Consider the following 57,671-nt stretch of genomic DNA (forward strand, 5'->3'; position numbering starts at 1 on the left):
GTTTACAACGGGTTATCTTCATAAAAGTAGTCTAGCATAGTGCTTATCTACTACAGCCCCCAGTTTTATCTAGGCCGTCGTTATGTACTAAAAGTGATAACCAATATAGAAACTGCCGATGTAATACATAGCACTGTGAAGCTCAGTCGCGGTAAGTTAAACGTAGAATTGTCTCAAAGTGATTCTAAACTAAATATTGAAGAACGAACTGCTATCGTAAAAAGCCTAATTGATGAATGGTATAAGAATAAAGCCAAGCTTATCTTTATAGAACGCCTAGAGGTGGTATTACCTAAAGCAGCGTGGGTAACTGATACGCCAGCTTTCAGACTGTTAGTTATGAAGAAGCAGTGGGGCAGTTGTTCAGTGAAAGGTAATTTAATCCTCAATCCGCACTTAGTAAAAGCACCAAAGGAATGCATCGATTACGTGATACTCCATGAGCTCTGTCATATCGCTGAGCACAACCATAGCGAGCATTTCTGGCGGTTACTAACGCAAGTAATGTCGAACTGGAAAGAGGTGAAGGCTAGGCTTGATGGTATGGCAGAGCTTTATTTGAATGAGTAAATCATAATACCTTTATCGCAATTAACATAAAAACCACCTTCAAAAAAGTAGCTAGCTATCAACTAAAATAACCCGCGTCAGGCGGGTTATTTTAAGTTCAGTTCTGAAACGCTTTTTAACTATGGCGTACCTGCATGCCCCACTTTCACTTGCACAGCTAACATACGTCCTTTGGTTTCTACCTTGCGAGAGGCCTCATCCCAGTCTGGCGCCGCGCACATAAATAATGTCTTACCATCATGTCCACCAAGAGTAACCGCAAAGATACCATCAGGTGCAGTATCGATAGTTTCTAAAATTTCACCACCCTCTGCTATGCGTACCGCTCGCTGGTTTATGGTATCTGCGATCCACACAGCACCCTCGGCATCCAAGGCCAAACCATCAGGTAATATGCTGGCATTTTCTATACGTAGACCCAGATTTGGCTCATCACCTAATTCTCCAAAATTAGCAAAATCACGCTTGTCTCCGAGGCTACCATCTTCTTTGATATCAAACTGCGTAACTTTGTTGCCAAATAGCTCGTTAACGATCAATATTTTTTGATCTGAAGAGATAACCATACCATTTGGAAAAGCTAACCCTTCGGCAACGATCTGTGAGCTTCCATCAGGTTTGATCAATACAAGCCCTGTATTTTCATGGTCAGCGCCACCCATCAAATCAAAACCAAAGTTGCCGACATAAGCATTACCATTGGCTGAAACCACCATGTCATTGGCATGACCACCACAATGCTCCCAGATATCAGCGTGAACGACCAAGTTACCATCATTTTCTAGTCGTAAGACTTTGCGGTCTTTCATCGATACAACCAGCAAACGCCCATCAGGCAACCATCCTAAACCGGAAGGTTGCTGTTCAACATGAATGATTTTCTCTGCTACTCCTTCATCATTAACTCGATAAACGCCTTGAGTATAGAAATCGACAAACCATAGCGCATTTTGATACCAGCGAGGTCCTTCTAAATAGTGAAAGCCATCAACAGCAACTTCTATTTCATATTTCGACATAATCATCTTCCTTGATTGAGAGACAAAATTATTTAAACAATATTTCTTATCAGGCTATTTCTTCATATATTGCAGTGACTTCCTCTAAAGTCATATCTTTGGGATTGGTGGCGATTAGCCGTGCATAGGTATTGATAACTATGTCGGCTAGGGCAGGAATATCGTTCTTCGTAATATTCAATTCACTTAAACGGTATTTAAGACCACTGTTTTCCAAAAACATTTTTAGTTGACTAATAAATGAAGTCGCTGCGTCTAAATCTGTCATTCCAGCTGTTTGAGTAGGCATGACAGCACGAGCAAGCTCTGCGTATAGAGGAGTAGCTTCTGATAAGTTAAATGTAAAAACACCGCACATGACGAGTGCATTAGCATGTCCATGTGGAATGTGGAAGTTAATACTAAGGGGATAGGAGAGTCCATGAACGGCGGCTACAGAGGCATTGACGAAGGCTATGCCTGCCAGTGTGGAACCTAACAGCATATCGGCACGAGCATCAATATCGTCACCTTGGTTTAACACTTTTTCAAAATTATTCCAAAGCATCTGTAAGCCTTTTAGGGCTAGTGCATCTGAAATAGGATTCTTTTTAGTGCGACTGGTATAGGCTTCAATACAATGCACCATGGCATCAAGCGCAGTTGCTGCAGTGATATGACGGGGTAATTTTAGTGTTAATGTTGCATCTAAAATGGCGACGTCAGGTAGGATTTTAGGAGTATAAATGGCTTTCTTACTACCATTTTTTGCGGTAATTACGGAGACAAAGGTAGATTCTGCGCCCGTACCAGCAGTAGTCGGTATGGCAAATAGCGGCAGTTTTTTGAAACCACTAATATCTCTATCTAAAATATCGTTAACGGACTGAAAGTCGTTTGGATATAAGGCGACAATCTTTGCTGTATCAATAGAGCTTCCGCCCCCTAAACCAATGATCAAGTCACATTGATTGTCTCTTGCAAGCCCAATAGCGCTTTCAACAATCTCAATAGGTGGGTCAGCAACGACATTGTCGAATACAACGACACTAACGTCTGCTTCCTGTAAGGCTTGCTGGGCGATATTGACATAGCCTAGTTCGGAGATGCCAGCATCTGTAATGATTATAGCTGAGGTGGCAGAATATTGTTTTGCTAAGATCCCTAGCTTTTGGCGCATGCTGTCAGCTTCGCTGACAATATGACCATTAGTATAAAATTCAATCCCTGTCATTCTGTTCTTCCTTGTATATATATACTCACTTGTTGAGAACAAACGATGCAAAAGTAAGAGTGCTTTTATATTGATTAGACTCTTATAAGGCGTTAATGCTTTTCAAGCGTATTAGGTAACTACTTACCTTATTAACATTTTTACTTTCAATACATTTTTTACAAGAGCAGTGTGCAGTGAGCTGCAAAAAAACGTATTAAAAGATTCTAGGTACCAGAAAAGCAAGCAATATCTGAATTTATTAGCATGCTTAACTAGCCGATGTTTGTAAAGTATTACATTATCATAAACATTAGAGAATAGTCATTAAATGATTTGACAGCTATCACTTTAGTTGCTAATTTCAGGTAAGTGTTCAGTTGTACGTTAAGTATATATTGACCTAATTATTTATAACCACTACTAATGGTGTATTTAACTTACCTGTCAAATACTATAAAAACATAAGTTAAATTAATGAACTTATGACTACTATCAAAAGGAATTGATAATGAAATTAGCACCCATTTTTCCGATAAGTGTGCTAGCCGCGATGAGCCTTTTAGGTTGTTCAAACCAATCTAGTAATGGTACGACTTCTTCAGAAGAGACCACTGTTTTACGTTTCTCACATTTCTATCCTGCAACATCTGATATTAATAAAGAGATTTTTGAACCTTGGGCAAAAAAAATCGAAGCTGATTCGGGCGGGCGTCTTAAAGTTGAGGTATATCCTTCGGCCACTATTAGCAAAGCGGATACAGCTTATGAGTCTGCTGTAAAAGGAACCATTGATATTGGCTCACAAGTACAAGGTTATACAAGTGGTCGATTCCCACTATCTCAGATTGCAGAGCTTCCAGGATTATCTAACTCATCAACACAAACAGGCTGTATGCTGCAAACCTTGTATGACAATGGTACGATTGCTGACGAGTATAAAGATTCTCACTTGCTCTTTATGTTTGCCACAGGACCTGGAACCTTGCACAGTACTAATAAATTGATCAGAACTCCTGAGGATATGAGAGGTATGCGTATTCGTAGGCCTTCAGCAGTTGCAGGTGACATCATCGAAAGTATGGGAGCTTCTCCTGTGGGGCTGCCTGCCAATGATATATATACTTCTTTACAGCGTGGTGTAGTTGATGGATTAAGCTTTCCGTGGGAAGCTATGGAGACCTTCAAACTAAATGAGTTGACGAAGTATCATACTAATATGCCATTTTATAGTTCTGCTTTAATGGTAACTATGAATAAAGCTAAGTATGAAGGTCTGCCAGAGGACTTGAAACAAGTTATTGATGACAATTCAGGTATGGCGCTTAGCAAGAAAGTAGGGGCCATGTGGGATAAGACTTATTCAACGCAGCTACAAGCAGCTATCGATCAAGGAGATGAAGTTGTCGATATCCTAGACCCACTCAATGACCCAGATTGGAAAGGCCCACTTGAAAAAGGTACAAAGAAATATCTTGATGATGTGGAGTCTTTAGGACTAGATTCTTACGGGGTCTATGATAAGGCTAAAGAAGCTAGTGTAGTCTGTAAAGTGTAATCTCACAAAAGTTTTAGCTAAAATATAGCTAAACTGAAAAAGCCTCAACTTTGAGCTGAGGCTTTTTTTGTTTTTCTGATTATAACTATTTCAAGATTTACTTACCTAGGACAAGCTGTCCACCAGAAAAGCTAATGCACCCCTCACAAAACCAAGAATTTAATCTCCTTGCATAAGGTACATCTGCTGGGACATCTAATTGATAGGGACGACCACAGTACTCACAGTGTACGTCATCTAAATAAACCTGACATTCTGCAAGTGCAGTAAATAATGCATTAATCTCCGTGTTGTGGTCATAACAAAGCAGTTCTAAATGCGCTATATAATCACTGGGCGACGCATAGGACCAATACTCATAGCACAGACGCTTTGCTGTATCATCCAGAGCTGAATCAAAGACAAAGTTCAAACTCATAACATTCTCCTTAGTATCCATAGCCAGTGTGTGGTAGTAGCTCGTAAAGCTCACTCTGTAGCTGACTACACATATCATCAACGACATAGTCAGGATTGGTCTCTAAGCGCGTCTGAACCCATATGCGCAGCGCCATATGATTATCAAAGCAACTATCAACACTCAGGAACCTAGCTAAACCAGTACCTGACTGAATACAGATCTCACAAATGAGGTAGTTAGCAATATTATCTGCGCCATTACTGACATAGCCACTAGGTTTAAACGTCGCATGCAGTTTATCGTAATCAATCATTTTCATCGTGACGTCTCCTTGTCAGTAGATACTTGAGCCATCTGACTCCGATTGACCAATGCTTCAAACGCACTACCATCCTGCCTAGTCATGTTCGGTACGTAGCGACTATAAGTATTAAACAGCATCTTAGTCGTAGCGTGTCCCATTTGACTAGCAATCCATTCAGGACTTTCCCCAGCAGCTAACCATAGCGTTGCTGCAGTATGACGAGTCTGATAAGCATTGCGCTTTTTGAGACCCAAAATCTTAAGAGTAGGGTGCCAAACACGTTTATTTACGTTGTTATAATCAAGTGGTTCACCTGTATGCGCGCAAAATACATAGTCAGATCGCTTATAAGTGATGGTCTGCTGTTCCTTCAGAGCATCGTAGACCCAAGGTGACATTTGAATCGCACGATAAGACTCCTGAGTCTTAGGAGGAACAATTTTGCCCTTAACATAAGCTTGTTTGATCACAATCTCACGTCGATCAAAGTCAATGTTCTCCCACGTTAACCCATCGATCTCACTCGTACGCATCCCTGTGAAAAAACGTACCAGATAATAATTGCGATAGTCTGCTCTCACCCCATTGATAAACGTCCAAACCTCATTCAGTGTGAATGGTTGAATATCCGTTTTGGGCTGTTTGAGCGCATTGATATCGTAGTAAGGATTATCAAATTTATAGCGTTTAGCCGCTTCTTTTAGTATCATACCTAAAGGTACCATGATCGAATTGATGCGTGCCGCTGACAGATGTTTGTTAGCTTTTCCGTATGTTACTTTGGCGAGGGATGAACGGAAAGCTAATACATCTGTCTTTTTTATGAGATGAATGGGTTTAGTCCCAAACTTAGCAATCAAGTACATATCAATAATCTCCTTTATTTTGCGCTTGTAAGTATCACGCCATTCAATTTCTTTTTCAGAAAACCATAATTTTGCAAACTGTTCAAAAGAAGGCGTATCGGTACTAATGCATTCCTTGCGATCGTTTAACGCAACCATCTGTGCCGCTTTATCACTTTTTGGAAAGTACTTAGCGTAATTAAACAGACCTAGGGTGATTTCTGCTTCCATTTTCTCAATCACCTTATCAAGCTTCTTGCAATTCGCCGGCGTGTCTGTAAGGTTTGTCGTCTCCCGACAGCGTATACCCATATAATAAAAATCGACAAATAGCATATTGCTTCCTTTGCGCCTTCTGATACTAGCCATCCTATTTCTCCTTATTGTAGTGCCATGGCGTTGATGCTACCGGCAATGCCAGTGCGCATATCTTTTTCGATTTCTTCCCAAATGTATAAAATCTTACGACCACCGAACGGGCGTATATAATGAATGCCTTCGATAAGCACACTATCCTTGAGCTCATTACGGATAGTACGAGGGTTATATTTGATGAGTTCAGAAAGCTCTTGGGTAGTTAGGTAGGTATGTGACATAATAAATTCCTTGTAAGCCAATTAAATAACTGGGTTGTTTTATTGAAATAACAAATTGTTTTATAAAAGTAATTTGTTGTTCGATAGAAGTGCTTTACTAGCTATCGTTAGTCGATGCAAGTACTTTTTTAGTCTATTAAGGAATTATTAATGATTTTATGTAATTTACCAGTGCTACTAGCTGAACGACGTATGAAGGTGGCAGATCTAATAAGAATGACAGGAATTAGTAAGTCGACAGTGCACAAGATCTATAACGAACAGACTTCAAGAATAGATTTTGACACTATGGATAAAATTTGTGAGGCACTAGATATTGAAGTAGGTGATTTATTTACTTATGTACCTAACGAGTCGCTAGATAAAGAGAAGTAAATAAATATTGAGAGTGTTTTAGATCATTTAGGGTAGAGGTCGAAAGTGCTACTCTGAAAGAAAGGCAAAATAGAAGGCAGGCGCAACTTAGGCACAATTTAGGCACACACGTTTTTTGATAACGTTTGCGGAAAGTGAGAAAAGAGGAAATTTGCATCGACGTATAGTTTCCTTTTTCTCTACAGCCCATATTTCACGGACAAAAAAAAGCCCCAATCTTAAGATTGGGGCTTTCTAAATTTGGTAGGCGTAATCGGATTCGAACCAACGACCTCTACCATGTCAAGGTAGCGCTCTAACCAACTGAGCTATACGCCTATTTAGGTTGAGCATTTTAGCAAGTTTCCCAGACTTTGCAAGTCTTTTTTAGCATAAACCTCTTTTATTGTCATAATATCTGCTATTCAGGCTTATATTAGTTAACTGGATATATTTTTGTGTATATCTACTAAACATTAAATTTAGTAAGTTTGGTTTTTATTGTTAATAAGTTGGTGATGCTAATGATTAAACTCTTATAGCTGGTATGATATCTTTATAATTGATGTAATCATCATGATAATAATGGCCTCAAGTCAGTCATGCTGAGTAAGCGTTAAACAAATATTAAAAACAGTTGGAGAATAACATGGGTCTTTTGGTAGAAGGGCAGTGGCAAGACAAGTGGTATGAGACAAAAGAGAGTGGCGGCCGCTTTCAGCGTGAAGATGCTGGTTTTAGGAACTGGGTAACGGTAGATGGTAGCGCAGGGCCCACAGGTATTGAGGGCTTTAAAGCCGAACCTGACCGCTATCATCTATATGTGTCGCTAGCCTGTCCTTGGGCACACCGTACCCTTATCTACCGCAAGCTCAAAGGCTTAGAAGATATCATTCCGCTATCTGTAGTACATCCATATATGGGTGAGTATGGTTGGACATTTGCAGAAGGTGCAGGCGTCGTTGCTGACCCAGTTATCAATGCAGGCTATGCCTATGAGCTGTATACCAAGGCCAAGCCAGACTATACAGGCCGTGTCACCGTACCTATCTTGTGGGATAAAAAAACAAACACAATCGTGAGTAATGAGTCATCTGAAATCATTCGCATGTTTAACTCTGCCTTTGATGAGGTTGGTGCGCTAGCAGGTAATTTTGTGCCAGCAGAGTTATTACAAGAAATTGATGATATCAATACCTTTGTCTATTCAACTATCAACAATGGCGTATATAAGACAGGATTCTCTACCACACAAGAGGCTTACGAAGAGGCCGTGATTGAGCTGTTTGCGGCATTAGATACACTTGAGACGCGCTTAGCACATCAGCGTTATCTCACAGGTAGCACTATAACTGAGGCAGATTGGCGACTGTTTACGACGTTGGTTCGTTTCGATGCTGTCTATGTTGGGCACTTTAAATGCAATCTGCACCGTATCGTTGACTATCCAAACCTTTGGGACTATCTGCGTGACTTATATCAGGTACCTGGCATTGCAGATACGGTAAATATGGATCATATCAAGCAGCATTATTACACCAGTCATGCCAATATTAATCCCACATGTATTGTCCCTGCTGGCCCAGTGATTGATTTTAATGAGCCACATGATCGTGCACGTCTATAGTTTTATTTTAATAGAGTAACCGCATAAAAAAGCCCCAGCTACTAATAGGTAGCTGGGGCTTTTACATTATAAAAGGTAGTTTAACTACTATTAGGCATTGTTTAGCTGGCGGGCCGCTTCTAGAGCAAAGTAGGTCAAGATACCATCAGCGCCAGCACGGCGGAAACCAATCAGCGACTCTAAAATCACTGCATCACTTAACCATCCGTTCTGAATGGCTGCCATATGCATGGCATATTCGCCAGATACTTGATACGCAAAGGTTGGTACACCAAAGGTGTCTTTGACTTCACGAATCAAATCAAGATAAGGCTGACCTGGTTTGATCATGACCATATCTGCGCCTTCGTTGATATCCATAGCCACTTCATGTAACGCCTCAGCACGATTGCCAAAGTCCATCTGATATTGCTTCTTATGGCCACCTTTTAGGTTGCCAGCACTACCAACGGCATCACGGAAGGGACCGTAGTAAGCAGATGCATATTTGGCTGAGTAAGCCATGATAGCTGTATTCACAAAACCCTCTGCTTCAAACGCATCACGCATGGCCTTGATACGGCCATCCATCATGTCACTAGGAGAGATGATATCTGCACCTGCACGCGCATGTACCAGCGCTTGCTTGACCAGTACTTCGATGGTTGCATCATTGATGACGTAACCGCTGTCATCAAGCAGACCATCTTGACCATGTGAAGTATAAGGGTCTAGCGCTACATCAGTCATGACGACCATTTCTGGCACAGCGTCTTTGACCGCTTTTATCGTACGTGCAGTCAGGGCGTTTTCGTCATAAGCGGCGCTACCATCTGGTGTTTTCAAAGCGTTATCAATCACAGGAAAAAGGTCGATGGTCGTGACACCTTCTGCTAACAGCTCTTTGGCATAGTTGATTAGCAAATCAATCGATAAGCGTTCAACGCCCGGCATACTAGCAATGGTTTCGCGCTGGTTTTCGCCTTCTAAGACAAAGACAGGCGCAATAAAGTGCTTAGGGTGCAGCTCTACTTCACGAATCATTGAACGTACATTGTCGTTGTAGCGCAGACGACGTAAGCGAGTGGCAGGGTATTGACGGTTAAAGGTATAGCTCATAATAATTCCTTATGATTGTTTTAGGGCGTGTCCTCATTTTAAAAATGGTGATAAAAATGAGATAAATTGCAGTCAAACAAGGAAAATAGCGTAGATAATATCGGGATATTAACCAGCTATTTAACGATGTTTGGCAAAATTTAGCCATTTTTAGCCCGTTTAGATATGATCAATTGAATTGAGGACACGCCCTAATAGTTATCATGTTACATGGTTAAAATAATATCGCTATAAGCGGTATTTTATAGAATTAGCTTATCAAAATCTTTGCTTTATAAGTGGCTATAAATAAAGAGAGCCTGCATAAAGTGAGCCTACTATAACCAAAAGACGTCAATAAAAGCAAAAAGCCCCACCACGTTAAGTCGGTAGGGCTGATAGTACGTATCGACTGTCAACGTAATGCGTAAGCAACGTCATCAAACAAAGGTTTCAGAATAGCCTAAGGCTCATTAATCTGAGTCACAGGAACTTGTTCAACGCCAGCTTCTTTAAAAGTCGTCTCCTCAGTAATCACACCCACTGCCGCGTCTGTTTTGCCATCGTTATTGACATCAACGACAGCCGTGGGGTTAAAGGTAGTGATTTCTGATGGTTGTGACTGCTTAATCGCTTGAGCTTCTTGCACAGAAGCCACTCGTGCAGAGCTAGCTGCATCAATCGCGTTGGCTGCTTTGGTTTTGTTGCTATACGCAGGGAAATTGACCGCTTGCACCAAGTTGGTGTGTTGCGGCACAGGAATCACCGTTGGCACATCAAGGTTGGCACCGCCACCGAGCGCTTGGTATAACTCAATTTGGCTGACGAGTTTTTGTAGTTCTAGATCCAAAATTCCCTGTTGGGTCGAGAATAGCGAACGCTGGGCATCGAGTACATCTAGATAGTTTGAGATACCGGCTTTAAAGCGTGCATCGGCAATTTGATAAGTCTGCTCAAAGTTATCTTGTAGACGATACTGTGCTTCTAGCTGCTCACCCAAGGTGGCGCGTGTCGCTAGTACATCCGAGACTTCACGGAATGCCGTTTGAATAGAGCCTTCATAGTTGGCAAGCGTTTGCTCACGTTCAATTCTGGCCACATCATATTCTGCATCTAAACGACCTGCATCAAAGATTGGGACACTAATACTTGGGCCGAATGACCAGCCGACAGCGCCGCTCTTGAATAAATCATCTAAGCTACCGCTACTGACACCAATACTACTCGCTAGGCTAATAGAAGGGAAGTAAGAGGCACGTGCCACTTCTATATTGGCACCAGCGGCTTTTAGGTTGTACTCCGCTTGCAGAACGTCAGGACGATAGCGCAACAACTCACTTGGTAGGCCAGCATTAAAGATTTTCTGGCTAGTGATATTGCTAACGGCAGGCGTTGGAATCAGCTCGTTAGGAATCGGCGCACCAATCAAATATTGCAGGGCATTGCGCGAGGTCAAGATACTGCTCTGCGCCCGCAATACGGCAAGTTTAGCATTTTCTAAAGAAGCACTAGCTTGCAACGAAGGCAGTCTAGGATCAATCCCTGCCTCAAACCGTTTGGTCGCAATGAATAACGATCGTTCACGACTCTCAACCGTGGCTTCTGCCAACTTAAGCTGCGCTAAGCTATAGCTTAGATTGGCGTAGCTTTGCGCAATGTTACTGATCAGACTGATCTGCGTCGAATCTTTGGCTGCGGTGGTCGCCAAGAAATTTTGCAAAGCTTGGTCTTTTAGACTAGCAATCTTACCCCAAAAATCCAGCTCATAATTGGCCAACCCTAGGTTGACGTTATAACTACTATTGGGGTTTTTGTCCGTTCTGTTCTGTGCTTGGCGCGTGTAACCACCACTACCATTGATGGTCGGCAGATCGTTAATATCGGTGATTTGATATTGCGCTCGTGCTTTTTCGATAGCTAGGCGTGCGCTCTCAAAGTCTTTATTGTTCTCTAATCCTAATGCAATTAGCCCTTTTAGGCGCTCATCACTATAGAAGTTCTGCCAGCGTTGTCCCGCAATACTAGGCTGGGCTGCGTTACTGGCCGTTTCCTTATCAAAGGCACCGTAGCTTTGTTCGATAGGGATGTTAGGCTCGGCAAGTACAGGACGGCTATCGGCTTTTGGAATGGTATTACAAGCCGCCATGCTCATCGCTAAAGCCGTTAAGCTGATTAAGCGAACACTATTTCTGCGCACTCGTGCAATAGTTGGGCTCGCAAATCTAGCAACCAGCGCTGCCTGTTCGCCTGACATTGGGCGCACATGAGCAGTAGTTGTGACTACCGCTGCTGAGTTAGTAGTAAAAGGTTGTGAACTCATTGTGTATTATCTCCAAAGCTTGCAGGCTGATAACTCTCAGAGGGAGTTGGGTTCTGCGGACCAGGCGTACCATTGTCATCGCCGCCATCGCCTTTATCATTTGGCTTGTTGTTGGCATATTTGTACGGGAACGCACTGCGTACCCAAATGTAGAACATCGGGATAAAGAAGATGCCTAACAAGGTTGCCGTTACGACACCGCCAACCACACTGGTACCAATAGCATTTTGACTGCCTGAACCTGGACCAGTCGCCAAGAATAATGGCACAACACCCAGACCAAAGGCAAGTGAGGTCATGATAATTGGACGCAGACGTTGGCGTGCCGCCGTCATGACCGCATCTTTTAGACTATAGCCTTCCTCTTGATGGTCTTTAGCAAACTCGATAATCAAGATGGCGTTTTTAGCCGATAGACCAACCACCGTCAGTAGACCTACTTGCAAGTAGATATCGTTGGCGAAGCCTCGTAACCACGTAAATATCACCGCACCCAATACCCCAAGTGGAATAACCAATAGGACAGAGAAGGGGATAGACCAGCTCTCATATAGTGCCGCCAAGCACAAGAATACGACTAAGATTGAAAGCGCGTAAAGCATCGGCGCCTGGGCACCTGATTTTTGCTCTTCCAATGACATACCCGTCCACTCGTAACTGATGCCTTCAGGTAATTTGTCTATCATGGCTTCCATTGAGCTCATGGCTTCACCAGTACTCAAACCTGGGGCTGCACTACCTTGGATATTCATTGATGGTAAGCTGTTATAGCGGGTCAGACGCGGTGAGCCTGACTGCCATTCACTGCTAGAGAATGCATCAAATGAAATCATATCATTCGTCTCGTTTCGTACATACCACTTACCAATGTCATCAGGGTTGGTACGGCTGCTGGCTTCACCTTGTACATAGACACGTTTGATACGGCCACGATCGATAAAGTCGTTGACGTAGCTTGAGCCCCATGCAGTCGAGATGACGCTATTGATATTACCTAGCGACAAGCCATAAGCAGCGGCTTGCTCTTGGTTGATGTTCACCTTTAACTGCGGTGAGTCTTCTTGACCGTTTGGACGTACACCAGCGACTTGATCATTCTGTCCTGCCATACCTAAGAGCATATTACGTGCTTCAAGTAGGCCATCGTGACCAAGGTTACCATTATCTTGAATCATTAAATCAAAACCACTGGCATTACCAAGCTCAGTAATGGCTGGTGGTACAATGGCAAATACTTGTGCTTCATTTATCTGAGTAAAGAAATAACCCATTGCCCGACCAGCAACGGCTTGCGCTGTGTTTTCATCACCGGAACGCTTGTCCCAATCTGACAAGCGCACGAATGCGAGTCCCATGTTTTGGCCTTGACCAGCAAAGCTGAAGCCTGCAATGGTAAAGACAGAGGCAATGTTATCGGTTTCTTGAGTGTCGTAATAGTTTCTGACTTTATCGAGCACTTCTTGCGTTTCATCTAATGTCGAACCAGCAGGAAGCTGAACCAAGGTAAACATAATACCCTGATCTTCTTCTGGTAAAAACGAGCCGGGAATACGTAAGAATACCACCACCATGACGCCGATAATGGCCGCATAACCAATCAAATATAGCCATTTGAAACGAATGCTTTTACCAACAAAGCCCTCGTATGAACGACTAAGCTTAAAGAACGAGCGGTTAAACCAGCCAAAGAAGCCTTTTTGCTTTTCGTCCTTGCCCTTTTCATGGCTCTTACCGCGTTTGAGTAAAGTAACACATAGCGCAGGCGTAAAAATAAGCGCGACCATGGCTGATAGCACCATGCTCGTGATCAAGGTGATAGAGAACTGGCGATAAATCACACCTGTTGAGCCACCAAAGAACGCCATCGGTACGAATACCGCTGATAAAATCAGCGCGATACCAATAACGATCTTACTGATTTCCCCCATCGATTGAGTGGTCGCGTCTTTGATAGAGATATGTGGATCTTCTTCTAGTATTCGCTCAACGTTCTCTACCACGACAATCGCATCATCGACCAGCAGACCGATGGAGAGAACCATAGCAAACATGGTCAAGACGTTGATACTAAAGCCTGCAATATACAACACTGCAAAGGTACCCAAGAGTACGACAGGTACGGCAAGGGTCGGGATAATGGTGGCACGCCAGTTCTGTAAAAAAATAAACATAACGATAAATACCAACACAATCGCTTCAATGAGGGTCATAACGACTTGTTCGATAGACAAGCGTACAAAGGGTGTGGTGTCATACGGAACGACTGAGGCTAGACCAATTGGGAAGTTTTGCTCCAGCTCAGCCATACGTGCGCCAACAGCTTCGCGAGTTTCAAGCGCGTTAGCACCGCCCGCAAGCGAAATACCAAGACCGGCTGCTTCTTGACCATTGTAGAGAGAGACAACGCTATAGTTTTCACTGCCAATCTCGACATCTGCCACATCGCCTAAGCGCACTTGTGCGCCTGAGGTATCTGTTTTTAGTAGAATGTTTCGGAATTCTTCAGGCGTTTGAAGATAGCTTTGTACAGTAACAGTGGCGTTGATAACTTGTTTGTCTGTGTCGGCAGGTGCTTGACCCAATTGACCAGCAGATACCTGAGCATTCTGTGCTCGTATCGCATTGACGACATCTGAAGGTATCATGTTGTAGCTACGTAGGCGTGAAGGGTCAAGCCATACACGCATCGCATAGGTAGAGCCAAAGACTTGAACTTCACCCACACCCTCTACACGACTGATCGAATCGACGACATTAGAGTTAATATAATCGGCAATATCTGCCCGATCCATGGTGCCATCTTCAGAAATAAATGCTTGCACCATCAAAAAGCTGCTAGACGATTTATTGACGTTGACACCTTGACGCTGAACAGACTCAGGCAAGGAGCTCATCGCTGCTTGCAGTTTGTTCTGTACTTGTACTTGAGCTGTGTCAGGATCTGTGCCGTTTTCAAAGGTTAGCGTCACAGACGCACTACCATTTGACGAGCTCGATGATGACATATACATCAGGCCATCTAGACCTTTCATACGCTGCTCAATGATCTGTACTACTGAGTTTTCTACGGTTTGCGCATTGGCACCAGGATAGCTTGCACTGACTGAAATCGTTGGTGGTGCGATACGTGGATATTGTTCAATCGGTAGATTAAGAACGGATATTACCCCGATGAGCATGACCAAAACAGCCAGCACCCATGCAAAAATAGGGCGATTAATAAAAAAACGTGACATAGTATATCCCTAAGTCTTCCTGTCTTGAATGGAATTAGTTGGCAGCGGCTTCTGTTGGTTTTTTGGTAGAAGTCTCATCGCCAGCTGGCTCTTTATCCATCGTTTTTGCGGCTTGCTGCGGCGTTTTGGTATTAGGCGCACTTTGTGCAGCTGGTGCTGGATTTGCACTTTCTAATGGTTTGGCGACCACTTCTTGGTCAGGCTTGACCTTAGCACCACCAATCACAACCACTTTGTCACCTGCTTTCAAGCCTTCAGTGACGACCCATTGTCCATCGTAAGTACCATTAATGGTAACCGGACGTACTTGGATTTTATTATTTTCGTCAACGATATAGACTTGTGTCTCACTCTTCGGCGTACGGGTGACCGCACTTTGCGGAACAAGGGCTGCATTGGTAATAACGCTCTGCGTCAAACGTGCTGTGACATACATACCTGGTAGCAGGATGTTATTGCTGTTTGGGAAAATAGCACGCAAGGTGACAGCGCCTGTTGACTCATCAACTTTGGCCTCAGACAGTGCAAGCTTACCGCGTACTGGATAGACAGAACCATCTTCTAGTACCAATTCAACTGAGTTCATACCTGGCTGAGCAGTACCATCTGCGATCTGCTGACGAAGCTTGAGCAACTCAGAAGAAGACTGGCTGATATCGACGTAGATAGGGTCTAAGCGTGAAATAGTCACCAATGGATCTGCTTGACCAGCACTGACTAGAGTACCAGCAGTGACGCTAGAGCGATCAGTACGACCGGTAAGCGGTGCGCGTACGATTGTACGGTTTAGATCTAAGGTACTGGCTTCTAAACCTGCTTTTGCAGTCTGGATGCCTGCTTTTGCACTCTCAATACCTGCTTGAGTTTGACCGACAGCGGCGGCGGCACTTTGTACTGCTGCTTGTGCTGTACGTACGGCTGTTTGTGCTTGATCGTACTGCTGCTTTGAGATGGCATCAATACTGACCAGACCCTGCAGACGTTGTAAGTCATTTTGCGCTTGTGCTAATGACGCTTGACGGCTGACCAATTCAGCTTTTGCATTGGCATTGTTTGCCACAGCAGTTTGATAGTTAGCTTGTGACTGCTGTACGGCGGCTTGGCCACTCGTTACAGATGAGGCATAGTTGTCGGTGTTGATACGATACAGTGGCTGACCTTTTTTGACGTTGCTTCCTTCACGGAATAGTACTTCGTCAATCACGCCGTTGACCTGCGGGCGGACATCAGCAGTTTGATAAGCTGCAGTACGACCAGAAAAAGTTTGTACTTGAGGGACGGTATCGAGAGTGACTGTCTGAACGTTGACAACCGCAGGCGGCATTTGCTGCTGTGCGGCTTGCTCACCAGCGGCGTCCTCGTTTTTGTCACAGCCAACCAGTACAGCTCCAGATAGTACAGATGCTATTACAAGCGAAAGATAAGAGTGCTTCATCAATGTCCTCGGCAATATATATAAATAGTGACAGTATAAAAATCGATCAATAAGTTTGGCGTACTGAATATAAGGGTCTTGCTAATGCTAAATAACTTGCTAATGCTGAAGAAAGAGAATAAATAGCCTAAGCTAGTATTATTTATTCCAGTTTCAGATGTTTCCGTCAGTGAAATATGACTAATAGAAAATCTGACATCGATATGGATTAAGTATCGAAAGGATTATTTAGCATTAATTGTTTAAGCAAACCACAGAATGGATTAATAAATTTAATGAGTTATTATAAACTATTGGGGTAACCCCACAGTCAAGTAGTTTGCAATACGAGCTGGATCGAAAAGCGGTAATATTACAGTTTACGAATTAATAGATTACCGTCATAGTAAGCGTCGTCTCTATTAACAGCTAATAGAACCATGCACAACCTAGTATCAAAATATATTGTAAATTTTTGTTATGAACCTAAAGCCCTATAGTAATTAAGGTTTTTAAACGATAGAAAATCGACTTTGTCAACAAAATGACAATTTTAGCAACCCCTAATTACAGTCATAAAAAATAACTATCAGTATCTCTCTAACAAACGTCATCAAACTTTGACCGACTGTCCAAAAAGCCTTATACGATTATAGTACTGCAAGAATGTATGAAACTTAAAGAAAGGTAACGATTTGGCTGACATGCTAGTTTTTGAGAAGGTACTTCTTAATTTATGAGCTTCTTATTCATCAATTGCTGAAGGAGTTTGCTAAAAAGCCATGCTAAAAAATTCTGTCAAAAAAAAGAGTCGTCTTAATTAGTTAATAACACAGACGACTCAGCTTTAACTATACTAGTCGGGCGCTAGCGAGTTCAGTTAATTGATATAAGCCTGTACGATAACGGTTATCTGGTAGCGTACTCAGTGCATCTTGTGCCAGTTTGGTTTCCTCCAGCGCGCGCTGCTTACAATAAGCCAATGAGCCAGAACTACGTACCAACTCAATCAGCTGCTCAGCGTTTGGTGTCTTACCTGTCTGAACGGCAATACGTAACTGCTCATAGCCTTCAGTGTCGCTGTCTTTGAGTAGTTCGAGTGCTTTGATAGTCGGTAGGGTAGGTTTGCCTTCAGCAAGGTCATCGCCTAAGTTTTTGCCCATCACCTCACTATCGCCACTATAGTCGAGCACATCATCGATAATCTGGAACGCATTACCAAAATGCTGTCCGAAATCGCCCAATGCCGTCATATATTCTGTCTTATCTTGCAAGATAGCAGCACCTTGGGTCGCCATCATGAACAGGCGTGAAGTTTTGCCATCGATAATGCGTAAGTAATCTTCCTCTGTCGCAGCAGGGTTATGCTGATGCTGTAGCTGTAATACTTCGCCTTCAGCAATATCACAAGTCCCATCGGAGAATACTTGCAACAGTGGCAGGCTTTGAAAACCAACCAATAGGTTGAACGCACGAGCAATCAAATAGTCACCGACCAATACGGCAGTAGCATTGTCCCACGTCGCATTTGCCGTCGGCTTTCCACGGCGTTGCCCTGACTCATCGATGACATCGTCATGGACTAGGGTAGCGGTATGTAGCATTTCCGTGATAGCAGCTAGATGCATGGCCTTTTCTGATGGGTTGTCATCAAACATACGTGCGCAGAGCAACGTAATCAGCGGACGCATACGTTTGCCGCCAGCATTGATCACGTGTTGCGAGACGCTCATGACGAGTTGTACTTTTGAGTTCAAACTGCCAAACACTTGCTTGTCCATTACCTCAAAATCATTGGCTACAATACTTTGAATATCAGCATAGCTAGGCGTCGATTGAGGGGCAGGCACGGTATTATTTAAAGAGGTACTAGTCATAATAAATAGTCATATTAATAAGAGTAAAGAGAGTTGGTATAACCTTGACTTTATCTATCTATAGGTAAGGTATTATTTCGCTTATGATAGCATAGCTATCTGCTTAAATTGTTGGTTAAAGTATATAGCACAAGTAGGTCAGGCGTATGATATATAGGGCTTACTATGCCTATTGAATAGAATAAAAACGATAAGAAATGTCTTGTGTTTTACAGATATATCTTCTAGCTCATTTTAAGCTTATTGGTCACATAAATGATTCATAAAGGGCTGTAAGTAACTGATTGCATAAGTTATAATGGCCGCTGTTGGGCTTAATCTATCACTTATCATTACTATTTCTCATGTTTATATTCGCATTGTCGTTTATCGACTTTCCTTGATGAGCAGCCGTTATAGCCAAATGAGAGATGGTCATTAGTGTAACTACCTTGCAAAAACGAGAGGCGCGGCTTGCTTTTATGAGCAAAAAGCCGTAAAATCTTGCCTTTAATTTTTCCCTGTCGTGTTCGTCGTAAAAGCGTTGGTATAACATCAGCCACGGCACACGGGTTAAACGGAGTCATACAATGTACGCAGTAATCAAAACTGGTGGTAAACAGCACCGTGTAGTCGTCGATGAATTGCTTAAAGTTGAACTACTAAAAGCAGAAAAAGGCGAAACAATCAAATTTGAAGACGTGTTGATGGTTGTTGACGGCGATAACGTCAAAATCGGTCAGCCTGTTGTTGACGGTGCTAGCGTAGAAGTTGAAGTTGTTGAGCATGGTCGCGGCGAAAAAATCCGTATCATCAAGCACAACCGTCGTAAGCATTATCACAAAGAACAAGGTCACCGCCAATGGTACACCTTGTTAAAAATCAAAGCGATTAATGCCTAATTATCCATTTAGCAATTATTGCTAAATAGCGCACTAAATGCTTAAGAGTTATCGCATCAGCGATAAGTCAAATTAACAAGGAGATTTTCTCATGGCACATAAAAAAGCTGCCGGTTCGAGCCGTAACGGTCGTGATTCAAACCCAAAAATGCTAGGCGTAAAAATCTTTGGTGGCCAAGCTATCACAGCTGGTAACATCATCGTTCGTCAACGTGGTACAGAATTCCACGCAGGCGAAGGCGTTGGCATGGGTCGTGACCATACTTTATTTGCACTGAATGACGGTGTTGTAAAGTTTGCGACCAAAGGTAAATTTAACCGTCGTTATGTTACGGTTGAAAACGCATAATTATCTATTTAGATCGTTTTATTCTTTGGATAGAATGATTAGATAATTAAAAAAGCCCTTACTGCCTTATGGTAGTAGGGGCTTTTTACGTTTGTGGGGTGATATAAATCAATAGTAATTCTTCTGAGCGATATTTTTAAAGCCATTATTAGCATAATTACTGTAGCTAATAGTTTTAACTGCAAACTCTTACCGTGTAACTGCATTGGTTACAAGCGTGTATGGCAGCCGTAGTAAAGATTGCAAATCATGACTAGGCGCGTAATAAAAAAACTGGCACACTGTTGCCATTGCTGATGGTTACCAGTTTTAGCTCGGTAAAATCAGTATTTATAGAAAACAAAAATTTCAATAGAATATTTTATTTTTAGCGACAACTTTAAAGTGATTATGCTTTTTTAGAGAGGATTTATGATGAACTTATCTACGAAAAAATCAACCAAACAGAAGATGATGAGTGGTGCTTTAGCAGGTATATTAATGACATCGCTAGGTATCGCAGCGCCAATGATGGCATTGACTCAAACGGCTACTGCAGCTCCTGCTGATAACCTAACAGCTGCTAAACGTTTGAATAAATTGCTGACCAATACCAAGAGTATGACGGCCAATTTTAGCCAAACAACTAAAGGCGCGAGTAGTGGTACGTTTACAGGCTCTATGAGTGTTCAACGTCCAAATAACTTCCGCTGGGAAACCAAGTCACCATCAGAGCAGCTTATCGTTGCTAATGGGAACTCTATGTGGGTTTATGACAAGGATTTAGAGCAAGCGACTAAGCAGAATGTTGACAGTCAAGTAGGTAATACACCAGCGTTACTACTGTCAGGTGATCCAAGCAAGATTGATCAAAACTTTAAAATCACTCAGCCATATGACAACAAGAACTACTATGTACTCTATCCCAAGTCAGACAGTGCAAGTTTTAAAAGTCTCTCAATAAGCTTTAGTGGTGGCAAACCTGTCATGATGGTATTGAATGACACCTTGGGTCAAACAACTTCTATCAAGTTCAGCGGTATTAAGATGAACCCAAGTATTGGTAGCAGTCAGTTTAAATTTACACCACCAAAGGGTGTTGATGTGATTAATCAGTAATTAACAGATATATTGCTAGGTTTTGATATCAGTTCAAAATCAGCAACGTAATAAAAAGGATAGATCCTATGCGGTCTGTCCTTTTTTGTGTGAGTAACTATAGTTTGTTCAGCAGAAATTTTAAGACATGGCTCGTATGGTTTCCATATCTGGCATAGGTGGTAGTTCATCCAGATGGCTTAATCCAAACGCATCTAAAAACTGCGCAGTAGTATGAAGCAATGCAGGGTGGCCTAGAGTATCTTTAAAGCCTTTCTCCACAATCCATCCTTTATCAAACAGCTGGCGCAGTATATTGCTCGATAATGTTACTCCGCGCACATGCTCGATATCACTACGCGTCACAGGTTGCTTGTATGCAATGACACTTAGGGTTTCAAGTAGGGCTTGGCTCAGGCGTTCTTGACGCTGCGGAAAAGTACGCTGAATTAGACTGCTATAGTCATCAGATATCTGTAAGCGATAACCGCTGGCTGTCTCATGTAGCCTAAGCACACCTGTATCTAAGCGTTGTTGCAGCACCTCTAGGGTTTGATTTAATTCTTTAGTAGATAATGACAAATGTTTCTTTAACGCGTGAGCGGTCAGCGGTGCTTCTGATGCATGCAACAGTACTTCAATACATTTACTCAACTCTTCCAAAGAATCATGCTGTGCCTCAACCGATGGAGATGTAGTCATAGTTATTGGTTCTTGGGTCTCGTCATGTTGCTTTGGGTCTTCAATATCTACCATCTAAAGTATGCTCTTATTTCAATATTGTGATTTTAATAGAGAGTAGTCTAAGAGACAGTCTTAGAGCCTACTAGGCTAACCACTGTAATGTGAGATTTGTGGATTCATTATTCATATTATTCTGATCAGAATTATTGGAAACAGAGTTGACGATACCGCTATCTGTCTCAATATTGACCACACCAACTAACTGCCGCTTTATAAGCTCAAGTACGGCGACAAAACTCACGACCACGCCTATTTTACCTTGTGCCTTATCCAGTAGCTCATAAAAGGAGCGCGCCCCATCTGTACTTAATTGTCTGCTAATACTGGCAATACGATCGGCAAGGGGTACTGCATCAACTTTGATCGTATGCATTTGATAGTTAGGCTGTAACTGCATTTTAAATAAGCTATCAATCAGCAAGTTAGGTGAGTAGCTTGGCAGTTCCGCATTCATAACGTCTTGACCAGGCATACTAACCATGGCCAAAAACACATCGCGCTCTAGACGTACTAGATTGTCTAGGCGCTGACTGACCACTTTGATTTGCGCGTACTCTTCGAGGCGTTCGATAAGTTCTGCTTTTGGATCACGCTCGTCGGTTGGAGTATCAGGGGCAGGCAATAGCAGTTCGGTTTTGATAGCGATGAGCGTTGATGCCATTAACAGATAATCACCTGCTAATTCAAAGTGCTCGGTATCCAATTCACCGATATAAGCTAAGTACTGTTCAGTGATAGGCAGAATAGGCATTTGGGTCAAATCGACGTTGTTCTTTTTGACCAAATACAATAGAAAATCCAATGGACCAGCAAACTGCTCTAACCAAATAGCAAAGGCTTGCGGCGGTACATATAGATCTTCTGGCAAATGCTGTACAGGCGTCTGATAGATACGTAGCGACATATCATGGTTGACTGATTTATCATGATCGCTCTGATTGTCCATAGGCTCAGAAGTTGAATCAGCCATAGCAGATAAGGCGGCATTAGACAAAGCCGCCTGTTTGGTGTTTGGTTCAGTTTGCACGTTTAGCACCCGCTTTGATCATAAATTGCGTCAGTGAAACGACTATTCCAGCAACGATTATTTAAGCTTAGCAAGCGGACGGATGCCGATAGCACGGCGAGCTTTGTCTAGTTGCTTACGACTATGACGACGGGCTTTATTCGCACCCATCTGCAAGATTTCTTCCAGCTCTTTTGGATTGGCCATCAGCTCTTCGTAACGTGCACGGAATGGCGCGATTTCATCATTAATCTTGTCAAACAGGGCTTGCTTAGCGTCGCCCCAGCCAATACCAGCGGCATAACGCGCACGCATATCAGCAATCTCTTCAGGGGTCGCAAATGCTTTATAAATCTCAAAGATAGCTGAGTCATCTGGATCTTTTGGCTCATCAGGTAACTGTGAGTTAGTCACGATCTTCATGATGGCTTTATGCATTTGTTTTTCAGGACTGACTTGCGGGTTTGGCTCACCGAAGAGGGGAATCGTATTGCTATAGCTCTTACTCATTTTGCGGCCATCAAGCCCAGTAAGCAGCGGTATATCGTTATCAACGACTGCGGACGGTAACGTAAAAAGCGATTTATAACGATGATTAAAAGTACCTGCGATATCACGCGCCATCTCGATATGCTGCACTTGGTCACGACCAACAGGCACGTGGGTCGCATTAAACATCAAAATATCAGCCGCCATTAGTACGGGATAACCAAACAGACCCATGGTGACACCTTGATCAGGATCGACATCGGCTTTCTCTGTATTGATATCAACGGCTGCTTTATAGGCATGGGCGCGGTTCATCAAACCTTTGGCACATGAGCAGTTCAAGATCCAAGCAAGTTCTGGAATTTCAGGCACGTCTGACTGACGGTAGAACGTCACACGCTCAGGGTCTAGACCACAAGCAATCCACGTAGCGGCAATGGCTCTCGTCGATTCATGAATGATAGCAGGGTCATAACAACCAATGATGCCATGGTAGTCTGCCAAAAAGAAAAACGCTTCATGATCGCTATTTTGAATAGACTCAATCGCTGGACGAATCGCGCCAACATAGTTACCTAAGTGCGGAATACCAGTCGGTTTGATACCAGTCAGAATACGTTTGGCTTCAGTTGAAGTATCAGAAGTTTGATTGTCAGGAGTACTGTTATTGCTCATGGAAAATCCGTTATTTTGTTTATCAAATTATTATCAGTGCATAGCTAAACTGCAAATTATTAGACGCAAAGTATAGCAAACTTCACCAATATTTTTGGGAATAAAGGCTTACTTATAAATATCGGTACGACCGTTTGGCCCATGTTTGAAGCGGCGATGGAACCACATCCACTGAGTGGGATCAATACGAATGAGCCCTTCTAAGACTTCATTGACCCGAGTAGCATCAGCGACTTCATCTTTACTTGGATAATTGTCTAATTCTGGCGTAATTGTTAAATGATAATGGGGACGTTTACCGCGCGGCAAGTTGTCAGGCGTTTGCCGATAAGTATGCAGTGCCATGACAGCTGGCGGCTGTGCTTTGCTACCCAGTTTCGCCATGCGACGCGATGCAGTAATCGTTGCGGCTGGCACACCGAAGAATGGCGCCATGACACCTTGCTTGAGACCATAGTCTTGGTCAGGAGAGTACCAGATGACGTGTCCTGCTTTGATAGAGGTAACTAGGCTACGCATATCACGACTAGAGATTTGCTTACCAAATATATTGGTACGACCATTATAAATAAACCAGTCTAATAAAGGATTGTTTTGCGTACGATACATACAATCTACAGGGAAAAACTGTGCACATAATAGGCCGCCCAAATCTAGCATCGTATAATGCGCACCGAGCAGGATAACTGGCCGCTGCTCATTTTGCGCATTAACAATATGCTGTAACCCTGAGATGGATACAGTTCTAGTAAATATATTGGGTCGGAACCAAGCGCATAATGTTTCAAACACACCAATGCCTTGATTGACAAATACTTGCTTGGCCATTAATTCACGTTCAGCTTCAGGCTTCTCTGGAAAAGCCAACTTAAGATTGATTAGCGTATCGCGTCTACGTGAGCCAGCAGCTTTATAAATCAATATACCAAGCTTACGACCTAGCCAAAACTGCCAACGTAACGGCAGATATATCATCGGTAGCATTATTAAGAATAATAACCAAATGCCCCAATTCTTTGGTAATAAAAACTGCCACTGAAATGGCTTGTTATCTGCTTGCGCTGTACGCTTATGATTTTGAGTAATCGTCGGTGTGCCAGCAGGTATAGCAGGCGACTTAGCCGATTGTTTCATGCTAGGCGGCACGCTGCTATTGGCAGATGGCTTGCTAGGGTCGAATTGTTCTGGCGCTTTCATAATATCCTTCTGCGGCACGGTTTGAGGCATCATGGCTAATAATAAAAAGTTACTGATATGATGGGGTAGCGTTTAATGCTTTGCAAGTTAGAATTTCTACAGACGCTCTACTTTGTAGTGTCGAAACAAGGCACTCATGTTAATTATCGCTGTAAGACAAAGCTGGTTTGATTAAGACAATTAAAGTGCTATCAGTAGGCATAAAAAAACCTTATAAGCTGTGACCAGCTTATAAGGTTTTGCAAAACCAGACTCTTATTTAACTTTGCTACTGAAGCTCTGAGAAAAAGACAACAGCAGCAAAAATATAAGAGAGAGTTTTGATTAACGTTTTGAGAACTGTGGACGTTTACGTGCTTTGCGTAGACCCAGTTTCTTACGTTCAACTTGACGTGAATCACGAGTAACAAAACCAGCTGCTTTTAGGGCAGGCTTCAAAGTTTCGTCAGCTTCGATTAATGCACGTGTGATGCCGTGGCGGATTGCGCCAGCTTGACCACTAATACCACCGCCTGCAACAGTTACATATAAGTCATATGCGTTAGCAGAGTCTAGTAGTTCTAATGGCTGACGTACAACCATGCGTGAAGTTTCACGGCTGAAGTATTCGTCAAGTGGCTTACCGTTAACAACGATACTACCAGTACCTTTTGATAAAAATACACGAGCAGTAGACGTCTTGCGGCGACCAGTTCCGTAATTGCGTTCCATAAGTATATCCTTAGATGTCTAGTTCTTTAGGTTGCTGTGCAGTATGTGGATGATCAGTACCCGCATAAAGTTTCAGCTTCTTGATCATCGCATAGCCAAGAGGGCCCTTTGGAAGCATACCCTTAACTGCTTTGTGTAGAACATCTTCAGGCTTATGTGCAAGCAACTTATTGAAGTTGGTTTCTTTAATACCACCTGGGTAGCCACTGTGACGATAGTACTTTTTGTCTTGTGCTTTTTTACCCGTTACCGTGATTTTGTCAGCATTGATGACAACAATAAAGTCACCAGTATCAACGTGCGGAGTAAAAGAAGGCTTGTGCTTGCCACGTAAGCGAGTTGCGATTTGAGTGGCTAAGCGACCAAGGGTTTTGCCGTCAGCATCTACGACATACCAGTCATGGGTCACTTCAGCTGGTTTTGCACTAAGTGTTTTCATGATAAAACCTTAAAATTAGAATTCGTTGAGAGTTTAGCTGGGAACGGGGCTCTCAAAAAACAGACTGCACATTATAAGCAGTAGCGCCTACGCTTGCAAGCTGCATTGGGGTTTATTTTCGCCTTATATACATTAAACTGCAGCGTCGGCCAGTTTTTAGCGGTTCTAAACATTTGTAAAATATGTTAACGGCTTTCATTAACCCGACAATTATGACGATGATAGACGATAAAGTCCAGCAACAACTTGTCCGACTTTGGTTTGTTTCAAGCATTCAAAAGCGATTAGTTGCTGAGTAACGCTCGATTGAGGGTCTAAATTCTCATTTAGTGACGCTTCCAATTGCTTAAGCTGTGCTGCCAAATCTGTATCAGCTTCTAAATAAATTAGTGTTTTAGTATTTATTAAGGTATTGGTAATAAGCGCAGTCAAAATAGGCTGCCATAAATCCTGAGCATAAGGTGGATCGATAAATACGATGTCAAAGGGGCGTGCAGTCAGATGCTCTTGACGTAATACTTGCTCAGCAGTGCCAGTGAAGATTTGATAAGCAGCAGCTTCAAGACGTAATTGCTCAGCACTCTGACGTAGCATGTTGCTTTGTGCTGGATTGATTTCGATAAATGTTGTGTGGGCCGCACCGCGAGATAGCGCTTCAAACCCCAGTACGCCACTGCCAGCACAGCTATCGAGTACATGGGCATCATGAATGTCAGCGAGTAGCCAGTTAAATAAAGTCTCCCGCAAGCGATCTGGGGTCGGGCGCAGGCCATCTGCATCGATGAAACTTACAATACGGCGCTTAAACTGACCACCGATAATGCGCACATCACCCGCTGCCGCACTTTTCACTTTACGGTTATTCTTTGGTGCGCGTCCATTTGAGGCTTTTTTCATTATTGTGTCTCGCTTACCAATTCTTTGCTAGGTTTTGCTTTTTATACTATTAAGTACTCAAACGTCTAGTTACTCAGACGTCGCTGCTGCCGCTTCGGCTTCCGCGGCTTCTTTTTCTTCCAATACTTTTGCTTCTTTATCACGAATGGCGTCACGCATCGCTTTTTCAAAAGCCTTTTGGCGTTTAATAACTTTTAGCTCGTCAGCAGAAGGTGGCAGCACAGGATCTGTTTTACGTTGTAATACCCAATAGTCAAATAGAGCACGGCCAATAGGTGCTGCAACAGCACTACCACCGCCGCCATTTTCGACCAATACTGCAAGGGCAATCTGCGGGTCTTCTACTGGGGCAAAACCATTAAACCAAGCATGATCCCAGTGACGCTTATCAATCGCCGACTTGTCATAGCGTTTGCCCTGCGCGATAGATTTCACCTGTGCAGTACCTGTTTTACCAGCGATACGATAGCGCGGGGTATAGATGCCACGTCCTGTACCGTTTTCTACCACGCTTTCCATCGCATCATGCATACGCAACCAGTCAGACGGCTTACCGTTATAGTCGATTTTACCATCTGGCTTAGTGATAATTTTGACGTCCGCGGCGCCGTCACTGCTCTTTAATAAGTGCGGGGTGATATGCTGACCTTTACTGGCTGTCATGGCCGTAGCGTTGGCAATCTGTAGCGGTGTGGCCAAGAAGTACCCTTGTCCAATACTGACCGAGATCGTTTCGCCCGGTAGCCAGTCTTTATCGTAAGTGTCTTTTTTCCATTTTGGCGATGGCATGATGCCTGATTTTTCGTTAGGTAAATCAATACCAGTATCTTCACCAAAACCAAAGCGTACCATCCAATCATGCAAACGTTGAATGCCCATCTCATAAGCCAACTTATAATAATAAGTATCGACCGACATCGCGATGGATTTTTTTAGATCTACCGTGCCATGACCGCCACGTTTCCAATCGCGGAATCGATGCGTATCACCAGGTAAGCTAAAATAACCAGGGTCATAGATAGTACTGTTCCAATCACGTAGACCATAATGAATACCGCCCAAACCCTCAAATGGCTTGATAGTAGAACCAGGTGGGTAGGTACCTTGGAGGGCACGGTTATACAGTGGCTGATCCAAATCTTCACGCAGATCGTCGTAATCTTTAAAAGAGATACCTGATATAAAAGGGTTAGGGTCGTAGCTTGGATTACTAACAAATGCCAATACATCACCGTTTTTTGGGTCTATCGCAACGATTGCACCGCGACGTCCATCAAGTTGCTGCTGGGCGATAGTTTGCAAGCCATAATCCAAGCTCAACGTAATATCGTTACCCGCTATCGGCGGCTTGGTATCCAGTTGACGCAAAATATTCCCATGTGCGTCTGTTTCTACCGATTGATAACCCGGTTGCCCAAGCAAAATATCTTCATAGTAGTCTTCGATACCAATCTTACCAATCAAGTCAGTACCAGCGTAACGGTCTTTATCAATACGCTTTGACTCTTTGTCATTGATACGTCCGACATAGCCGATGACATGGGCAAACAGCTCATCATAAGGATAAGAGCGCGTAAGCTTGCTTTGGATAGAGACCCCGCGGAAGAACGGCTTGCGCTCACTAAACTGAGCCAACTGTGCTTCTGTTAAATCGATCTTGATCGTTACAGGGTCATTTTTATTTTTACTTAGACGCGCCAAGATATCAGTAATATCTGTATCGGTTAAATCAAAAATCGGCGCAAGCAGATGCAACGTGCGCTCAGGATTTTCGACCTCATCAGGGCTGAGCATCGCTGTAAATACAGGCTGATTGTCTGCCAGTATTACCCCGTTACGATCATAGATATACCCACGACTAGGCGGCGCAGATATCAGTTTGATACGGTTGTTATCGGCTTGCGTTGTGTACTGATCATGAGCGTAGACTTGCAAATACCCATAACGTGTTATCAAACCGCCCAAACCAATCAATATTATAATCCCAAAGATGATAATACGATTGGTAAAGGTACTGTTGACCTGTTCGGTATTGGGAGTTATCGGTTTATTCATAGAAGATCAGAGCCCAAAAGGTCAGTGAGTCAATAAAAGAAAAATAAGAGGGCAGGTTGGTTAACCAAAGTGCGGTGAGTCTAAAAGATAATGCAAATGGTTTCAATCACATAGAAGGGTATGGTGTGAAATCGTCATGCAGTCATTTATACGTAGGTAGTTTTTGTTATTTCACTACAAATTATAACAGAACAAATGAGCAGGCGCAGTACTCAGTCATATATTTTGTTCTGGTTATCTGATAGCCAAGAACTGGCTTATATTCAGGTTTTGTTGGTTAACAGACGATATGAACCATGTCATCTTTAGTCACAACTTGCCGCTGGTCTATATGTGCTAATAAATGGCAAGTATGCTAAAATCAGGCGATTTATTTTATAGTAGTTATTATGGGCGGAGCGTCTTTTGAAACGTTCTCATTTTGCTAAAGTTTCGTTATCAGTAGCGATAATGTTAGCAACGACAATCAACCTGTCAGGGACTAGATAAGTCATGGACGTAAATTCATTATGGCAGACGATAGCTGAACACCCAGAGTTTTTTGCCATGCTGACCATCCCACCAGTGACGGCATTCGTCACTTGGGTACATGTGTGGATGGCGCTCAAGATGCTGTTTTATCCGGTTAAGTTCTGGGGTATTCGTATTCCTAACTTCCCGTTTTTTGGGTTGCCAGGTATCGGTTGGCAAGGTATCGTTCCGCGCAAAGCGGGCAAGATATCAGGAGTTATCGTTGACCAGACGCTCTCAAAACTCGGTTCGCTTGATGAGTTTTTTAAGGCGATGGAGCCTGAGCAAATGGCGATATTTGTTACTGATACGGTAGACAAAAATCTTGAGCCATTGATTGATGAGATTATGCTGGATCACTCGCCAGCATTGTGGGGCAATCTACCTTACGCCCTAAAGCGCCGTGTCTATGCGCAAGCTCATAAAGAGCTACCTAGTATTATGCAGTCGCTTGTGACAGATTTGACTTATCATGTCGAAGACTTGGTCGATATGCGCAAAATGATTGTCAACACCATGGAAAATGATCGTCGTTTGATGGTCAATATGTTTCTAAAAGTGGGGCAAAAAGAGATAGACTTTATCTGGCACATTAGTGCTTTGATTGGTCTGGTATTTGGTATTATCCAGATGTTTATATTTTTGGTGGTGCCGCAGCATTGGACCGTACCGTTCTTTGCCGCGATTTGGGGTTTTCTTACCAATTGGATTGCCATTTGGATGGTGTTTAATCCAGTAGAGCCGCACTTCATACCTTATTTGAAGCTGTTTTCGGTGCAGAGTCGCTTTCCATTTATCAAGCCCGTCATACCGCATATCGCAAAGTATCGCTTACAAGGCGGCTTCATGAAGCGCCAAGAGGAAGTTTCCGAGGTTTTTGCTGAAATTGTGGTGAAGGATTTGGTCACTCTAGAAAACATCATGAATGAAATGATGTATGGTGATCGCTCAGCACAAACCCGTGATTTGATGAAATCGCATCTATATACGGTGCTAGAGTCACCAGTGATTAGCACGACATTACGTGTGGGGTTGGGACGCCGTGATTATGGACAACTAAAAAACACCATTATTGACAAGTCTATTGTCGCAACGATGGTACCACTGCGAGATCCTGAGCTAAATGAAAGCCGAGCCAGTAAGATATTTGGTCTGTTTCGCGATAGAATACGTGCGCTCACGCCAAATGAGTTTCAGAATCTGTTGCGTCCAGCTTTCCGTGAGGATGAGATGACGTTGATTGTTTTGGGCGGTTTGACTGGTTTTCTAGCAGGTTGGTTGCATTTAGTGTTAGTATTTTTCCCCTCAATGCAGTAATGCATTAATAAGTATTGTTAATTAGTCATGAACGGCTATATTGAATAAGCTTTGAATAACTAAAAAATGTAAAATTAGCAACAGATAAGCAATTTGTATCAATCATTCATATTGGTACGTCACAATGATAGTAGCGGGTTTTATGTGCTTCTACAGCAATTGAAACCTCAGTTTTTAACCGTAAACTATGACCGCATAAAGGACTATTAGCGTTTGCCAGTGGCTAGCAATGCCATCGGTGAACCCTTAATTGTATCCAAGGTAAACAAGGTTAGACCGTATGTTAATCACAGAATTGGGTTATTTTGCCTTGCTGGCCGCTTTTATATTGGCGATTTTGCAGGTGGTACTACCAACCATTGGCGTCATGCGTGACCACGTCGCTTGGCAGCGTTTGGCGCCAAGTCTAGCATGGGCGCAATTTGCGGCAATGATTACCTCATTTGCTGCGCTGATGGCAGGCTTTTATTATAACGACTTTAGTCTCGTCTATGTCACTCAGCATTCCAATACATTGCTGCCTTGGTACTACAAGCTGTCGGCGACATGGGGCGGGCATGAAGGCTCGCTACTACTGTGGATGACCATCATGGCCACTTGGTGTGCATTGGTCTCTTACTTCAGCCGTGGGTTGCCGTTGTCTATGCGTGCGCGAGTGCTGGTGATATTAGCAGGCGTGCAGATGATGATGCTAGCGATGCTAATCTTTACCTCATCGCCATTTGATCGCACATTACCCAATCTGCCTGTTGATGGTGCGGATCTAAACCCTGTATTGCAAGATTTTGGTCTGATTATTCACCCACCGATGCTTTATATGGGTTACGTGGGTATGGTTGTGCCATTTGCGTTTTGTATGGCTGCATTGTGGGAAGGGCGTTTGGATGCGGTATGGACACGTTGGTCGCGTCCATGGGCATTGGCTGCTTGGGGTTTCTTAACAGTCGGTATCGCGCTTGGCTCATGGTGGGCTTATTATGAGCTTGGCTGGGGCGGTTGGTGGTTCTGGGATCCAGTAGAGAACGCCTCATTGATGCCATGGTTGGCAGGGACGGCGCTACTGCATTCACTTGCTGTTACTGAAAAACGCGGTGTGTTTAAAGCATGGACAATCATGCTCGCAATCTTTGCTTTTGCGCTTAGCTTGCTTGGCACGTTCTTAGTACGTTCAGGTGTCATTACGTCAGTGCATTCATTTGCCGCTGATCCAACGCGTGGTCTAGTGATTCTAATCATTCTCGGTATCATCGTCGGCGGTGGTCTGTTGATGTTTGCTGTACGTGGCTGGCGTTTGACGGTCGAGAGTCAGTATCGACTTATCTCACGTGAATCATTTTTGGTAATTAATAACGTTATTATTCTAATTTCAACCTTAGTGGTACTACTTGGTACGCTATATCCTATTATTGCTGATGCCTTTAACTTAGGTCAGGTATCTGTTGGCCCTCCATACTTCAACGCCCTGTTTGTGCCGTTGACATGGCTGCTACTGGTGGCGATGGGTATGGGCTCTAATATCCGCTGGAAACAAGACAGCCGCCCGTTATTGGGTGCTGGTATGGTTATCGCGGTGAGCAGTTTGGTATTGGCCGCCATTATTACCTATTTTGCCAGTCCATCAGCGATGCTAAATATCGGTGTCACATTGGCTGTGAGCTTTTGGGTGTTGTTATGGATGGTTGTCGATTTCAAAGACAAGACCAAAAATGCACCAAGTCGCTTAAACGGTTTACGTCAGTTGCGTCTGAGCTATTGGGGTCAACAGACCGCTCATATTGGCGTTATCATTGCGGTCATCGGTGTGGCATTTACCACTACGTTGAGCATTGAGCGCGATGTGGCATTAGGGCCTAATGACAGTGTCAATGTTCAAGGCTATGATTTCACGGTAAAAGGCTTTAGTGAAGTAAAAGGCAGTAACTTTGACGCCACCCAAGCAGAAGTAACAGTCAGTAAAGACGGTCAAGAAGTGACCACGTTATATCCTGAAAAGCGTAACTATATTATCAGTATGATGCCGATGACAGAAGCTGCGATTGATGCCAATTTGATGCGCGATGTCTACGTAGCACTTGGTGAGCCGATTGCTGAAGACAGTAATGAATGGGCTTTCCGTATCTATGTCAAACCGCTGATCCGCTGGATATGGTTGGGTGCGCTTATCATGGCGTTTGGTGCATTGCTCAGTATGCTAGACAATCGTTACCGTATCAAAAAAACCAAAACACCTGCACAAATCGCGGCCAAAAAATCAGGCTTTGCGACGGTTGCAGATTTGGATACGTCAGCTACAAAGATAGGGGAGCGTTAATATGACTACCTCAAACAATGAATCTGATAAAAAAGCTCAGCAAGAATCTGTCAACGAGATCAAAACACCAAGCAGCAATAAAGTAAAAACTAAGAAAAAACTTAAAATTGGGTTTTTGATTCCGCTGGTTATCTTTATTGGTTTGGTCGCTATGCTCTATATGCGTTTGGGCAAACCGACTGATATCGTGACCAATACAGCGCTTGAGCGTCCAGTACCTGCCTTTGAGTTGCCGTTATTATCAGATACGAGTCGTATCATGACCAATGACAACTTGCCAGATAAGCCATTCCTCATGAATATCTGGGGCTCTTGGTGTCCAACTTGTATCATTGAGCATCCTTTTCTAATGAAGCTAGAAGAGCGCGGTGTTAACTTAGTGGGCGTAAACTACAAAGATGATATTGGTGATGCGTTAGGGTATCTGAATCGCGGTGGCGACCCGTTCTCTATGTCTATTCAAGACTTGTCAGGGCAGTTTGCTCTAGATTTGGGTCTGACTGGTGCACCTGAGACTTTCATCGTCGATGGTGATGGGATTATTCGTCAGCATATCATCGGTGAGATCAATGAGAGCAATTGGCAAAGTCGTATTACGCCTTGCTTAATGGTACTCAATGACGCTAGTAATAATGGTGTCAGTCCAGATCCGAGCCAAATTGCGGAGGCGTGCAAATGATAGCCTACCAAATAAGAAACGCGACCATAAAGTTAGTAAGCTTGTTTATCGCTTGTCTATTCAGCATGGCAAGCTTTGCTGCCATTGATGTCTACGATTTTGATTCTGTGCAACAAGAAGCCCAGTACCGCGGTCTTATCGAAGAGCTGCGCTGCCCGAAATGTCAAAACCAAAACTTGGCAGGGTCTGATGCACCCATTGCCCAAGACTTAAAGCAAAAAACCTATGACTTGATAAAAGATGGTCGTAGTGATGGCGAAATTCGAGCCTATATGCAAGAGCGTTATGGTGATTTTATAAGTTATAAGCCGCCAGTACGTCCTTCAACATGGATTTTATGGTTTTTCCCACCATTATTATTGATCGTTTTATTGGTCGGTTGGTTTTGGCAAAGTAAACGCCGTCAGCTTGTCGCCAGCGGCGAGAGTGGTGTAGCAGTAGATAACCATGTCAAAGCGTTGTCTGCCGCTGAAAAAGCAGAACTTGATCGCTTATTGTCACGAGTCAATAACGATGACAAAGACGACACTACAAGCCTTGGGGGCAAAAAATGACCATATTTTCTACTGTTGGCTTATTTATTGCGCTAAGTTTACTTGTCGCTCTACTATTGGGCATTATCACCATTAAGCCGTGGTTAAGAGCACCGCGTTCGCATAGTAAGCCTGTGGATAATCAACTGCTGGATATCAACGTTGCTGTGTTTCGTGAGCGACTAGCAGAGCTGAAAACAGACAAAGACAGTGGTATCATTGATGACCATCACTATCAAAACCAAAAACTTGAGCTTGAACGTCAGCTTTTGGATGCTCAGCGTGAAGTGTCACCGATGGTCACGCCAGGTATCAAAAGCCGATTGATTATTATGGTTTGGGTACCTGTATTAACTGCTATGGCATATCTGATGGTCGGTGATCGCACACCTGTCTTTGAGCTGTGGGCTGCTGAGGACAAAGTCGGTCAAGTGGCGGACGATCTATTAACAGGTAGAATCGATCAGCCACCTGCTTGGGCAATTGAAGATGGTAATCAACTGATTAGCGCCATGCAGACTAACGTCTATCGTCATGCTAGCGACTACAATCGCTGGATGCGCCTGTCGGAGCTGTTCTTGTCATTAGAGGCGACTGATTCGGCATTAGAGGCTTTGTCGCGCGCTTATCGTCTATCACCTGATAACGAAGAGATTGCGACCACTTATGCGCAGATTAGTTTCTTTGCTAATAAAGGTCAGTTAGATGCCAATAGCCGCCGAGTGTTAGAAAACATACTGGCCAAAAACCCAGAGCATGAGGGCGCACAAATGCTTATGGCGATGGGTGAGGCACGTGCTAGCAACTTCGATCAAGCGCAAGGCTGGATTAAACGTCTGCGTGACAGTATCGCGGCCAAACCAGGTGATCATACGCAAGCGCTATCAAGTCTAGATGAGCTTAGCGCTAATGTGGTTATGCAGCAACAGCAAGCTTCTGAAGGCGTCGAAGTGACAGTCAAAATAAATGCTAGTCTGTTACCATTGGTAAAAGCTGACGATACGCTGTTTGTAGCGATACGTGACGTGAAAGGTGGTCCACCATTTGCGGCTAAGCGTCTACCGATTAGCAATATCAAACAAGGCGAAGCGGTTATTAGCCTAAGTGATCTTGATGCTATGATGCCAGAGCGTACCCTAGGGTCGGCTCGTTCTGATAAAGTACAGCTAGCGGTCATCGCTCGTATCAGTCATAGTGGCAATGCTACCGCAGAGTCAGGCGACCTCTCGGGTAATCCAGTGGTTATCAGCGCAGAACAAAATCAGGTCAACGTGGAAATCAATCAGCAAGTTCCATAGCCATAGTAGTAATATAAATACTGGACGCTAATGGTATTTATTATATAGACGCTGTTGCTCAGTATGGACGCGAGCAACAGTGCTATGATTGTTCTAATTTGAAAGAAATATGAAGTGAACATGGATAGATAAATGGGCACTCCAAACGTAGTCAATGCTGCTGCTTTTTATCTTGAATTGACCATGTATGAACAGATAAGTCATGCCAACTTATCACATCAATAATGAAAATACTTGAGCTTTGCAGGGCCACAAGGTAAGGTAGCTTTGCAAACAACTAATCCCAGAGTTTTATTAATCCCAAAATCCTATCTATTAAGGAGAGTCGTGTAATGATGCGTATTATTTTACTAGGACCACCAGGCGCCGGTAAAGGTACCCAAGCCCAGTTTATTTCTAAAGAATATGATATTCCACAGATCTCAACTGGCGACATGCTACGTGCAGCAATTAAAGAAGGTAGCGAGCTTGGCAAAAAAGCCAAAGATATCATGAATGCTGGTGGTTTGGTTTCTGACGACCTCATTATCAACCTAGTGAAAGAGCGTATCGCTAAGCCTGATTGTGTGAATGGTTGTATCCTAGATGGTTTCCCGCGCACTATTCCTCAAGCGCAAGCACTTGCAGACGCTGATGTTGCTATTGACCATGTTATCGAAATCAGTGTACCTGATGACGAAATCGTGAGCCGTTTGTCTGGCCGTCGTCAGCATCCAGGTTCAGGTCGTGTTTATCATGTCGATCACAATCCACCAAAGGTTGAAGGCATCGATGACGTTACTGGTGAGGCGCTTATCCAGCGTGAAGATGACCAAGAAGCGACTATTCGTGACCGTCTATCTACTTATCATGAGCAAACGTCAGCATTGGTTGGTTTTTACCAAGACAAAGCCAAAGAAGGCGATGATGCGCCTAACTATGACAAGTTTGATGGTACGCAAGGTATCGATGACGTTAAGCAGCAAATCCTATCTGCATTAAAAGGCTAATTATCGATATTAGCTAATTGATTTAGCCAGTCGATGTAGTCGTTGAAGACCCTGTTTAATAACAGGGTTTTTTTATGGCTGATGATTTTATACCTCATAAAACACACCCATAAAAAAACCGCTTACTCATTATAAGTAAACGGTCTTTTGTCAAATATACGACTGATAAAGCCCATATATTTTAATTAATGCTTATGCGTTACCTTGAGCATCAACTTGTGCTTGCTGTTGGCTCTGTGCATACGCTTGATCAAAGTTCACAGGTGCTAGTAGCAATTGTGGGAAGCTACCGCGTGTCACGATGTCGCTGATGACTTCACGAGCATATGGGAACAATACATTAGGGCAGTATGCGCCTAGGATTTGACCGATTTGATCTTCTGGAATGTCTTTTAGTAAGAAGATACCTGCTTGATGCACTTCAGCGATAAATGCTGCTTCTTCCGCATTTTTGGCAGTAACGCTCACAGTTAGGATGATTTGATAATGATCGTCATCTAGTTTTTCAGCGTTACTAGACAAATTGATATCAAGCTCTGGGTTCCACTCTTTGGTGAATACGCTAGCGCCTGGGACTTCAAGTGACATGTCTTTTACATAGATGCGTTCTAGTGCCAATTGTGGTTGTGCTTGTTCTTCAGCCATGGTAAATCCTCTAAAATTAAATCAAATGATTGGGCAAATCGTCATTTTAATAAAAGTTCATTGTAATATAAATCGAGACTATTTTTTGGTATTGTCTCGATATTTTTTATTATTACTTCTTACTGCTCTATTAAAACCTGACAATGTCTATCTTTACATAAATAAAGACAGACAGTAAAGAAAGGTAGCAGATTAACCAGCCAATAGCTCGTCAAGTTTGCCTTGCTGGTTCATTTGGTTGAGCTCATCAAAACCACCAACAAAGGTTTCACCAACGAAGATTTGCGGCACAGTACGGTAGTTATTGGTTTTTTTCATCAACGCTTGGCGCTCTTCACTGCTCATATCGTGCATGCCGATTTCTTCATAATCAACGCCTTTGGTCTTTAGTAGTTGTTTGGCGTTTGAGCAGTATGGGCAGATAGGGGTAGTGTAAACTTTTACAGATACAGTCATGGTAAATCCTTATTTATAAATTTATGGGATAACAAACGTATTATAAAGAGCATGATAAATTATCATAGTCTAAGCGTTGGTATAGTCTGTTATCAATGAGTAAAGCAAAAATGCATTCGGTGATGCTCATAACTAAAGTGGGGATGGGCATAACAAATTCAAGCCGTTTTGGCGCAAAACGTATTTTAGTGCTATAAAACATGATAAATAGAACATAAAAAATAAACCACAAAAAAAGACACCCAATAAAAAGGTGTCTTCTTTATAGCGTTGGTAGCGCTGATAACGTCAGTTAAGTCACACAAACATGGGCTAAGCGACGTGTATAAACGCTTTATTTAAGCGCTTATACAAGTCTATCACTTGCTTAGACTTGGTTTTGTTTTACCTTTAGCCTTTGCTTTGGCGTCTTTTACACCAACCAATGGCATGCCAGCGCCTTGCCAGCCGCCAATACCGCCCTCTAAGCGATAGACACTATCTTTACCAATCATCTGAATCGCAGCGCCTGCTTGGACGCCCATGTCGCAGATGATAATCACCGGCTGCTCAATCGCGCGAATCTCTTCTAAGCGGTCTTTGAGGTCAGTGAATGGTATGTTGCGGCTGCCTTGAATATAGCCTGATTCAAACTTCTTCTTAGCGCGAATATCGATAAGCTGCGCGTTTTGAGAATTGACCATCATGCCAAGCGTGTTAGGCGATATTTTTCTACCGCTACGTTTGTTTTCAATCGTAAAAAACAGTATAGCAAGTACGGCTAATATACCAAATAAAAACGGGTGGTTGCCCACAAATTCCAGCGCACGATCCAAACCATACCTCCAAAAAAATAAGTGTTCTATTAAGCTGAGAAGACAGCCCAATGATAATGAACAAGGCGCTATTATACCGATAAGGCCATCTATAGTAAACGGGCGATGACATAGGCAATAATTGGGCGGTTATTGCACCTATCTATGGATCTTCTCAGCTTAATAAAAATATCTACTCACAAGACCGTGTTTAATTAAAACGAACAGTAACAAGCCAAATACTAATAAGGCTTCGTATCTGCCTCTTCTCGTAGCGTGACGAGATTTTCAACGCGGCGCTGCAATACTTCACCATCAGCTACGGCTTGCCATAGTGCACAGCCTTTGCTGTTGTGAGTATGGCGACAGTCACGGAATTGGCAACCGCTGGCCAATGGTGCTAGCTCAACGAAGCCTGAAATAATATCATCAGGAGTAAGGTGCCAAATGCCATACTCACGAATCCCTGGTGTATCAACGATACCGCCTTGGGTAAGGTTTTCTGGATTGAATGGCAACAGTCGACTGGTCGTCGTAGTATGCTGACCAAGCTTAGAGTTTTGCGAGATAATATTGACGCTCTGTCCAGAGTCAGGCAAAAGGGCATTGATTAAACTGCTTTTTCCGACGCCAGATTGACCCGCGAAGATGACCAGCTTTTTATCTATATAGCGTTTTAGTTCATCAAGGCCTTCTTGCTCATCGCTCTCAGCGATGTTTTCAGGGCAATCGACCGAAGTTAGAACACTTTCATAACCGAGCGCGGCATATTGTGCCAATAACTCATTGGTATCCACACCGTTTTCTGCTGCCAATAAATCGGCTTTATTGAGTACCAATAGTGGTTTGACACCTGCATGATGGCATACCACGAGATAGCGATCGATCAGCGTTGGCGCGGCGGCAGGCAATGGCGCAAAAACAATCGCCAAAATATCAACATTGGCGGCAACAGGTTTGAGCTTATGATAGCGGTCAGGACGAGAAACCAGCGATGTACGCGGTTTGACCGCTTCGATACGTCCAAAGCCAGTATTTGAGTCAGCATTCCAGCGTACTTGATCACCAGCAGCTAGCATCGGTAGATTGGTACGCACATGACAGCGCCAAATATCATTTAACTCAAGCGTTTGCCAGAACGGCTCAGGATCATCAGGGGCAATCTCTGGCTGCTCAGGTATGACAGCTGGCAGGCTAGTGACTTGTACTTCTAGTTGCTTACCGTAATGCGCCATGACCACGCCATCCATCAAACTGTCATCAATACTATCTTGATTGGACAGTTGCTGCTTGTCGATGCGACGAATCTGTTGTTTAGTCAGTTTGCGTTGCCGGATTAATGCCATGGGTTTTTGACCTATTATAAAAATATTGCTAAGTGTAGCGTGAAAATTTGCTAACATACAGCCTAAAGCGTCTGCGGCAGACAGTGGTTTTGTAATATTTTGGCTGATTGTTAAATTTTTTGAATCAATCAGTGCATTGCAATGCTGCTTGAATATGAATATTCAACCGTAATACGTTTTTTAAATTATGTTTAAAACTGTCCCAAAATTTAATGACCATAGGATATTGTATGACTACCGGTGACCATCCCAATAAGATTAAAATCAAAAATCAAGGCAAAAAAGGGCTGGTGTGGATTGATTTAGAAATGACCGGACTTGATACCTTAAACGATGAGATTATCGAGATTGCTACTGTCGTTACGGACGAAGATTTGAATGTGCTTGCTGAAGGGCCTGTGTTTGCTATCAAGGTATCGGATCAAGTCTTAAATAAGATGGATGACTGGAATACCAAGCAACATGGTCAATCAGGATTGGTCGATCGTGTACGTCGTAGTACGGTGACATTGGCAGAAGCCGAAGCGGAGACCATCAAGTTCCTAAATAAATGGGTTGATAGTGGTAAGTCGCCAATGTGCGGTAACTCTATTTGCCAAGATCGCCGCTTTATGGCGCGCCAAATGCCAGAGCTTGAGCGTTTCTTCCATTATCGCAATCTTGATGTATCGTCGATCAAAGAGCTGTGTTTCCGTTGGCGTCCTGATATCTTAAAGAACTTCGAAAAAGGTGGCAGTCATTTAGCCTTAGACGATATTCGTGACTCTATCCGTGAGCTAAAGCATTACCGTCAGCATTTCTTTAAGCTAATACCTTAAATAACTAGCAAGCGATGAGCTATTTAAAAGTGTAGTCAAAGAATTGTAGTAAAGATAAAAAGGGTCTGTTGATATTTCAACAGACCCTTTTTGAATTGAAGAGATATTTTTTAAGATACTTTGTCTAAAAAGTTGTCAAACGTTTTTCAGCGAATAAGAAACTCAAACTCAAATAATCCAAACTTAGCATCATTACTGCTTAAATCATTACTACTAAAGCTGTCATTTGAACGCTGGTCATCTGTTACTGCGCCAATCACAGCACTGACTTTCGGCTGGCGAGTGTCTTTATCTAACAATCGCCAGTCGCCAAGCACGTAGCGCTTTTTATCATCAGTCGCCTGATGAATGTCTGGACGATGGGTATGTCCGTGTAACAATGCATCACTAGTAGCAATAGCTTGACGTACGGCTTTATCATTCACATCCATGATATGAGCAGCTTTGTTCGCATTATTCTGCTGGCTTCGTTGACGCATGTTATCTGCGATGGCTAGGCGTTTTTCTAATGACTTATTAAGCAAATACCACTGAGTTAAACGATTGCGCATAATTTTGCGAAAGAACTGATATTTTTTATCATCAGTACAGAGTGCGTCACCGTGTTCTAAACGATAATTCTGCTGACCAACAGGCAAAGTATACGGCTCGCTGATTAGCTCACCACCGAACAAATTACAAAACGGCTGACCTAACAAGAAGTCACGATTGCCATGCATGACCAATATCTCACAGCCATTGATACGTAGCTGCTTTAGCTTTGCAATCAATGGGGTGAGCCAATGCGCTATCTGCTCGTCTTCTGACCTTTTCTCTTTTAATAGGGATAAGTAGGTATCATCACCTAGCCACACCTCAAACCAATCACCCAATATAAAGAGGCGTTTGAGCGCTGGCAGGGCGAGACAGTCATCTAATAGTGCCAAAAAAGCCTGCACTAAGGCAGGCTCCTGAGGCGATAAATGCAAATCGCTAATCAATACTTGCCGCACTTGATGAGGGCGGGTCGTGATTAAGTGATTAAAACTTTGCATTTATCTTGGTCCTCGTGACTTATCGTATAGCAAGCATAATTTAATAAACTCTATTAAAAAACGCTCGCTCATTCACAGCTATTGCTAAGTAACTATTACTGAGTAGCTGCTATTGAATGACTATTACTGAGTAATAATGGTTGCTGAGTTGATAACAACGGGCTCTTTTGGCACATCAGCATGCATGCCGAAACGACCCGTTGGTACGCTACGCATTTTTTCGATAACGTCCATACCGCTTGTTACTTTACCAAATACAGTGTAACCCCAACCTTGCATGTTTTTGCCAGAGTGGTTTAGGAAGTCGTTGTCTTTTACATTGATGAAGAACTGGCTAGTCGCTGAATGCGGGTCTTGGGTACGCGCCATTGCGATAGTACCTTTATCATTTTTTAGACCGTTGTCCGCTTCGTTTTCGATAGGCGCATTGGTTGGTTTTTCATTCATCTCAGCGTCCATTCCGCCGCCTTGAATCATGAAACCATCAATGATGCGATGGAAAATTGTACCGTCATACTGACCAGATTTTACATAGTTCAAAAAGTTTTCTACGGTTTTTGGTGCTTCTTCTTCGTTGAGTTCGATAACGATCGCACCCATATTGGTTTCAAGTTCTACTACTGGTGGCATGTCTACCATGGGATATTCCTTTTTGATTGCAGCGCCTTAAATAGCACTATTGTGAGTGGTGGTTAAAAAGTTACGGGTAGTCTAACGGCTTTTTTATCCCGTGTCATGTATCAGGCTGTTAATGCGTTTGCGAAACCTGATAGAATAACGCAACTTTACCCATTTTTGACAAATTTTGATAATGCGGTCGCACTATCTAGGTTTTAATATTCTCGCTTTATTTTAATATTCTCGTTTTATTTTAACACTTTAGTTTAAACGTTTCGTGATGCGTGATGGCACGCACCATGAACTGACAATTTGCGTTAGGAGCAATGCCCGATGAGTGATCACTCAAGCAACAATGCACAAAAAGACGAACCAAAAAACGATTTTATTCGTAATATCATTCGTGACGATGTCAATGCGCAAAAATACCAGCAAATTGTAACGCGCTTTCCGCCTGAGCCAAATGGATACCTGCATTTAGGCCATGTAAAATCTATCTGCTTAAACTTTGGTGTGGCCAAAGAGTTCGGCGGTGTGTGTAACCTGCGTTTTGATGACACCAACCCAACTGCCGAAAAGCAAGATTACATCGACAATATTAAAAACGATGTGCAGTGGTTAGGTTTTGAGTGGGCAGGAGAGGCACATCATGCCTCAGGTTATTTTGATCAACTGCATGCATGGGCAATCCAATTGATTGAGCAAGGCGACGCTTATGTTGATTTGCAAACCCCTGAGCAAATCAAAGAAAACCGTGGTTCATTCAATGAAGCGGGAACGCCTTCACCATATCGTGATGCCAGTGTTGAAGAAAACCTAGCGCTGTTCAACGATATGAAAGACGGTAAATACGCTGAAGGAAAGGCTATTTTGCGTGCCAAGATTGATATGGCTAGCCCAAATATGAACCTACGTGATCCTGTCATCTATCGCGTGATGCATCAAACGCATCATCAGACTGGTGATAAATGGTGCATCTATCCAATGTATGACTTTGCTCATCCACTCTCAGATGCGTTAGAAGGGATTACCCATTCATTATGTACGCTTGAGTTTGAAGATCATCGTCCATTCTATGATTGGGTTATTGCAAAAATCGGCTTTGACGTACCACCACACCAGTACGAGTTTAGCCGCTTAAACGTTGACCATACATTGACCAGTAAGCGTAAGCTTAAGCAGCTAGTCGATGAAAGTATCGTAAGCGGTTGGGATGATCCCCGTATGCCGACTGTCGCTGGCATGCGCCGCCGTGGTTATACGCCAGAGGGCTTGCGCGATTTTTGTGAGCGTGTGGGTGTGACCAAAGCGGATAGTGTGGTTGATTTCCGTTTGCTAGAGTTTAGCGTTCGTCAATCGTTAGAGACGACTACTGGTCGCGGTATGGCAGTCCTAAAGCCACTGAAGGTGACCATCACTAACTTTAGCGAAGCGGTCAGCAGCTGGGAGTCGCAAAAAGCCGATAGCGTTAATGCACGTTTTGATGATGCGACTCAGACGCTTTGGTTGACTCAGCCAAACCATCCTAACGTCGATATGGGTGAGCGTGAGATTCCATTTACCGAGACGCTATACATCGACCAAGGTGATTATGAAATTGAACCGCCAGCAGGCTACAAGCGTCTCTCTCCAGAAAAGCCAGAGATTCGTCTGCGTAACACCTACGTACTAGCCGTTACTGAACATATCACTGATGAAAGTGGCAATGTCGTTGAGCTAAAAGCGACGATTGACCCTGCTACTTTGGGCAACAACCCTGAAGGACGCAAGGTCAAAGGCGTGATTCATTGGGTATCAGCCAGTCAAGGTGTGCCAGCGACAGTACGCATGTACGAGCAGCTATTCAGTGCTGAAGATCCAAGTGGCGTTGCTGATGTTCATCAAGCGCTAAACCCGAACTCGCTCACTGAGCTAAATGCAGTAGTTGAACCATCTTTGGTCAATGCAGATGCTGGCACGCGCTTCCAGTTTGAGCGTGAAGGTTACTTCATCTCTGACAGCGAAGATCACAGCACTGATAAGCCAGTATTTAACCAAATCGTTAGCTTACGTGATAGCTATAAGCCAGCTTAATTTATGTTGGCTTAGTATTTAAAAGTATCCTTATCCAAATGAATATTTTGAAATAATACTGAACAATAGTAGTTTGCAAGTTAGCCTATTTCTAGTACGCTAGGGATGGGCTTTTTTGTGTGTAGATATAAAGTTAAGTATGATTATAGTGCGAATTTTGCTTATGGGATGCAGGTATGGTGGTTTAATTATTTATTTATCAAAGCTACCTGTCCATAAAATTCATTAAAAGATTTGTCCATCAGCTTAGAGTTAAACGGAATAACTGCATTACAATCCGTCACAAGACATTCATAACCAGTTTGTTAAGATAAAGTCAGTTTTTACGGATGTGCTTTATGTTATATTTGATAACTGAGCACGTCGATGATAATAATAGAACGCGAGGCCGACGTGTCGATATAAGCGTTCATTCACATAGCTAAGGAATCAAGCATGGCACATTTACGTTTAGGTGATACCGCACCAAATTTTGACGCTACAACCACAGAAGGTGACATCAATTTTCACGAGTGGGCAGGTGATCATTGGGTCGTGTTCTTCTCGCATCCAGCAGACTTTACGCCAGTATGTACCACTGAGCTTGGTCGCGCCGCTGCACTAAATGGCGAGTTCCAAAAGCGCAATGTAAAGCCGATTTGTATTTCTGTTGATAGCCTAGAAGATCATAAAGCGTGGGCGAGCGATATCGGTGAGACTCAAGGCACAGATATGAACTTCCCAATCATCGCTGATCCTAATAAAGAAGTCGCTGAACTATATGACATGATGCATCCTAATGCCGACAGCACTCATACAGTACGTAGCGTCTTTATCATTGATCCAAGCAAAAAAGTTCGTTTAACGCTGACATATCCTGCTAGCTGTGGCCGTAACTTTGATGAAATTATCCGTGTAATTGACGCACTACAGTTGTCGGATGAGTATAACATTGCAACACCTGTAGACTGGAAAGATGGTGATGACGTGATCATTCCGCCAAGCGTGAAAAACGAAGACATCGCTGCAAAATATCCAAAAGGTCACAAAGAGATTAAGCCGTATTTACGCACCACACCTGCACCAAATAAATAATCAGACTGATGTATAAATGTGATTAAATAAAGCCCCATGACTCAAGGTTATGGGGCTTTTATTATTTCTATTTCATGATTAATAAGACTTTGCCATGATGGCCAGATTAGGCTATAACTGTGGTATAGCGTATCAATATTTGTGCTTATTAGTACAACAACCATAATAAAGCGTATCAGCGTCAAATCGCTGTCCAATCATTCTTACAAGGAGTTTGCTATGAAAAAACTATATATTACCCGTACAGCGCCCAATCCACGTAAAGCGCTTATCTTATTGGCTTCAAAAGGTATTGATGTCGATGATATGGATGATGTCGATGTGATCGATATTGATTTTGCGGCAAATGAGCAAATGTCAGAAGCCTTTACGCAAATGAATCCGATGCAGACCGTACCTGTTTTGACCTTAGATGATGGTACGGTATTGAATGATTCTCAGGCAGTTTGTGAGTATCTGGATCGTGTTTACGGTGAGCGTTCAGTCATGGGTAATGATGTGGTACAGCGTGCGCAAGTTTGCTCGATGCGCCGTATTGCAGAGTTTGAGGTGATGTATAACTTGATGCTCGCGTTTCAGCACAGTCATCCATCTAAAGCACAACGTGTTGAACAAGTGCCCGAGTTCGTCGCACCATCAATTGCTCGTGCTGTCAAAGCCATGGCGTATTTTGAGACGATACTAGAAAGCCGTGAATACCTAGTAGGTGAACAATTAAGTTTTGCGGATATCGTGTTATATCTCAGCTTAGATTTTGGTAAAGTATTAAAAATTAATCCTAATGAGCAAGGCGAAAACCTAGCTCGTTTTTATCAAAAGATGAATGAACGCTTTAGTATTAAAAATATGGCTAAAGCCAAACCTGCAAGTGTGGATGACTAAAAGGTTCTAGAAAAATAGTTTAAATCATAAAGTTTATCTATTAACCTATTTGGTAAATTGATCGCTATAAAGCAAAACAGCTAACCTCAATCGTTAGCTGTTTTTTTATGAAACATAATAAAAATCAACATTTCGTTACATAGGTTAATAGAGCCAAGGTTATAGTGGTTAATCTAGCTTAGTTATATCAATTATGTTTTTAAAACGTTTATTTAAGAAGAATGCTTTTAAATTGTGACTTCTTTTGAATAGGTTTTCAAAACATAGATGGTACGCGAGATAAGTTGTACAAGCTTACTAAGAGGTATGTAATATGGTAGGTAGCCGAAATAAGCCAACGTTAAAAATACTGCTATTACCCAGTATGATGGCAGTTAGTCTAATGCTAAGTGCGTGTCAAAAAGAAGCGGCGTCTAGCGAAAATGATACATCGCAGGGTGCTGAAGCTGGCGAGATGACAGACTTAGCCGTAAGTGAAGGTCTGGTATCTAGTATGAGCCCTACATCAGACGAATCTGAACCTGTTGAATTAACCGCTCAAGACAAGCTGACGACCACCTTATCTCATCATCGTTGGACGTTAGTAAATGCTGTTGATGCCAATGAACAACCTATGGCTGAATTTGCGAATATCAACAGTCAGATAACGCTTGCATTCAACCAATATCAGGGGCAAGACACGCTAAGCTATAGCGTAGGCTGTAATACGATTAGTGCTGGCTATCAGCTAAAAGGGCATACCTTAACTACTGAAGAGGGTATGAGTACAAAGATGTCTTGTGGCGAGCTAGATTTGGCTGAAAATGCTTTAAACACTTTGATGCACGGCAGTAGTGAGTTCAAAATTGATCAAGGCGATCACCCAGTATTGACCCAGTTTACCGACGATGATGTGACTTTAGTATGGAATGGTAGGCTTACTCCACAAGCAAAATATAACAGTAAGGGTGAAACAGTATTTTGGGCAATAAATTCCGAAACAGTATCTTGCGAAGCAGGCAGACCTGAGCAATGTCTACAAGTTAAGCCTATTACTTATAATGATCAAGGTATTAAAGCTCACGAAGGACAGTGGCGAGTATTCGTTGGTGAAATCGATGGCTATCAGCATGATAGCAAACATGAAGAGGTGTTACGCTTACAACGCTATCCGCTAAACAGCGATGAATTATCAGAGACCAGTGAGCCAACTAAAGATGATACTGCTGATGAAAAATATGCTTATATACTAGATGCTGTGATTGAAAGTGCAGTTGTAGAGTAGCCTATTATAGTTTGAGCATTTGAAATGTTCATAGTCATAAAAAACACGCGTCTAATAGCGCGTGTTTTTTTATGGGATGTCTACTTTGCTGTTTATCTATTTTCACGCGTTTATGTTTCAACGCCTCGCTATCTTAACGCCTCGCTATTTTAACACTGATCTTTAACGTAAGTTACCCAAATCTTCTTCGGTCAAACGCCAACGGCCTTTCTTCTTAGAAGCACCGCGTCCACGCATGGCGCTGTTCAATATTAATTTGTTCATTGAATGGCTTGAGTGAGCATGACAGATGGCGCAGGCAAGTCCATCGGCAGCATCTTGTTGCGGTACAACTTCTAACGCTAATATCCGGCAGACCATCTCTTGTACTTGTTCTTTGGCCGCCGCTCCATAGCCACAGACGGCTTGTTTGATTTGCCGAGCCGTATATTCTGACACTTCTAAATCTAGTGCAACCATCGCTGCAATCGCTGCACCTCGTGCTTGCCCAAGCTTAAGTGCAGAATCAGGGTTTTCTGCCATAAATACTTGCTCAATCGCCGTATAGATAGGCTCGTCTGCGTATTTTAAATGATGCTGTGTGATACGGGTTAGTCCATTAAAGATACGTTTGAGGCGTTCAGGCATCTCTTTGGTATCTGTACGAATCGTCCCTGCATCGATATAGGTCAGCTTGTCACCTGTCTGCTGTACTATCCCATAACCGGTCATGCGTGACCCTGGATCAATTCCTATAATAATTGCCATAATATTCCGTCTTGCTTACCTGTCATTTTATATTCAGTCCTATATAAATTGGATATGGAGTCAGACTCGCTTAGCCTACTGCTAGTAGCACTGACGTTTGTCTTCCTTGTATCCAAATTATATCGTACCGACTATATAGCTTAAAAATTAGCCTTAAGTTTGATAGTATAGCAACCAATCCCCATATACATCATATGTTAGCCATTTTAATTTTCATGGCGCTCAATTTATTGGTTTTTATTTTATAGGACGACACTTTATGGGTCAGATAGTTGGTATAGCCATCGTTTGGTTTATTATCGAGATGCTACTGTGGTATTTGCTTGCTCAGTTTATGAGCGGCTGGTGGGTGTTTATGTGGTTTATTATCGCTGCGGTTATCGGTATCTCTTTGATGCGCAAAGGCATGGCTGCTCTTAATCCAATGGCACAGCAAATGAAAGCTGGTGGCATGATGAACCCTGCGATGCGTCCACCAGAGACCACGATGATCAAGAGTATCGCGATGGCAGCTGCTGGTATTTTACTACTTATTCCTGGGGTACTTAGTGATTTGATGGCGCTGTTAGTGGTATTGCCACCTGTGCAGAAAAAGCTAAAAGACTTGGCCAATAATTACGTCATGAATAACCAGCAAAAAATGATGGAAATAATGGCCAAGCAGATGGGTGGTCAAATGGGCGGCGGTCAAAACCCGTTCGGTGGCGCAGGTGGCATGAATGGTCAAAATCCATTTGGTCAACAGCAGCAAAACCCATTTGGTGACGTGTTTAAACAGCATACTACGGTTGATGGTACCGCCAAAAACATCCCTAAAGATGTAAAGAAAATTACCAAATCGGCTAATGACGAATAACTATTTAGTTAAATCATAAGCATAAAAAAAGCCTCTTTCATCAATGACGAAAGGGGCTTTTTAGTGGTAGTAAATAAATTATAAGAGATATATTTACTAACCGAATGAAACAACCGAAGTGCCGCTGTAAGATGGTGACCCATGAACCGTGAAGTTCAGGGCGGATGCGTCATCATCTCTGCAGGTTTCCTGATACACCGCAAGCGGTGCAGGCATACACAATGAGACAATAGGTACCACATCCTGGTAAAGCATTATCGGCTCAGGGAATAAACATCTACTAGCCAACACTTCAGAATAGTTTTATCTTAACCAATGAAAAGAGTGATTGCAAGTCTGAATTACAGATTGATACGTAGCTTGGTTAGTTGGCCGCATTTATATTGTCTTGCATAGAAAAAGCATCACAAGATAACCCTATAAAATTATTCATAAACTCACGAAAAATGCTCAGTTTTTCAGCTATTTCAAGATGTGTGTTAATATAGAGGGCTTTATATTCCCTTACACAGCATTATAGGCGTTCATTCACTCGAGGAGCGGTAATATATGACCAGTACCCAACAAGCATCAGACTCTATTGATAATAATAAAACACAGCTTAGCAATAACCAAGACGGTGCACAGAATAAAAAAATACCGCATGTCTTGATGATATTGGACGGCTTTGGTCATCGTGAAGAAGATAAAGATAACGCCATTGCTGCAGCTAATATGCCAAATTTAGACAAGATTTATCAGCAGTATCCTCATGGGCTAATTTCTGCCTCAGGGGAAGATGTTGGTTTGCCTGATGGTCAGTTTGGTAATTCAGAAGTCGGACATATGAATTTAGGGGCTGGTCGCGTTCTGTATCAGGACTCAACTCGTATCTCAAGTGAACTTGCCAATCGTGAATTTTATAAGAACGAAGCATTGGTCAATGCCGTAAAAGCAGCTAATGAGCGTGGTGGCAATGTCCATATTATGGGCTTGCTTTCTGATGGCGGCGTCCACTCACATCAAGACCATATCGAAGGTATGTGTCATTCAGCATTGGTCCATGGTGCCAAGAATGTCTTTATTCATTGTTTCTTAGATGGCCGTGATACCCCGCCTAAATCTGCTGATAAGTACATCAATCGTCTGCGCGATTATATCAATAAATTGAATGCTCATTACGAAGGTGGCCGCGTACAGATTGCGAGTATCATCGGACGCTACTATGCAATGGATCGTGACAATCGTTGGGATAGAGTGCAAAAAGCTTATGAGCTGATTACTGAAGGCAAAGCTGATCGTCTATCGACACGGGCAGATGGCGCTGTTCAAGCTGCTTATAAAGCGCGTGAAACCGATGAGTTTGTCAGTCCAACGACCGTAATTGGACGTGATGAAGTGCCATATACTGTTAATGATAACGACGCACTTATTTTTATGAATTTCCGTGCTGACCGTGCTCGTGAGCTTGCCCAAGCGTTTGTCTTGCCAGACCATGAGTTTTCTGGATTTGCGCGTCAAAAACAGCCAAAACTGGCGGCATTTGTGATGCTAACTAAGTATTCAGATGTCCTAGCTGACAATCCAAAAACCAGCATTGCTTACTACCCAACATCTTTGGCCAATACATTGGGAGAGTACTTGCAGGATCAAGGAAAAACCCAGCTGCGAATCGCTGAAACTGAAAAATATGCGCATGTGACGTTTTTCTTTAGTGGTGGCCGCGAAGAAGAGTATCAGGGTGAAACCCGTATATTAGTGCCATCTCCAGACGTTGCAACTTATGATCTACAGCCTGAGATGAGCGCGCCTGAAGTCACTGATAAATTAGTAGAAGCGATTGAGTCTGGTCAATATGATGTATTGGTGGTCAATTATGCCAATGGTGATATGGTTGGACACACAGGTATATTTGATGCAGCGGTAAAAGCGGTAGAGGCTTTGGATGTATGCGTTGGCCGTATCGAGTCAGCAGTGCGAGCAGTTGGTGGTGACATGCTTATCACAGCCGATCATGGTAACTGTGAGCAGATGCAAGACTATGAAAGCGGACAAGTACATACACAGCATACGACAGAGCATGTGCCATTGATTTATGTGGGCGAGCAAAAGCTACAAGTACGCCGTGGCGGCAAACTTAGTGATGTGGCGCCGACTATTTTATCATTGATGAATGTTGACGCCCCTGCTGAGATGACAGGTGAGAGCTTATTGGTTCCAGCAGTCTAGGCCAGTCGAATTAAACTACAGTACTTGAATTACTGTGGTTTATATCAATCCGTTAGCTGTATTAGAAGATATCAAAAAGGAAAGGATAACCTATTATCCTTTCCTTTTTTTGTGATACATTTTACTTAATTTACTTGCCATACTATGCTAGTTCGAAATATGCGTTTGGTGCTATCTTATAAGTCGCTATATAACGATAAATTCGTATTCTCTATTATTCAAATGAGTTCTTTTATGCAGCCTATTTCTTTTGCACGTTCTTTTTTATCCAAAGGGTTAAGTAAATCAGTAGGGAAGGCATCAGTCGCGTCCACGGTTTTGCCGCCTGCAATTTTAATAGGGATGCTTGGTTGTGCGATGGGCGTAAATGTACACGCAGCAGTGGGAGCTTCTACAAATAATAATAATCCTACGAATGGTCTACAGCTCATCAGTTTGAATGCAGATGAGATAGCGGATGAAAACGACGCTGATAACTTATCTAACATTGCTGATATGTTAGATGTTGCCGATGAGCCAGATGACTCGATAGATAGTGTGCCAGATGAAAGCGCGCTAACGGATGATGCCGATGATATTGATACGGAGACTCCAGCAGAAGTTGCACAAGTATCGCTAAATGCTATCTCTCCTGAGACGCTAAAGACATTTGTTGCTGTGGTGGATTTAGTACGTCGTCAATACGTTGATGCGGTCAATGATGAAGAGTTATTTAGCAATGCGATGAGCGGTATGCTGACCAAACTTGACAGCCATGCTGAGTTTTTGGACGCAGAAGCTTATGAGAATCTACGTGCTTTTACTGAAGGTGACGTTGGTGATATTGGTATTAAAGTTAATTACCAGCCAGAGGCGGGGTATTGGGTCGTGACAGAGGTTATCGATGATTCACCTGCAGACAAAAAAGGCATCGCAGTTGGTGATTATTTGCATCAGGTTGATGAGTTTAAGCTAGACGAAGGGCGACAGGTCAATGATGTTGAGCAACTCTTAACGGGTATTGCCGGTACGCAGGTAGATATTATTACTTCTAAAGCTGGTCGCCGTAAGCACACAACGACGTTGCAGCGTAATAATAGTCATCCGCAGATTATCGAGACCAAACTGGTTGATGGTATTGCCATTGTTAAATTACCGGCGTTTCAAAACAACAGCCGTGAAAAATTACTAGAAGGTTTAATTAACCTAAACGCTCCTATATCAGGCATTTTACTAGATATGCGTGATAATCCAGGTGGCGTACTGACATCGGCAGTGAGTGTTGCCAGTTTATTTATGGATGATACCGATGTGGTGCAGGTGCAAGCACGTCAAAATAAATCACGGGTACTATCGACCCAAGGTGATGCGATACTTAAACCTTTGCCATTAGTAGTATTGCAAAACCGCTATTCAGCATCAGCGGCAGAGGTGCTTGCCAGTAGTTTACAAGCACAAAAACGCGCTACTATTATCGGTGAAGTTAGCTATGGTAAGGGCTCAGTACAATCGGTCATACCGTTAAACGATGAGCAAGCCGTCAAATTGACGGTGGCCAATTACATGACGGCAGCAGGCAAACAAATAGATGAGATCGGCGTAGAACCTGATGTGACTTTATCAGGCAGCGAGAACACGTGGGAGCAGCAAGCATTAGAATTAGTAAAGGCGCGCGCGCTTGATTCTGGCATTCGCTTTGTTAGAAAAAATGCTACGAAAGAATAGATTTTCGTAGCAATTAATTGATAGCACATACCATTCAACGCTTAAAAATATTTGAAGATGCCGCTTAACAAAGGCTAATCAGACGCATCTTCAGAAATTTCGAGCTTTTTCATACGGTAGCGTAAAGAACGAAAGGTGGTTCCTAATAATTCAGCTGCTTGGGTTTTGTTCCAGCCAGTTTGTTTGAGTGCCGTGATAATTAGCTGCTTTTCTTGTTCCTGCAAATAATGCTCTAATCCTTGAGGCGGTAATTGACCGTCGAACAATTCTTGTAAACCTGATATGTCTTTAGAAGTTTCTTGAGCGCTTTCTTGTTGGTCGGCGGAGTCAAGGACCGACTCTTTGTCATAAGTACTTGCTACGTTGGTTGACGAACTACCATTACTAGCTGACGAATGCTGCACCATTGACGGGTAGTGGTTGGTGTTAGTACGATAGGGATGTAAATTGATAGCTCTTTGCTCAACCGGCGTCGCCATATTGCTAGATTGAATGACTTGCTCATCGTCCTTTGTTGATTGGGCTGTAGATTGAACGTCTATTTGATTTTCTACGTTACGAGCAGGTGGCTCAGAGCTATCGATAGCTGAACTATGATTTTGCTCTTGTGTATTTATAAGCTCAGGTTCAATGTCAGGAAGACCTAAATGACTAACGTCTATATATGAGGTATCAGCTAACGTAACCGCACGCTCCAACAAGTTGCGTAGTTCACGGACATTACCCGCAAAATCGTGGCGTTGTAAGCGTTCACAGGCTTCCATCGTCAATGACGGCGGCGACTCTAATTGCCAGTCATCAGCAATCATCGCCAAAAAGTGGTCTGCTAACACAGGAATATCATCACGTCGTGTATTAAGCGTTGGAAGCTTTAGCTCAATGACATTGATGCGATAATACAAATCTTGTCGAAATGCACCATCCTGTACCAGTTGGCTCAGGTCTTTGTGAGTAGCAGACAAAATGCGGATGTCTACTGGAACTTCTTTTGTATCACCGATTGCCCTTACTGTTTTTTCTTGAATAGCACGTAACAACTTAACTTGCATGGCTAACGGTAAGTCCGCCACTTCATCTAAAAATAACGTGCCGCCATTGGCTTGCTGGAATAATCCCTGTTTATCAGCGACAGCCCCTGTAAAGCTACCTTTTTTATGACCAAAAAACTCCGACTCCATTAACTCCGATGGTATCGCACCGCAGTTCACTGGTACAAAGCTGCCATCACGCCGTGGACTTAAATCATGGATCAATCTGGCGACCACTTCTTTACCTGTGCCAGAAGCGCCCGATAAAAACACAGGTGCCTGTGAGCGTGCTAGCTTTAAAATGGTATTTTTGAGGGGATGCATGACAGCAGAATTACCAATCAATCTACTATCTAGCATTTTTTGTTCAGGAGAGCATTCCGGTGCGGCCTGTACTTCGTTATCTTGATGAATAACTTTTAGGGCATTCTCTACCAGTTGGCGCAAACGTGGTAGTTCTAGCGGTTTATTGACAAAATCGAAGGCACCAAGCTTTAATGCCTCAATAGCTAAATCCATGCTGCCATGAGCCGTAATCACTGCTATTGGAATATTAGAGCTATTGCTAATTTCTTTTACCAGCTCAAGTCCCGAGCCATCTGGCAGTTTTAAGTCCGTCAGACAAAAATCGTAGTCGTTGTCTTGCCAAAACGTTCTTGCTTGCGACAATGTATAAGCCACATCACTTTTGATACCCATTTTAGTAAGGGTAATTTGCATCAATCGACATAAATCTACTTCATCATCGACGACTAGCGCGGTTGTTGTCATACATCATCTCATCGTATTTTATGGCTATAAAGTCAATAGCTGGGTCTAAATGGGCGTAATAGCTTTCAAAAGATAAATTTAGGTAAGATTTTCTTCGATAGTTTGAAATTTATTATCAGATTTAATAGAAGGTACAATTAATCGAAAACATGTTTTCTCATGTTCAGGAATGTAGAGTAAACGCGCTTGATTTGCTTCACAAAATGCTTGTGATAAATAGAGCCCCAGTCCTGTACCAGCTGTATCTGTTGTAAAAAACGGATCGAACAAAAGTTCGAAATTTCCAGCACTAACACCATTACCATTATCTAATATATCGATTATAACATCGTTGTCTGCGCAGTAAATGTCGATTTCCACATAAGCGTGGGGATGAGCATAGCTGCTATAACGCAGGCCATTGTTGATCAGGTTGATTAATATCTGCTCTAACTGATGAGTATCAAATGATATGATGGGTTTGGTTTTTATTCGTAGAAAAATGTCGTGTCCTTGAAAGTAATTCTCCAAAAACGATGGCATCCATTCAGCCAATTCGAGCACCTGCTGGGTAGCCGTCTGCTGACGAGACAGCTTTAAAATATCCTCAATGATACGGTTTACACGTTTTGTCTGTGAAAATATCATCTCATAAAGCTCATGGTTGCCGGTTATGGCAGTATTCGATTCACTTGTTGATGCACTGTCATCTTCCATTTGTTCTGCAACATCTTCCATTAATAGCTGACTGGCTTGCGATATCGCTGCTAATGGGTTTCTGATTTCATGGGCAATACTGGCAGTTAATTGCCCTAAAGAAGCCAGTTTCAACTGTTGAGCACTGGCTTGCTCACGGCGTAAATCTTCTAATATGACAAGTTTGCTATCGTCTTTTAGTGGAATAATCTGTACGCGTAATTTGCCAAATATTGAGGCATTTGCCACAGCCGGAACATCGTAGGTAAAAGCGCGTGACTGCCCAGATGCTACCGACAAGCAGGCATTAAATAACTGTGTATGCTGCTTATTGAGTTGCTGCTCAAAATTGGAGAGAAGTGCTTTGTTATGAGTCTCTTTCACATCGTCAAGGGTATTCTGTGCTGTATTAGGTGTGACAAGCGAAAGGCTCAGCAACTGATGTGCGGCGAGATTTGCTAAGACAATATGTTGCTTATCAATAACGATAACACCGTTCACCATCTGCGTGATAACCTCTTGATTAATCACATTTAGTCGCTCAACTTCCTTAGCATGGTTTGCCGCGACTTTCTCAAGCTGTACCAATCGTTGAGAGATAGACCAACTCAAACCGCCCACTGCCAAAAAACTCGCTGACATCAGTAGCGCATCACCTAGATTGGCTAGACTCATGCTGTTAGCAATAGCGTAAAAAAACTGCTGATAAATAACGAGAATGATGGCAAGTAAAGTAATAACCAATGCTTGCGAGCCATGTAGTAGCATAAAGCTAGCCGCGACGACCACCATGTATAGCATGGTTAGCTGCAAATCAGGGTTGCCTGTCGTGTAGAGCAGCAGGCTTAGTATAATAACGTCTAAGGCCAGTCCGAATGCCAATTGGCGGCGCATATGTTTTCTAACGACATAAAATAATCCAAGCAGTATCAAACTTAACAGTATATAGAAGCTTAGAGTCGTTTGTTGTAAAAAACTCGGTAAAGACGCGCTATCACCAGTACGAGCAGAGATGTATAGCATGAGCATAGAAAACAGGCTGACGACGAAACGATAACTGCTATAGATTAGCCCTAATTTACGTAATTGCGGCAAAGGAAGCGTATCGTCATGATGAACATAACGAGTAATGGCAGAGCTAAGATTGGTAGCAGGGTTCATAAACTGGCCGTAATAGAATAAACGCTAAAATGGTTTATGGTTGAATCAGACCATGACGAATGGCCAAATGAGTTAATTTAACATCACTATCAACCCCAACTTTTTCATAAATACGGTAGCGATACGTATTGATGGTCTTGACGCTAACAAACAATTGATCGGCTATTTGCTGAGGGCTCTGACAATTAACAACCATCATGGCCACTTGTTTTTCTCTGTCACTTAATAAGTCAAAAGGTGAGTTTGCATTATCAGACAATAAAACATCTGCTAACTGTTCAGCCACATCCTGACTGAAATAACGACCTCCCTGATAAATCTTTTTGACCGCACGTATCATTTCATCAAGTGGCGTTCCTTTGGTAATGTAACCATTAACACCTGCTTTGATCAGCATTGAGGGATAGGGCTGTGCAGACATACTACTGACCGCCAAAATCTTGATACCCATGTCGAGTTGTATCAGGCGTTTGGTTGCTTCGAGCCCGCCAATATTCGGCATATTGACGTCTAGCAAAATCACGTCAGGATGTAATTGTTTGGCCTGTTTGATAGCCATGTCACCGCTGTCTGCTTCACCTACTACTTCAATATCGGGGCTGTCTGACAACATACGGCTAATACCCATCCGTACCAAATCATGATCATCTACCACTAATACTTTAATCATAACCATACTCTTTATTGATTGTCAGAATGAACGCTTTATTAGGTCCAAATAGTATAAAAAACGAATATATTTCAACCATTATTGTCATCTTCGTATATTCAAAATACCGCTGATTAATATAACAAAATACGAGTAATCATAACATTCGAAGTTAAATTATATTGCTGCAGTGTGAATTGATGTTTCTGTAATATAAATTGGTTGTAGTAAAGTTTGAACGAAACCAAAAAAAACTACTAAATCAGTTTGATAGATTAAACTTAAATGTAAACCATGATACACTAAAAATACAAAAGCTCTA

50 protein-coding genes, 1 tRNA gene and 1 other RNA gene are annotated in these 57,671 nt (G+C 42.8%); 21 read left to right on the forward strand and 31 right to left on the reverse strand.

Annotated elements, in window-relative coordinates; translation table 11 throughout:
• Positions 1-39: 39 nt before the first annotated feature.
• Entirely contained in the window at positions 40-570 is a 531-nt protein-coding gene (locus FQV37_RS00005) for a M48 family metallopeptidase (protein WP_277342669.1), read from the forward strand.
• 119 nt (positions 571-689) lie between these two features.
• On the opposite strand, the gene FQV37_RS00010 is transcribed toward FQV37_RS00005, so the two are convergent.
• Together FQV37_RS00010 and FQV37_RS00015 are read right to left on the reverse strand one after the other, a co-directional pair.
• Positions 690-1,589, reverse strand: coding sequence for an SMP-30/gluconolactonase/LRE family protein (locus FQV37_RS00010; RefSeq protein WP_160020791.1), 900 nt, complete (start codon positions 1,587-1,589; stop codon positions 690-692).
• A 49-nt stretch (positions 1,590-1,638) separates the two neighbouring features.
• On the reverse strand, positions 1,639-2,802 hold the full coding sequence (locus FQV37_RS00015; protein ID WP_160020792.1) for an iron-containing alcohol dehydrogenase: 1,164 nt from the start codon (positions 2,800-2,802) through the stop codon (positions 1,639-1,641).
• A 490-nt stretch (positions 2,803-3,292) separates the two neighbouring features.
• Here FQV37_RS00015 and FQV37_RS00020 point away from each other — a divergent pair, with 490 nt between their 5' ends.
• Complete coding sequence (locus FQV37_RS00020; RefSeq protein WP_160020793.1) at positions 3,293-4,339, forward strand: TRAP transporter substrate-binding protein; 1,047 nt, start codon at positions 3,293-3,295, stop codon at positions 4,337-4,339.
• A 97-nt stretch (positions 4,340-4,436) separates the two neighbouring features.
• Here FQV37_RS00020 and FQV37_RS00025 read toward each other — a convergent pair whose 3' ends face one another.
• The 4 genes from FQV37_RS00025 to FQV37_RS00040 are packed head-to-tail and all read right to left on the reverse strand — an operon-like array spanning position 4,437 to position 6,484.
• Positions 4,437-4,757 carry a hypothetical protein gene (locus FQV37_RS00025; protein ID WP_160020794.1) on the reverse strand — a complete coding sequence of 107 codons (321 nt, stop codon included), beginning with the start codon at positions 4,755-4,757 and terminating at the stop codon, positions 4,437-4,439.
• A gap of 10 nt (positions 4,758-4,767) precedes the next feature.
• On the reverse strand, positions 4,768-5,058 hold the full coding sequence (locus tag FQV37_RS00030) for a hypothetical protein (RefSeq protein WP_160020795.1): 291 nt from the start codon (positions 5,056-5,058) through the stop codon (positions 4,768-4,770).
• Positions 5,055-6,257, reverse strand: a complete 1,203-nt coding sequence (locus FQV37_RS00035; protein ID WP_160020796.1) for an Arm DNA-binding domain-containing protein — start codon at positions 6,255-6,257, stop codon at positions 5,055-5,057. Before FQV37_RS00035 ends, FQV37_RS00030 begins: the two co-directional genes overlap by 4 nt.
• A gap of 11 nt (positions 6,258-6,268) precedes the next feature.
• Positions 6,269-6,484 carry a hypothetical protein gene (locus tag FQV37_RS00040; protein ID WP_045447035.1) on the reverse strand — a complete coding sequence of 72 codons (216 nt, stop codon included), beginning with the start codon at positions 6,482-6,484 and terminating at the stop codon, positions 6,269-6,271.
• A 150-nt stretch (positions 6,485-6,634) separates the two neighbouring features.
• On the opposite strand from FQV37_RS00040, the gene FQV37_RS00045 reads away from it, so the two are divergent.
• Positions 6,635-6,859, forward strand: coding sequence for a helix-turn-helix domain-containing protein (locus tag FQV37_RS00045; RefSeq protein ID WP_095570171.1), 225 nt, complete (start codon positions 6,635-6,637; stop codon positions 6,857-6,859).
• A 241-nt stretch (positions 6,860-7,100) separates the two neighbouring features.
• On the opposite strand, the gene FQV37_RS00050 is transcribed toward FQV37_RS00045, so the two are convergent.
• Positions 7,101-7,177: transfer RNA gene (locus tag FQV37_RS00050), tRNA-Val, on the reverse strand.
• 310 nt (positions 7,178-7,487) lie between these two features.
• On the opposite strand from FQV37_RS00050, the gene FQV37_RS00055 reads away from it, so the two are divergent.
• Positions 7,488-8,465, forward strand: coding sequence for a glutathione S-transferase family protein (locus FQV37_RS00055; protein ID WP_160020797.1), 978 nt, complete (start codon positions 7,488-7,490; stop codon positions 8,463-8,465).
• A 90-nt stretch (positions 8,466-8,555) separates the two neighbouring features.
• Here FQV37_RS00055 and hemB read toward each other — a convergent pair whose 3' ends face one another.
• The 5 genes from hemB to FQV37_RS00080 form a co-directional block, all read right to left on the reverse strand.
• Positions 8,556-9,563, reverse strand: coding sequence for a porphobilinogen synthase (gene hemB, locus FQV37_RS00060; protein WP_101206356.1), 1,008 nt, complete (start codon positions 9,561-9,563; stop codon positions 8,556-8,558).
• Positions 9,564-10,005: 442 nt separating this feature from the next.
• Positions 10,006-11,862 carry an efflux transporter outer membrane subunit gene (locus tag FQV37_RS00065; protein WP_101211215.1) on the reverse strand — a complete coding sequence of 619 codons (1,857 nt, stop codon included), beginning with the start codon at positions 11,860-11,862 and terminating at the stop codon, positions 10,006-10,008.
• Positions 11,859-15,098 carry an efflux RND transporter permease subunit gene (locus FQV37_RS00070; protein WP_160020798.1) on the reverse strand — a complete coding sequence of 1,080 codons (3,240 nt, stop codon included), beginning with the start codon at positions 15,096-15,098 and terminating at the stop codon, positions 11,859-11,861. The genes FQV37_RS00065 and FQV37_RS00070 overlap by 4 nt, the downstream gene beginning before the upstream one ends.
• A gap of 34 nt (positions 15,099-15,132) precedes the next feature.
• The gene (locus FQV37_RS00075; protein ID WP_160020799.1) at positions 15,133-16,533 is read right to left on the reverse strand and encodes an efflux RND transporter periplasmic adaptor subunit; all 1,401 of its coding nucleotides are present in this window, start codon (positions 16,531-16,533) and stop codon (positions 15,133-15,135) included.
• 830 nt (positions 16,534-17,363) lie between these two features.
• Positions 17,364-18,389 carry a polyprenyl synthetase family protein gene (locus FQV37_RS00080; protein ID WP_160020800.1) on the reverse strand — a complete coding sequence of 342 codons (1,026 nt, stop codon included), beginning with the start codon at positions 18,387-18,389 and terminating at the stop codon, positions 17,364-17,366.
• Positions 18,390-18,958: 569 nt separating this feature from the next.
• Between FQV37_RS00080 and rplU the strand changes: the two genes are divergently transcribed.
• From rplU to lolA, 3 genes are all read left to right on the forward strand, one after another.
• Positions 18,959-19,270 (forward strand): 50S ribosomal protein L21, encoded by a 312-nt coding sequence (rplU, locus tag FQV37_RS00085; RefSeq protein ID WP_057761012.1) that lies wholly within the window; start codon positions 18,959-18,961, stop codon positions 19,268-19,270.
• A gap of 91 nt (positions 19,271-19,361) precedes the next feature.
• Positions 19,362-19,619 (forward strand): 50S ribosomal protein L27, encoded by a 258-nt coding sequence (gene rpmA, locus FQV37_RS00090; RefSeq protein WP_021813611.1) that lies wholly within the window; start codon positions 19,362-19,364, stop codon positions 19,617-19,619.
• A 414-nt stretch (positions 19,620-20,033) separates the two neighbouring features.
• On the forward strand, positions 20,034-20,717 hold the full coding sequence (gene lolA, locus FQV37_RS00095) for an outer membrane lipoprotein periplasmic chaperone LolA (RefSeq protein WP_478009417.1): 684 nt from the start codon (positions 20,034-20,036) through the stop codon (positions 20,715-20,717).
• Between the two features lie 120 nt (positions 20,718-20,837).
• Here the strand turns inward: lolA and scpB are convergent, their stop codons facing one another.
• The 8 genes from scpB to mrdA all read right to left on the reverse strand — a co-directional run bounded on the left by scpB (position 20,838) and on the right by mrdA (position 28,909).
• Positions 20,838-21,398, reverse strand: coding sequence for an SMC-Scp complex subunit ScpB (scpB, locus tag FQV37_RS00100; protein WP_160020802.1), 561 nt, complete (start codon positions 21,396-21,398; stop codon positions 20,838-20,840).
• A gap of 124 nt (positions 21,399-21,522) precedes the next feature.
• Complete coding sequence (locus tag FQV37_RS00105) at positions 21,523-22,386, reverse strand: segregation and condensation protein A (protein ID WP_160020837.1); 864 nt, start codon at positions 22,384-22,386, stop codon at positions 21,523-21,525.
• 138 nt (positions 22,387-22,524) lie between these two features.
• On the reverse strand, positions 22,525-23,610 hold the full coding sequence (locus FQV37_RS00110; protein WP_160020803.1) for a tryptophan--tRNA ligase: 1,086 nt from the start codon (positions 23,608-23,610) through the stop codon (positions 22,525-22,527).
• Between the two features lie 108 nt (positions 23,611-23,718).
• Positions 23,719-24,807, reverse strand: coding sequence for an LpxL/LpxP family acyltransferase (locus FQV37_RS00115; protein ID WP_160020804.1), 1,089 nt, complete (start codon positions 24,805-24,807; stop codon positions 23,719-23,721).
• 324 nt (positions 24,808-25,131) lie between these two features.
• The gene (gene rpsI, locus FQV37_RS00120) at positions 25,132-25,518 is read right to left on the reverse strand and encodes a 30S ribosomal protein S9 (RefSeq protein WP_021813618.1); all 387 of its coding nucleotides are present in this window, start codon (positions 25,516-25,518) and stop codon (positions 25,132-25,134) included.
• Positions 25,519-25,528: 10 nt separating this feature from the next.
• Positions 25,529-25,957, reverse strand: coding sequence for a 50S ribosomal protein L13 (gene rplM / locus FQV37_RS00125; protein ID WP_057761004.1), 429 nt, complete (start codon positions 25,955-25,957; stop codon positions 25,529-25,531).
• 210 nt (positions 25,958-26,167) lie between these two features.
• The gene (gene rsmD, locus FQV37_RS00130; RefSeq protein WP_160020805.1) at positions 26,168-26,854 is read right to left on the reverse strand and encodes a 16S rRNA (guanine(966)-N(2))-methyltransferase RsmD; all 687 of its coding nucleotides are present in this window, start codon (positions 26,852-26,854) and stop codon (positions 26,168-26,170) included.
• Between the two features lie 69 nt (positions 26,855-26,923).
• A complete protein-coding gene (gene mrdA / locus FQV37_RS00135) occupies positions 26,924-28,909 on the reverse strand; it encodes a penicillin-binding protein 2 (protein ID WP_160020806.1) in 1,986 nt (661 codons plus the stop codon).
• 492 nt (positions 28,910-29,401) lie between these two features.
• Between mrdA and FQV37_RS00140 the strand changes: the two genes are divergently transcribed.
• From FQV37_RS00140 to adk, 6 genes are all read left to right on the forward strand, one after another.
• Positions 29,402-30,736 carry a DUF445 domain-containing protein gene (locus FQV37_RS00140; protein ID WP_102093742.1) on the forward strand — a complete coding sequence of 445 codons (1,335 nt, stop codon included), beginning with the start codon at positions 29,402-29,404 and terminating at the stop codon, positions 30,734-30,736.
• Between the two features lie 280 nt (positions 30,737-31,016).
• The gene (locus tag FQV37_RS00145; RefSeq protein ID WP_160020807.1) at positions 31,017-33,047 is read left to right on the forward strand and encodes a heme lyase CcmF/NrfE family subunit; all 2,031 of its coding nucleotides are present in this window, start codon (positions 31,017-31,019) and stop codon (positions 33,045-33,047) included.
• Between the two features lies 1 nt (position 33,048).
• Complete coding sequence (locus FQV37_RS00150) at positions 33,049-33,726, forward strand: DsbE family thiol:disulfide interchange protein (protein ID WP_102093741.1); 678 nt, start codon at positions 33,049-33,051, stop codon at positions 33,724-33,726.
• A gap of 65 nt (positions 33,727-33,791) precedes the next feature.
• Positions 33,792-34,280 (forward strand): cytochrome c-type biogenesis protein, encoded by a 489-nt coding sequence (locus FQV37_RS00155; protein WP_240990894.1) that lies wholly within the window; start codon positions 33,792-33,794, stop codon positions 34,278-34,280.
• The gene (ccmI, locus tag FQV37_RS00160) at positions 34,277-35,557 is read left to right on the forward strand and encodes a c-type cytochrome biogenesis protein CcmI (RefSeq protein WP_160020809.1); all 1,281 of its coding nucleotides are present in this window, start codon (positions 34,277-34,279) and stop codon (positions 35,555-35,557) included. The genes FQV37_RS00155 and ccmI overlap by 4 nt, the downstream gene beginning before the upstream one ends.
• A 335-nt stretch (positions 35,558-35,892) precedes the next feature.
• Positions 35,893-36,546 carry an adenylate kinase gene (gene adk, locus FQV37_RS00165; protein WP_180952604.1) on the forward strand — a complete coding sequence of 218 codons (654 nt, stop codon included), beginning with the start codon at positions 35,893-35,895 and terminating at the stop codon, positions 36,544-36,546.
• Between the two features lie 192 nt (positions 36,547-36,738).
• Here the strand turns inward: adk and secB are convergent, their stop codons facing one another.
• The 4 genes from secB to rsgA form a co-directional block, all read right to left on the reverse strand.
• The gene (gene secB, locus FQV37_RS00170) at positions 36,739-37,191 is read right to left on the reverse strand and encodes a protein-export chaperone SecB (protein ID WP_057760989.1); all 453 of its coding nucleotides are present in this window, start codon (positions 37,189-37,191) and stop codon (positions 36,739-36,741) included.
• A gap of 192 nt (positions 37,192-37,383) precedes the next feature.
• Complete coding sequence (grxC, locus tag FQV37_RS00175; protein ID WP_021813631.1) at positions 37,384-37,647, reverse strand: glutaredoxin 3; 264 nt, start codon at positions 37,645-37,647, stop codon at positions 37,384-37,386.
• Positions 37,648-38,006: 359 nt separating this feature from the next.
• Positions 38,007-38,462 (reverse strand): rhodanese-like domain-containing protein, encoded by a 456-nt coding sequence (locus FQV37_RS00180; protein ID WP_057760987.1) that lies wholly within the window; start codon positions 38,460-38,462, stop codon positions 38,007-38,009.
• Between the two features lie 221 nt (positions 38,463-38,683).
• Complete coding sequence (gene rsgA / locus FQV37_RS00185; RefSeq protein ID WP_160020810.1) at positions 38,684-39,787, reverse strand: ribosome small subunit-dependent GTPase A; 1,104 nt, start codon at positions 39,785-39,787, stop codon at positions 38,684-38,686.
• Positions 39,788-40,017: 230 nt separating this feature from the next.
• Between rsgA and orn the strand changes: the two genes are divergently transcribed.
• The gene (orn, locus tag FQV37_RS00190; RefSeq protein WP_057760984.1) at positions 40,018-40,605 is read left to right on the forward strand and encodes an oligoribonuclease; all 588 of its coding nucleotides are present in this window, start codon (positions 40,018-40,020) and stop codon (positions 40,603-40,605) included.
• Between the two features lie 146 nt (positions 40,606-40,751).
• On the opposite strand, the gene FQV37_RS00195 is transcribed toward orn, so the two are convergent.
• Together FQV37_RS00195 and FQV37_RS00200 are read right to left on the reverse strand one after the other, a co-directional pair.
• Positions 40,752-41,639, reverse strand: coding sequence for a UDP-2,3-diacylglucosamine diphosphatase (locus FQV37_RS00195; RefSeq protein WP_160020811.1), 888 nt, complete (start codon positions 41,637-41,639; stop codon positions 40,752-40,754).
• 123 nt (positions 41,640-41,762) lie between these two features.
• On the reverse strand, positions 41,763-42,278 hold the full coding sequence (locus FQV37_RS00200) for a peptidylprolyl isomerase (RefSeq protein WP_160020812.1): 516 nt from the start codon (positions 42,276-42,278) through the stop codon (positions 41,763-41,765).
• A 312-nt stretch (positions 42,279-42,590) separates the two neighbouring features.
• On the opposite strand from FQV37_RS00200, the gene FQV37_RS00205 reads away from it, so the two are divergent.
• From FQV37_RS00205 to FQV37_RS00220, 4 genes are all read left to right on the forward strand, one after another.
• Positions 42,591-44,330 carry a glutamine--tRNA ligase/YqeY domain fusion protein gene (locus FQV37_RS00205; RefSeq protein ID WP_160020813.1) on the forward strand — a complete coding sequence of 580 codons (1,740 nt, stop codon included), beginning with the start codon at positions 42,591-42,593 and terminating at the stop codon, positions 44,328-44,330.
• A gap of 435 nt (positions 44,331-44,765) precedes the next feature.
• Positions 44,766-45,404 carry a peroxiredoxin gene (locus tag FQV37_RS00210; RefSeq protein WP_057760978.1) on the forward strand — a complete coding sequence of 213 codons (639 nt, stop codon included), beginning with the start codon at positions 44,766-44,768 and terminating at the stop codon, positions 45,402-45,404.
• Between the two features lie 219 nt (positions 45,405-45,623).
• Complete coding sequence (locus tag FQV37_RS00215; protein ID WP_160020814.1) at positions 45,624-46,286, forward strand: glutathione S-transferase family protein; 663 nt, start codon at positions 45,624-45,626, stop codon at positions 46,284-46,286.
• Positions 46,287-46,599: 313 nt separating this feature from the next.
• Positions 46,600-47,550: an META domain-containing protein gene (locus FQV37_RS00220; protein ID WP_160020815.1), complete on the forward strand. Its 951-nt coding sequence runs from the start codon at positions 46,600-46,602 to the stop codon at positions 47,548-47,550.
• Between the two features lie 162 nt (positions 47,551-47,712).
• Here the strand turns inward: FQV37_RS00220 and ruvC are convergent, their stop codons facing one another.
• On the reverse strand, positions 47,713-48,297 hold the full coding sequence (gene ruvC, locus FQV37_RS00225) for a crossover junction endodeoxyribonuclease RuvC (RefSeq protein WP_057760973.1): 585 nt from the start codon (positions 48,295-48,297) through the stop codon (positions 47,713-47,715).
• 259 nt (positions 48,298-48,556) lie between these two features.
• Between ruvC and FQV37_RS00230 the strand changes: the two genes are divergently transcribed.
• Positions 48,557-49,153 carry an FxsA family protein gene (locus tag FQV37_RS00230; RefSeq protein WP_160020816.1) on the forward strand — a complete coding sequence of 199 codons (597 nt, stop codon included), beginning with the start codon at positions 48,557-48,559 and terminating at the stop codon, positions 49,151-49,153.
• A gap of 106 nt (positions 49,154-49,259) precedes the next feature.
• On the opposite strand, the gene ssrS is transcribed toward FQV37_RS00230, so the two are convergent.
• A non-coding RNA gene (ssrS, locus tag FQV37_RS00235) (6S RNA) lies at positions 49,260-49,455 on the reverse strand.
• Between the two features lie 247 nt (positions 49,456-49,702).
• Here ssrS and gpmI point away from each other — a divergent pair.
• Complete coding sequence (gene gpmI / locus FQV37_RS00240; protein WP_160020817.1) at positions 49,703-51,361, forward strand: 2,3-bisphosphoglycerate-independent phosphoglycerate mutase; 1,659 nt, start codon at positions 49,703-49,705, stop codon at positions 51,359-51,361.
• A 234-nt stretch (positions 51,362-51,595) separates the two neighbouring features.
• On the forward strand, positions 51,596-53,065 hold the full coding sequence (locus tag FQV37_RS00245; protein WP_160020818.1) for a S41 family peptidase: 1,470 nt from the start codon (positions 51,596-51,598) through the stop codon (positions 53,063-53,065).
• A 74-nt stretch (positions 53,066-53,139) separates the two neighbouring features.
• On the opposite strand, the gene FQV37_RS00250 is transcribed toward FQV37_RS00245, so the two are convergent.
• The 3 genes from FQV37_RS00250 to FQV37_RS00260 all read right to left on the reverse strand — a co-directional run bounded on the left by FQV37_RS00250 (position 53,140) and on the right by FQV37_RS00260 (position 57,370).
• Positions 53,140-54,864 carry a sigma-54-dependent transcriptional regulator gene (locus FQV37_RS00250; protein ID WP_160020819.1) on the reverse strand — a complete coding sequence of 575 codons (1,725 nt, stop codon included), beginning with the start codon at positions 54,862-54,864 and terminating at the stop codon, positions 53,140-53,142.
• 78 nt (positions 54,865-54,942) lie between these two features.
• The gene (locus tag FQV37_RS00255; protein ID WP_160020820.1) at positions 54,943-56,700 is read right to left on the reverse strand and encodes a sensor histidine kinase; all 1,758 of its coding nucleotides are present in this window, start codon (positions 56,698-56,700) and stop codon (positions 54,943-54,945) included.
• Between the two features lie 34 nt (positions 56,701-56,734).
• Positions 56,735-57,370: a response regulator gene (locus FQV37_RS00260; RefSeq protein WP_101206382.1), complete on the reverse strand. Its 636-nt coding sequence runs from the start codon at positions 57,368-57,370 to the stop codon at positions 56,735-56,737.
• Between the last annotated feature and the right edge of the window lie 301 nt (positions 57,371-57,671).

This window comes from Psychrobacter nivimaris, from assembly GCF_009812035.1.
Lineage (GTDB): Bacteria > Pseudomonadota > Gammaproteobacteria > Pseudomonadales > Moraxellaceae > Psychrobacter > Psychrobacter nivimaris.

Bases quoted from the DNA above. Each gene is read 5' to 3' on its own strand.
- FQV37_RS00010 (WP_160020791.1), bottom strand. From the start codon at position 1,589: ATGTCGAAATATGAAATAGAAGTTGCTGTTGATGGCTTTCACTATTTA.
- FQV37_RS00015 (WP_160020792.1), bottom strand. From the start codon at position 2,802: ATGACAGGGATTGAATTTTATACTAATGGTCATATTGTCAGCGAAGCT.
- FQV37_RS00020 (WP_160020793.1), top strand. From the start codon at position 3,293: ATGAAATTAGCACCCATTTTTCCGATAAGTGTGCTAGCCGCGATGAGC.
- FQV37_RS00025 (WP_160020794.1), bottom strand. From the start codon at position 4,757: ATGAGTTTGAACTTTGTCTTTGATTCAGCTCTGGATGATACAGCAAAG.
- FQV37_RS00030 (WP_160020795.1), bottom strand. From the start codon at position 5,058: ATGAAAATGATTGATTACGATAAACTGCATGCGACGTTTAAACCTAGT.
- FQV37_RS00035 (WP_160020796.1), bottom strand. From the start codon at position 6,257: ATGGCTAGTATCAGAAGGCGCAAAGGAAGCAATATGCTATTTGTCGAT.
- FQV37_RS00040 (WP_045447035.1), bottom strand. From the start codon at position 6,484: ATGTCACATACCTACCTAACTACCCAAGAGCTTTCTGAACTCATCAAA.
- FQV37_RS00045 (WP_095570171.1), top strand. From the start codon at position 6,635: ATGATTTTATGTAATTTACCAGTGCTACTAGCTGAACGACGTATGAAG.
- FQV37_RS00055 (WP_160020797.1), top strand. From the start codon at position 7,488: ATGGGTCTTTTGGTAGAAGGGCAGTGGCAAGACAAGTGGTATGAGACA.
- hemB (WP_101206356.1), bottom strand. From the start codon at position 9,563: ATGAGCTATACCTTTAACCGTCAATACCCTGCCACTCGCTTACGTCGT.
- FQV37_RS00065 (WP_101211215.1), bottom strand. From the start codon at position 11,862: ATGAGTTCACAACCTTTTACTACTAACTCAGCAGCGGTAGTCACAACT.
- FQV37_RS00070 (WP_160020798.1), bottom strand. From the start codon at position 15,098: ATGTCACGTTTTTTTATTAATCGCCCTATTTTTGCATGGGTGCTGGCT.
- FQV37_RS00075 (WP_160020799.1), bottom strand. From the start codon at position 16,533: ATGAAGCACTCTTATCTTTCGCTTGTAATAGCATCTGTACTATCTGGA.
- FQV37_RS00080 (WP_160020800.1), bottom strand. From the start codon at position 18,389: ATGACTAGTACCTCTTTAAATAATACCGTGCCTGCCCCTCAATCGACG.
- rplU (WP_057761012.1), top strand. From the start codon at position 18,959: ATGTACGCAGTAATCAAAACTGGTGGTAAACAGCACCGTGTAGTCGTC.
- rpmA (WP_021813611.1), top strand. From the start codon at position 19,362: ATGGCACATAAAAAAGCTGCCGGTTCGAGCCGTAACGGTCGTGATTCA.
- lolA (WP_478009417.1), top strand. From the start codon at position 20,034: ATGAACTTATCTACGAAAAAATCAACCAAACAGAAGATGATGAGTGGT.
- scpB (WP_160020802.1), bottom strand. From the start codon at position 21,398: ATGACTACATCTCCATCGGTTGAGGCACAGCATGATTCTTTGGAAGAG.
- FQV37_RS00105 (WP_160020837.1), bottom strand. From the start codon at position 22,386: ATGGACAATCAGAGCGATCATGATAAATCAGTCAACCATGATATGTCG.
- FQV37_RS00110 (WP_160020803.1), bottom strand. From the start codon at position 23,610: ATGAGCAATAACAGTACTCCTGACAATCAAACTTCTGATACTTCAACT.
- FQV37_RS00115 (WP_160020804.1), bottom strand. From the start codon at position 24,807: ATGAAAGCGCCAGAACAATTCGACCCTAGCAAGCCATCTGCCAATAGC.
- rpsI (WP_021813618.1), bottom strand. From the start codon at position 25,518: ATGGAACGCAATTACGGAACTGGTCGCCGCAAGACGTCTACTGCTCGT.
- rplM (WP_057761004.1), bottom strand. From the start codon at position 25,957: ATGAAAACACTTAGTGCAAAACCAGCTGAAGTGACCCATGACTGGTAT.
- rsmD (WP_160020805.1), bottom strand. From the start codon at position 26,854: ATGAAAAAAGCCTCAAATGGACGCGCACCAAAGAATAACCGTAAAGTG.
- mrdA (WP_160020806.1), bottom strand. From the start codon at position 28,909: ATGAATAAACCGATAACTCCCAATACCGAACAGGTCAACAGTACCTTT.
- FQV37_RS00140 (WP_102093742.1), top strand. From the start codon at position 29,402: ATGGACGTAAATTCATTATGGCAGACGATAGCTGAACACCCAGAGTTT.
- FQV37_RS00145 (WP_160020807.1), top strand. From the start codon at position 31,017: ATGTTAATCACAGAATTGGGTTATTTTGCCTTGCTGGCCGCTTTTATA.
- FQV37_RS00150 (WP_102093741.1), top strand. From the start codon at position 33,049: ATGACTACCTCAAACAATGAATCTGATAAAAAAGCTCAGCAAGAATCT.
- FQV37_RS00155 (WP_240990894.1), top strand. From the start codon at position 33,792: ATGGCAAGCTTTGCTGCCATTGATGTCTACGATTTTGATTCTGTGCAA.
- ccmI (WP_160020809.1), top strand. From the start codon at position 34,277: ATGACCATATTTTCTACTGTTGGCTTATTTATTGCGCTAAGTTTACTT.
- adk (WP_180952604.1), top strand. From the start codon at position 35,893: ATGCGTATTATTTTACTAGGACCACCAGGCGCCGGTAAAGGTACCCAA.
- secB (WP_057760989.1), bottom strand. From the start codon at position 37,191: ATGGCTGAAGAACAAGCACAACCACAATTGGCACTAGAACGCATCTAT.
- grxC (WP_021813631.1), bottom strand. From the start codon at position 37,647: ATGACTGTATCTGTAAAAGTTTACACTACCCCTATCTGCCCATACTGC.
- rsgA (WP_160020810.1), bottom strand. From the start codon at position 39,787: ATGGCATTAATCCGGCAACGCAAACTGACTAAACAACAGATTCGTCGC.
- orn (WP_057760984.1), top strand. From the start codon at position 40,018: ATGACTACCGGTGACCATCCCAATAAGATTAAAATCAAAAATCAAGGC.
- FQV37_RS00195 (WP_160020811.1), bottom strand. From the start codon at position 41,639: ATGCAAAGTTTTAATCACTTAATCACGACCCGCCCTCATCAAGTGCGG.
- FQV37_RS00200 (WP_160020812.1), bottom strand. From the start codon at position 42,278: ATGGTAGACATGCCACCAGTAGTAGAACTTGAAACCAATATGGGTGCG.
- FQV37_RS00205 (WP_160020813.1), top strand. From the start codon at position 42,591: ATGAGTGATCACTCAAGCAACAATGCACAAAAAGACGAACCAAAAAAC.
- FQV37_RS00210 (WP_057760978.1), top strand. From the start codon at position 44,766: ATGGCACATTTACGTTTAGGTGATACCGCACCAAATTTTGACGCTACA.
- FQV37_RS00215 (WP_160020814.1), top strand. From the start codon at position 45,624: ATGAAAAAACTATATATTACCCGTACAGCGCCCAATCCACGTAAAGCG.
- FQV37_RS00220 (WP_160020815.1), top strand. From the start codon at position 46,600: ATGGTAGGTAGCCGAAATAAGCCAACGTTAAAAATACTGCTATTACCC.
- ruvC (WP_057760973.1), bottom strand. From the start codon at position 48,297: ATGGCAATTATTATAGGAATTGATCCAGGGTCACGCATGACCGGTTAT.
- FQV37_RS00230 (WP_160020816.1), top strand. From the start codon at position 48,557: ATGGGTCAGATAGTTGGTATAGCCATCGTTTGGTTTATTATCGAGATG.
- gpmI (WP_160020817.1), top strand. From the start codon at position 49,703: ATGACCAGTACCCAACAAGCATCAGACTCTATTGATAATAATAAAACA.
- FQV37_RS00245 (WP_160020818.1), top strand. From the start codon at position 51,596: ATGCAGCCTATTTCTTTTGCACGTTCTTTTTTATCCAAAGGGTTAAGT.
- FQV37_RS00250 (WP_160020819.1), bottom strand. From the start codon at position 54,864: ATGACAACAACCGCGCTAGTCGTCGATGATGAAGTAGATTTATGTCGA.
- FQV37_RS00255 (WP_160020820.1), bottom strand. From the start codon at position 56,700: ATGAACCCTGCTACCAATCTTAGCTCTGCCATTACTCGTTATGTTCAT.
- FQV37_RS00260 (WP_101206382.1), bottom strand. From the start codon at position 57,370: ATGATTAAAGTATTAGTGGTAGATGATCATGATTTGGTACGGATGGGT.